Origin of the sequence: Pseudomonas syringae pv. tagetis (genome assembly GCF_022557255.1) — a bacterium.
Classification (GTDB): domain Bacteria; phylum Pseudomonadota; class Gammaproteobacteria; order Pseudomonadales; family Pseudomonadaceae; genus Aquipseudomonas; species Aquipseudomonas caricapapayae.
This window is the reverse complement of sequence record NZ_CP092923.1, coordinates 1,891,388-1,945,301: the sequence shown is the minus strand read 5'-3', so window position 1 is coordinate 1,945,301 and position 53,914 is coordinate 1,891,388. Positions and strand designations below refer to the sequence as shown.

Annotated in this window: 70 protein-coding genes (2 of these 70 cut by a window edge); 13 read left to right on the top strand and 57 right to left on the bottom strand. The window is 58.0% G+C overall.

What is annotated here, in order from left to right; translation table 11 throughout:
• The 5 genes in view from MME58_RS08935 to fabI are tightly spaced (at most 18 nt apart) and all read left to right on the top strand, a layout consistent with a single transcriptional unit that may run on beyond the window.
• Nucleotides 1-1,054, top strand: the 3' portion of a protein-coding gene (locus tag MME58_RS08935; RefSeq protein WP_055006629.1) for an extracellular solute-binding protein. 803 nt of this gene lie to the left of the window's left edge; 1,054 of the gene's 1,857 nt are visible here — the last part of the coding sequence; the start codon falls outside the window, past its left edge; the stop codon is at nt 1,052-1,054.
• Nucleotide 1,055: 1 nt separating this feature from the next.
• Nucleotides 1,056-2,129 (top strand): microcin C ABC transporter permease YejB, encoded by a 1,074-nt coding sequence (locus MME58_RS08930; RefSeq protein WP_054987165.1) that lies wholly within the window; start codon nt 1,056-1,058, stop codon nt 2,127-2,129.
• Nucleotide 2,130: 1 nt separating this feature from the next.
• Nucleotides 2,131-3,150 carry an ABC transporter permease gene (locus MME58_RS08925; RefSeq protein ID WP_055006630.1) on the top strand — a complete coding sequence of 340 codons (1,020 nt, stop codon included), beginning with the start codon at nt 2,131-2,133 and terminating at the stop codon, nt 3,148-3,150.
• Nucleotide 3,151: 1 nt separating this feature from the next.
• Nucleotides 3,152-4,762 (top strand): ABC transporter ATP-binding protein, encoded by a 1,611-nt coding sequence (locus tag MME58_RS08920; protein WP_055006631.1) that lies wholly within the window; start codon nt 3,152-3,154, stop codon nt 4,760-4,762.
• Nucleotides 4,763-4,780: 18 nt separating this feature from the next.
• On the top strand, nt 4,781-5,575 hold the full coding sequence (fabI, locus tag MME58_RS08915; protein WP_055006632.1) for an enoyl-ACP reductase FabI: 795 nt from the start codon (nt 4,781-4,783) through the stop codon (nt 5,573-5,575).
• A 95-nt stretch (nt 5,576-5,670) separates the two neighbouring features.
• Here fabI and MME58_RS08910 read toward each other — a convergent pair whose 3' ends face one another.
• Entirely contained in the window at nt 5,671-7,554 is a 1,884-nt protein-coding gene (locus tag MME58_RS08910; protein ID WP_055006633.1) for a SurA N-terminal domain-containing protein, read from the bottom strand.
• An 81-nt stretch (nt 7,555-7,635) separates the two neighbouring features.
• On the opposite strand from MME58_RS08910, the gene MME58_RS27450 reads away from it, so the two are divergent.
• A complete protein-coding gene (locus MME58_RS27450) occupies nt 7,636-7,767 on the top strand; it encodes a hypothetical protein (RefSeq protein ID WP_259642124.1) in 132 nt (43 codons plus the stop codon).
• Here the strand turns inward: MME58_RS27450 and MME58_RS08905 are convergent.
• The 56 genes from MME58_RS08905 to MME58_RS08635 all read right to left on the bottom strand — a co-directional run bounded on the left by MME58_RS08905 (nt 7,760) and on the right by MME58_RS08635 (nt 50,260).
• Nucleotides 7,760-8,032 carry an HU family DNA-binding protein gene (locus tag MME58_RS08905; protein ID WP_002552737.1) on the bottom strand — a complete coding sequence of 91 codons (273 nt, stop codon included), beginning with the start codon at nt 8,030-8,032 and terminating at the stop codon, nt 7,760-7,762. The two genes, MME58_RS27450 and MME58_RS08905, sit on opposite strands and share 8 nt — an antisense overlap.
• A gap of 146 nt (nt 8,033-8,178) precedes the next feature.
• Nucleotides 8,179-10,575 carry an endopeptidase La gene (gene lon / locus MME58_RS08900; protein ID WP_055005644.1) on the bottom strand — a complete coding sequence of 799 codons (2,397 nt, stop codon included), beginning with the start codon at nt 10,573-10,575 and terminating at the stop codon, nt 8,179-8,181.
• A 210-nt stretch (nt 10,576-10,785) separates the two neighbouring features.
• Nucleotides 10,786-12,069 (bottom strand): ATP-dependent Clp protease ATP-binding subunit ClpX, encoded by a 1,284-nt coding sequence (gene clpX, locus MME58_RS08895; protein WP_002552735.1) that lies wholly within the window; start codon nt 12,067-12,069, stop codon nt 10,786-10,788.
• A gap of 106 nt (nt 12,070-12,175) precedes the next feature.
• Complete coding sequence (gene clpP, locus MME58_RS08890) at nt 12,176-12,817, bottom strand: ATP-dependent Clp endopeptidase proteolytic subunit ClpP (protein WP_002552734.1); 642 nt, start codon at nt 12,815-12,817, stop codon at nt 12,176-12,178.
• A 91-nt stretch (nt 12,818-12,908) separates the two neighbouring features.
• Nucleotides 12,909-14,219, bottom strand: a complete 1,311-nt coding sequence (gene tig, locus MME58_RS08885) for a trigger factor (RefSeq protein WP_054987159.1) — start codon at nt 14,217-14,219, stop codon at nt 12,909-12,911.
• A 630-nt stretch (nt 14,220-14,849) separates the two neighbouring features.
• Nucleotides 14,850-16,094 carry an SGNH/GDSL hydrolase family protein gene (locus tag MME58_RS08880; protein WP_055006360.1) on the bottom strand — a complete coding sequence of 415 codons (1,245 nt, stop codon included), beginning with the start codon at nt 16,092-16,094 and terminating at the stop codon, nt 14,850-14,852.
• Nucleotides 16,091-16,303, bottom strand: a complete 213-nt coding sequence (locus MME58_RS08875) for a hypothetical protein (protein WP_011168556.1) — start codon at nt 16,301-16,303, stop codon at nt 16,091-16,093. The genes MME58_RS08880 and MME58_RS08875 overlap by 4 nt, the downstream gene beginning before the upstream one ends.
• Nucleotides 16,304-16,315: 12 nt before the next feature.
• Nucleotides 16,316-16,831, bottom strand: coding sequence for a DUF2514 domain-containing protein (locus tag MME58_RS08870; RefSeq protein ID WP_055006359.1), 516 nt, complete (start codon nt 16,829-16,831; stop codon nt 16,316-16,318).
• A complete protein-coding gene (locus tag MME58_RS08865) occupies nt 16,828-17,361 on the bottom strand; it encodes a glycoside hydrolase family 19 protein (protein WP_055006358.1) in 534 nt (177 codons plus the stop codon). Before MME58_RS08865 ends, MME58_RS08870 begins: the two co-directional genes overlap by 4 nt.
• A gap of 60 nt (nt 17,362-17,421) precedes the next feature.
• Entirely contained in the window at nt 17,422-17,751 is a 330-nt protein-coding gene (locus tag MME58_RS08860) for a hypothetical protein (RefSeq protein WP_055006361.1), read from the bottom strand.
• Between the two features lie 386 nt (nt 17,752-18,137).
• Complete coding sequence (locus MME58_RS08855) at nt 18,138-19,250, bottom strand: hypothetical protein (protein ID WP_055006357.1); 1,113 nt, start codon at nt 19,248-19,250, stop codon at nt 18,138-18,140.
• A gap of 28 nt (nt 19,251-19,278) precedes the next feature.
• The gene (locus tag MME58_RS08850; RefSeq protein ID WP_055006356.1) at nt 19,279-19,941 is read right to left on the bottom strand and encodes a hypothetical protein; all 663 of its coding nucleotides are present in this window, start codon (nt 19,939-19,941) and stop codon (nt 19,279-19,281) included.
• On the bottom strand, nt 19,938-20,306 hold the full coding sequence (locus MME58_RS08845) for a hypothetical protein (RefSeq protein WP_055006355.1): 369 nt from the start codon (nt 20,304-20,306) through the stop codon (nt 19,938-19,940). Before MME58_RS08845 ends, MME58_RS08850 begins: the two co-directional genes overlap by 4 nt.
• Nucleotides 20,303-23,965, bottom strand: coding sequence for a TipJ family phage tail tip protein (locus tag MME58_RS08840; protein WP_055006354.1), 3,663 nt, complete (start codon nt 23,963-23,965; stop codon nt 20,303-20,305). Before MME58_RS08840 ends, MME58_RS08845 begins: the two co-directional genes overlap by 4 nt.
• A 57-nt stretch (nt 23,966-24,022) precedes the next feature.
• Nucleotides 24,023-24,601, bottom strand: coding sequence for a tail assembly protein (locus MME58_RS08835; protein ID WP_055006353.1), 579 nt, complete (start codon nt 24,599-24,601; stop codon nt 24,023-24,025).
• A 70-nt stretch (nt 24,602-24,671) separates the two neighbouring features.
• Nucleotides 24,672-25,064 carry a hypothetical protein gene (locus MME58_RS08830; protein WP_055006352.1) on the bottom strand — a complete coding sequence of 131 codons (393 nt, stop codon included), beginning with the start codon at nt 25,062-25,064 and terminating at the stop codon, nt 24,672-24,674.
• 104 nt (nt 25,065-25,168) lie between these two features.
• On the bottom strand, nt 25,169-25,930 hold the full coding sequence (locus tag MME58_RS08825) for a C40 family peptidase (RefSeq protein ID WP_055006351.1): 762 nt from the start codon (nt 25,928-25,930) through the stop codon (nt 25,169-25,171).
• Between the two features lie 2 nt (nt 25,931-25,932).
• Nucleotides 25,933-26,682 carry a phage minor tail protein L gene (locus MME58_RS08820; protein WP_055006350.1) on the bottom strand — a complete coding sequence of 250 codons (750 nt, stop codon included), beginning with the start codon at nt 26,680-26,682 and terminating at the stop codon, nt 25,933-25,935.
• Between the two features lie 9 nt (nt 26,683-26,691).
• Complete coding sequence (locus MME58_RS08815; protein ID WP_055006349.1) at nt 26,692-27,030, bottom strand: phage tail protein; 339 nt, start codon at nt 27,028-27,030, stop codon at nt 26,692-26,694.
• 2 nt (nt 27,031-27,032) lie between these two features.
• Nucleotides 27,033-30,518 carry a phage tail tape measure protein gene (locus MME58_RS08810; RefSeq protein ID WP_055006348.1) on the bottom strand — a complete coding sequence of 1,162 codons (3,486 nt, stop codon included), beginning with the start codon at nt 30,516-30,518 and terminating at the stop codon, nt 27,033-27,035.
• 10 nt (nt 30,519-30,528) lie between these two features.
• Entirely contained in the window at nt 30,529-30,777 is a 249-nt protein-coding gene (locus MME58_RS08805) for a DUF1799 domain-containing protein (RefSeq protein ID WP_055006347.1), read from the bottom strand.
• Nucleotides 30,778-30,839: 62 nt separating this feature from the next.
• Nucleotides 30,840-31,223 (bottom strand): phage tail assembly chaperone, encoded by a 384-nt coding sequence (locus MME58_RS08800; protein WP_055006346.1) that lies wholly within the window; start codon nt 31,221-31,223, stop codon nt 30,840-30,842.
• Nucleotides 31,224-31,226: 3 nt separating this feature from the next.
• Nucleotides 31,227-31,883: a phage tail protein gene (locus tag MME58_RS08795; RefSeq protein WP_241409122.1), complete on the bottom strand. Its 657-nt coding sequence runs from the start codon at nt 31,881-31,883 to the stop codon at nt 31,227-31,229.
• 70 nt (nt 31,884-31,953) lie between these two features.
• Nucleotides 31,954-32,370, bottom strand: a complete 417-nt coding sequence (locus MME58_RS08790) for a phage tail terminator-like protein (RefSeq protein WP_055006544.1) — start codon at nt 32,368-32,370, stop codon at nt 31,954-31,956.
• Nucleotides 32,367-32,804 carry an HK97 gp10 family phage protein gene (locus MME58_RS08785; RefSeq protein ID WP_122239130.1) on the bottom strand — a complete coding sequence of 146 codons (438 nt, stop codon included), beginning with the start codon at nt 32,802-32,804 and terminating at the stop codon, nt 32,367-32,369. Before MME58_RS08785 ends, MME58_RS08790 begins: the two co-directional genes overlap by 4 nt.
• Complete coding sequence (locus tag MME58_RS08780; RefSeq protein ID WP_055006545.1) at nt 32,804-33,190, bottom strand: hypothetical protein; 387 nt, start codon at nt 33,188-33,190, stop codon at nt 32,804-32,806. The genes MME58_RS08785 and MME58_RS08780 overlap by 1 nt, the downstream gene beginning before the upstream one ends.
• Nucleotides 33,190-34,200 carry a hypothetical protein gene (locus tag MME58_RS08775; RefSeq protein ID WP_233590946.1) on the bottom strand — a complete coding sequence of 337 codons (1,011 nt, stop codon included), beginning with the start codon at nt 34,198-34,200 and terminating at the stop codon, nt 33,190-33,192. Before MME58_RS08775 ends, MME58_RS08780 begins: the two co-directional genes overlap by 1 nt.
• 44 nt (nt 34,201-34,244) lie before the next feature.
• A complete protein-coding gene (locus tag MME58_RS08770; protein WP_055006547.1) occupies nt 34,245-34,766 on the bottom strand; it encodes a DnaT-like ssDNA-binding protein in 522 nt (173 codons plus the stop codon).
• Nucleotides 34,767-34,802: 36 nt separating this feature from the next.
• A complete protein-coding gene (locus tag MME58_RS08765; protein WP_158506070.1) occupies nt 34,803-34,961 on the bottom strand; it encodes a hypothetical protein in 159 nt (52 codons plus the stop codon).
• 54 nt (nt 34,962-35,015) lie between these two features.
• Nucleotides 35,016-35,399 carry a hypothetical protein gene (locus tag MME58_RS08760; RefSeq protein ID WP_055006548.1) on the bottom strand — a complete coding sequence of 128 codons (384 nt, stop codon included), beginning with the start codon at nt 35,397-35,399 and terminating at the stop codon, nt 35,016-35,018.
• 10 nt (nt 35,400-35,409) lie between these two features.
• Nucleotides 35,410-36,369: a DUF2184 domain-containing protein gene (locus MME58_RS08755; protein ID WP_055006549.1), complete on the bottom strand. Its 960-nt coding sequence runs from the start codon at nt 36,367-36,369 to the stop codon at nt 35,410-35,412.
• A 1-nt stretch (nt 36,370) separates the two neighbouring features.
• Nucleotides 36,371-36,847 (bottom strand): structural cement protein Gp24, encoded by a 477-nt coding sequence (locus MME58_RS08750; RefSeq protein ID WP_055006550.1) that lies wholly within the window; start codon nt 36,845-36,847, stop codon nt 36,371-36,373.
• A gap of 9 nt (nt 36,848-36,856) precedes the next feature.
• Nucleotides 36,857-37,984 (bottom strand): DUF2213 domain-containing protein, encoded by a 1,128-nt coding sequence (locus tag MME58_RS08745; RefSeq protein WP_055006551.1) that lies wholly within the window; start codon nt 37,982-37,984, stop codon nt 36,857-36,859.
• A 172-nt stretch (nt 37,985-38,156) separates the two neighbouring features.
• Nucleotides 38,157-39,959, bottom strand: a complete 1,803-nt coding sequence (locus MME58_RS08740; RefSeq protein WP_055006552.1) for an anti-CBASS protein Acb1 family protein — start codon at nt 39,957-39,959, stop codon at nt 38,157-38,159.
• Nucleotides 39,956-41,221 carry a terminase large subunit domain-containing protein gene (locus MME58_RS08735; protein ID WP_082427537.1) on the bottom strand — a complete coding sequence of 422 codons (1,266 nt, stop codon included), beginning with the start codon at nt 41,219-41,221 and terminating at the stop codon, nt 39,956-39,958. The genes MME58_RS08740 and MME58_RS08735 overlap by 4 nt, the downstream gene beginning before the upstream one ends.
• Entirely contained in the window at nt 41,211-41,732 is a 522-nt protein-coding gene (locus MME58_RS08730) for a DUF2280 domain-containing protein (protein ID WP_055006554.1), read from the bottom strand. Before MME58_RS08730 ends, MME58_RS08735 begins: the two co-directional genes overlap by 11 nt.
• Before the next feature lie 31 nt (nt 41,733-41,763).
• Complete coding sequence (locus MME58_RS08725; RefSeq protein WP_055006555.1) at nt 41,764-42,387, bottom strand: putative metallopeptidase; 624 nt, start codon at nt 42,385-42,387, stop codon at nt 41,764-41,766.
• Between the two features lie 4 nt (nt 42,388-42,391).
• Entirely contained in the window at nt 42,392-42,526 is a 135-nt protein-coding gene (locus MME58_RS27445) for a hypothetical protein (RefSeq protein WP_267898510.1), read from the bottom strand.
• Nucleotides 42,523-42,774 carry a hypothetical protein gene (locus MME58_RS08720; protein WP_055006556.1) on the bottom strand — a complete coding sequence of 84 codons (252 nt, stop codon included), beginning with the start codon at nt 42,772-42,774 and terminating at the stop codon, nt 42,523-42,525. The genes MME58_RS27445 and MME58_RS08720 overlap by 4 nt, the downstream gene beginning before the upstream one ends.
• 47 nt (nt 42,775-42,821) lie before the next feature.
• A complete protein-coding gene (locus MME58_RS08715; RefSeq protein ID WP_054999285.1) occupies nt 42,822-43,160 on the bottom strand; it encodes a hypothetical protein in 339 nt (112 codons plus the stop codon).
• On the bottom strand, nt 43,160-43,531 hold the full coding sequence (locus MME58_RS08710; RefSeq protein WP_046835470.1) for a DUF3450 domain-containing protein: 372 nt from the start codon (nt 43,529-43,531) through the stop codon (nt 43,160-43,162). Before MME58_RS08710 ends, MME58_RS08715 begins: the two co-directional genes overlap by 1 nt.
• 219 nt (nt 43,532-43,750) lie before the next feature.
• On the bottom strand, nt 43,751-44,296 hold the full coding sequence (locus MME58_RS08705; RefSeq protein ID WP_055006557.1) for a hypothetical protein: 546 nt from the start codon (nt 44,294-44,296) through the stop codon (nt 43,751-43,753).
• Nucleotides 44,293-44,907, bottom strand: coding sequence for a recombination protein NinG (locus tag MME58_RS08700; RefSeq protein ID WP_055006558.1), 615 nt, complete (start codon nt 44,905-44,907; stop codon nt 44,293-44,295). The genes MME58_RS08705 and MME58_RS08700 overlap by 4 nt, the downstream gene beginning before the upstream one ends.
• On the bottom strand, nt 44,904-45,134 hold the full coding sequence (locus tag MME58_RS08695) for a hypothetical protein (protein WP_055006559.1): 231 nt from the start codon (nt 45,132-45,134) through the stop codon (nt 44,904-44,906). The genes MME58_RS08700 and MME58_RS08695 overlap by 4 nt, the downstream gene beginning before the upstream one ends.
• Nucleotides 45,131-45,424 (bottom strand): response regulator transcription factor, encoded by a 294-nt coding sequence (locus MME58_RS08690; RefSeq protein ID WP_055006560.1) that lies wholly within the window; start codon nt 45,422-45,424, stop codon nt 45,131-45,133. Before MME58_RS08690 ends, MME58_RS08695 begins: the two co-directional genes overlap by 4 nt.
• On the bottom strand, nt 45,421-45,891 hold the full coding sequence (locus tag MME58_RS08685; protein ID WP_055006561.1) for a hypothetical protein: 471 nt from the start codon (nt 45,889-45,891) through the stop codon (nt 45,421-45,423). The genes MME58_RS08690 and MME58_RS08685 overlap by 4 nt, the downstream gene beginning before the upstream one ends.
• Entirely contained in the window at nt 45,884-46,513 is a 630-nt protein-coding gene (locus tag MME58_RS08680; RefSeq protein WP_233590947.1) for a hypothetical protein, read from the bottom strand. The genes MME58_RS08685 and MME58_RS08680 overlap by 8 nt, the downstream gene beginning before the upstream one ends.
• Nucleotides 46,510-46,833, bottom strand: coding sequence for a hypothetical protein (locus MME58_RS08675; protein WP_055006562.1), 324 nt, complete (start codon nt 46,831-46,833; stop codon nt 46,510-46,512). The genes MME58_RS08680 and MME58_RS08675 overlap by 4 nt, the downstream gene beginning before the upstream one ends.
• Nucleotides 46,830-47,018, bottom strand: coding sequence for a DUF1382 family protein (locus tag MME58_RS08670; RefSeq protein ID WP_055006563.1), 189 nt, complete (start codon nt 47,016-47,018; stop codon nt 46,830-46,832). The genes MME58_RS08675 and MME58_RS08670 overlap by 4 nt, the downstream gene beginning before the upstream one ends.
• On the bottom strand, nt 47,015-47,170 hold the full coding sequence (locus MME58_RS08665) for a hypothetical protein (protein ID WP_158506071.1): 156 nt from the start codon (nt 47,168-47,170) through the stop codon (nt 47,015-47,017). The genes MME58_RS08670 and MME58_RS08665 overlap by 4 nt, the downstream gene beginning before the upstream one ends.
• The gene (locus MME58_RS08660) at nt 47,170-47,988 is read right to left on the bottom strand and encodes an ATP-binding protein (RefSeq protein ID WP_055006564.1); all 819 of its coding nucleotides are present in this window, start codon (nt 47,986-47,988) and stop codon (nt 47,170-47,172) included. Before MME58_RS08660 ends, MME58_RS08665 begins: the two co-directional genes overlap by 1 nt.
• A complete protein-coding gene (locus tag MME58_RS08655) occupies nt 47,978-48,754 on the bottom strand; it encodes a DUF1376 domain-containing protein (protein WP_082427538.1) in 777 nt (258 codons plus the stop codon). Before MME58_RS08655 ends, MME58_RS08660 begins: the two co-directional genes overlap by 11 nt.
• Nucleotides 48,755-48,771: 17 nt before the next feature.
• On the bottom strand, nt 48,772-49,503 hold the full coding sequence (locus MME58_RS08650; protein WP_055006565.1) for a phage antirepressor KilAC domain-containing protein: 732 nt from the start codon (nt 49,501-49,503) through the stop codon (nt 48,772-48,774).
• Nucleotides 49,504-49,580: 77 nt separating this feature from the next.
• On the bottom strand, nt 49,581-49,805 hold the full coding sequence (locus tag MME58_RS08645; RefSeq protein ID WP_055006566.1) for a hypothetical protein: 225 nt from the start codon (nt 49,803-49,805) through the stop codon (nt 49,581-49,583).
• A gap of 19 nt (nt 49,806-49,824) precedes the next feature.
• Nucleotides 49,825-50,031, bottom strand: a complete 207-nt coding sequence (locus tag MME58_RS08640; protein WP_005741067.1) for a hypothetical protein — start codon at nt 50,029-50,031, stop codon at nt 49,825-49,827.
• Between the two features lie 31 nt (nt 50,032-50,062).
• Nucleotides 50,063-50,260: a Cro/CI family transcriptional regulator gene (locus tag MME58_RS08635; RefSeq protein ID WP_055006567.1), complete on the bottom strand. Its 198-nt coding sequence runs from the start codon at nt 50,258-50,260 to the stop codon at nt 50,063-50,065.
• 114 nt (nt 50,261-50,374) lie between these two features.
• Here MME58_RS08635 and MME58_RS08630 point away from each other — a divergent pair, with 114 nt between their 5' ends.
• The 7 genes from MME58_RS08630 to MME58_RS08600 form a co-directional block, all read left to right on the top strand.
• Nucleotides 50,375-51,190, top strand: coding sequence for an XRE family transcriptional regulator (locus MME58_RS08630; protein ID WP_082427539.1), 816 nt, complete (start codon nt 50,375-50,377; stop codon nt 51,188-51,190).
• A 28-nt stretch (nt 51,191-51,218) separates the two neighbouring features.
• Nucleotides 51,219-51,548 carry a hypothetical protein gene (locus MME58_RS08625; protein WP_055006568.1) on the top strand — a complete coding sequence of 110 codons (330 nt, stop codon included), beginning with the start codon at nt 51,219-51,221 and terminating at the stop codon, nt 51,546-51,548.
• Complete coding sequence (locus MME58_RS08620) at nt 51,541-51,870, top strand: hypothetical protein (protein ID WP_199727370.1); 330 nt, start codon at nt 51,541-51,543, stop codon at nt 51,868-51,870. The genes MME58_RS08625 and MME58_RS08620 overlap by 8 nt, the downstream gene beginning before the upstream one ends.
• A 438-nt stretch (nt 51,871-52,308) precedes the next feature.
• Nucleotides 52,309-52,632, top strand: coding sequence for a hypothetical protein (locus tag MME58_RS08615; protein WP_055006570.1), 324 nt, complete (start codon nt 52,309-52,311; stop codon nt 52,630-52,632).
• A 62-nt stretch (nt 52,633-52,694) separates the two neighbouring features.
• Complete coding sequence (locus MME58_RS08610; protein ID WP_055006571.1) at nt 52,695-53,159, top strand: hypothetical protein; 465 nt, start codon at nt 52,695-52,697, stop codon at nt 53,157-53,159.
• A 433-nt stretch (nt 53,160-53,592) separates the two neighbouring features.
• On the top strand, nt 53,593-53,763 hold the full coding sequence (locus MME58_RS08605; protein ID WP_157769210.1) for a hypothetical protein: 171 nt from the start codon (nt 53,593-53,595) through the stop codon (nt 53,761-53,763).
• A gap of 121 nt (nt 53,764-53,884) precedes the next feature.
• On the top strand, nt 53,885-53,914 hold the beginning of the coding sequence (locus tag MME58_RS08600) for a hypothetical protein (RefSeq protein WP_055006572.1). 249 nt of this gene lie beyond the right edge of the window; the window shows 30 of its 279 coding nt (coding positions 1-30); it begins with the start codon at nt 53,885-53,887; its stop codon lies beyond the right edge, outside the window.

The window sequence follows — 53,914 nt, the reverse complement described above, 5'->3', positions numbered from 1 at the left end:
AGCTGGCAAGGCCGGGCAATTCGATTATTGGGTGGAAACCAGCGCCAAGAACTGGGCGACCGCGTATGACACGCCAGCTGTCAGGGACGGCAGACTGATCAAGGAAGAGCTGCCCAACGGCAACCCGACCGGAATGCAGGGTTTTGTCTTCAACCTGCGCAAACCCGTGTTTCAAGATGCCAGAGTACGTGAAGCACTGACACTGCTGCTGGATTTCGAGTGGACCAACAAACAGCTGTTCAACGGCTCCTACAGTCGCACTAAAAGTTATTTCGACAACTCGGAAATGGCCTCCAGCGGCCTACCGTCTGCCGCAGAACTCAAAATTCTTGAACCGTTGCGCGGCAAGATTCCGGATCGAGTGTTCACCGAACCCTTTACGCTGCCGGTAACCGATGGCAGCGGCATGATTCGCCCACAGCAACGCAGGGCCTTCCAGTTGTTACAGGAAGCGGGCTGGAAGATCGTCGACGACAAGATGGTCGACGCCCAGGGCAACCCGGTGAAGCTGGAGTTTCTGATTGCACAGACCGAATTCGAGCGCATCCTGCTGCCTTACAAACGCAACCTGAGCGACCTGGGCATCGACCTGGTGATTCGTCGGGCTGACGTGTCGCAATACATCAACCGTTTGCGTTCACGGGACTACGACATGATTGTCAGCGGCTATCCGCAGTCCAGCTCTCCCGGCAACGAGCAGCGCGTGTACTTCGATTCATCCAGCGCCGATAATCCGGGCAGTCGCAATTTCATGGGGCTCAAGGACCCGGCTATCGACTCGCTGGTCGCCGGCCTGATCAACGCCGACTCGCGTGAGAGCCTTGTCACCCATACCAAAGCGCTGGACCGCGTACTGCTGTGGGGCTTCTATGTTGTTCCCAACTGGCACATCAAAACCTGGCGGGTGGCTTACTGGAACCACATCGATCACCCGAAAGCCAAGGCGCTTTCCGATATCGGCCTGATGACCTGGTGGGCGAAGCCGGACGTCCGTCCGGTCACCGCGACCCCGTCAGCCACTGGTCAGGCCAGTCCTGCGAACGCGGAGCAATAATATGCTGGCTTATATTCTGCGACGGCTGCTGTTGATCATCCCTACCCTGCTCGGCATCCTGATCATCAACTTCGTCATCATTCAGGCCGCACCCGGTGGACCGGTCGAACAAATGATCGCCAAGATCGAAGGCTTCGATGGGGCCACCAGCCGGATTGCCGGTGGCGGTGCCGAAGTGTCGGTGGCAGGCTCCAACTACCGTGGTGCGCAAGGCCTGGACCCCGCGCTGATCAAGGAAATCGAACGCATGTACGGTTTCGATAAATCGGCTCCGGAGCGCCTGTGGATCATGATCAAGAACTACGCCACGCTGGATTTCGGCGACAGCTTCTTTCGTGATGCCAAAGTGATCGACCTGATCATCGAGAAAATGCCGGTTTCCATCTCACTGGGCTTATGGAGCACCCTGATCATGTACCTGGTGTCGATCCCGCTGGGGATCGCCAAGGCCACGCGCCACGGCAGCCAGTTCGACGTCTGGACCAGCTCGGCGATCATCGTCGGCTATGCCATCCCCGCGTTTCTGTTTGCGATTCTGCTGATCGTGGTGTTTGCCGGGGGCAGCTATTTCAACTGGTTCCCGTTGCGTGGACTGACCTCCAACAACTACGACGAGCTGAGCACGCCGGGCAAGATCTTCGATTATTTCTGGCACCTGGTACTGCCAGTCACTGCGCTGGTGATCGGCAACTTCGCCACCATGACGCTGCTGACCAAAAACAGCTTTCTGGACGAAATCAGCAAGCAATACGTGACCACAGCCAAGGCCAAGGGCCTGAGCAACCACAAGGTGCTCTACGGCCATGTGTTTCGCAACGCAATGTTGCTGGTGATCGCCGGCTTCCCGTCTGCGTTCATCGGCATCTTCTTCACCGGCTCGTTGCTGGTAGAGGTGATCTTTTCGCTGGATGGCCTGGGCCTGATGAGCTTTGAAGCCGCTATCAACCGCGATTACCCGGTCGTGTTCGGCACCTTGTTCATCTTCACCCTGCTGGGGCTGGTGGTGAAGCTGATCGGTGACATCACCTACACCCTGGTAGACCCGCGCATCGACTTCGAAAGCAGGAAGCATTGATATGAAGCTGTCTCCTCTCAATCGCCGTCGCTTCGAACGCTTCAAAGCCAACAGGCGTGGCTGGTGGTCGTTATGGCTGTTCCTGATTCTGTTCGGCCTGAGCCTGGGTGCCGAACTGATCGCCAACGATAAGCCGCTGGCCGTGCGCTACGATGGCCACTGGTATTTCCCCGTGCTGGAGCGTTACCCGGAAACCACCTTCGGGGGCGAGTTCCCGCTGGAAGCCAACTACAAAAGCCCGTACATCAAGGAGCTGCTTGCGGCGAAAGACGGCTGGACCCTCTGGGCCCCCATCCCGTTCAGCTACCAGAGCATCAACTACGACCTGAAAGTGCCTGCCCCTGCGCAACCGTCCCGGGAAAACCTGTTGGGTACCGACGATCAGGGCCGTGATGTATTGGCGCGAGTGATCTATGGCTTCAGGATTTCCGTGCTGTTCGCCCTGACCCTGACCCTCCTCAGCTCGATCATCGGCGTCATCGCAGGTGCTTTGCAGGGCTTCTATGGCGGCTGGGTCGACTTGCTGGGCCAACGCTTTCTGGAAGTCTGGTCAGGCCTGCCCGTGCTGTACCTGCTGATCATCCTCGCCAGCTTCGTGCAGCCCAACTTCTGGTGGCTGCTGGGCATCATGCTGCTGTTCTCCTGGATGAACCTGGTGGATGTGGTCCGCGCAGAGTTTCTGCGTGGCCGAAATCTTGAATACGTGCGAGCCGCGCGGGCACTGGGCATGGAAAACGGCGCAATCATGTTCCGTCATATCCTGCCCAACGCCATGGTCTCGACCATGACCTTCATGCCGTTCATCCTCACCGGAGCCATCGGCACATTGACGGCGCTCGACTTCCTGGGCTTTGGCCTGCCCGCAGGGTCGCCCTCACTGGGCGAACTAGTGGCGCAGGGCAAATCCAACCTGCAGGCACCCTGGCTGGGCATCAGCGCGTTCGCGGTACTGGCCATCATGCTGAGCTTGCTGGTGTTCATCGGCGAATCCGCCCGCGATGCTTTCGACCCAAGGAAATAAGATGAGCAATGACAATCTGATCGAAATCCGCGATCTGGCGGTCGAGTTCGTGACGGGCGACTCACGGCAACGGGTGGTCGAGAACATCAGCTTCGACATCCGCCGGGGTGAAACCCTGGCGCTGGTAGGCGAAAGCGGCTCGGGAAAATCAGTTACCGCGCATTCGATCCTGCGCCTGCTGCCCTACCCTATCGCCAACCATCCGAGCGGCACTATTCGCTACGCCGGTGAAGACCTGCTGAAAGTGGAAGAGAAAAAACTGCGCTCGATCCGTGGCAACCGCATCGCTATGATCTTCCAGGAACCGATGACGTCGCTGAACCCGCTGCACTCGGTCGAAAAACAGATCAACGAGGTACTGGGACTGCACAAGGGCCTGACCGGCAAGGCCGCCACACAGCGCACGCTGGAGCTTCTTGAGCTGGTGGGCATTCCTGAGCCACACAAACGCCTCAAAGCCCTGCCACACGAGCTGTCAGGCGGGCAGCGCCAGCGCGTGATGATTGCGATGGCCCTCGCCAATGAACCTGAATTGCTGATTGCAGACGAACCGACCACGGCACTGGATGTTACGGTCCAGCTGAAAATCCTCGAATTGCTCAAGCAATTGCAGGCTCGGCTGGGGATGGCGTTGCTGCTTATCAGCCACGATCTGAACGTGGTGAGGCAAATAGCCAACCGCGTATGTGTCATGCAGCGCGGTTGCATCGTCGAACAGGCATCGTGTGAAGAATTGTTCCGTTCACCGCAACACCCCTACACCAAAGTGTTGCTCAGTGCAGAACCCAGCGGCGGCCCCTCGACCAATCCGGCCGGTGCACCGCTGCTTGAAGTCGAGGACTTGAAAGTCTGGTTCCCGATCAAAAAAGGCCTGCTCAAACGTACAGTCGACCACGTCAAGGCGGTGGATGGCATACGTTTCAGCCTGCCGAAAGGGCAAACGCTGGGTATTGTGGGTGAAAGCGGATCGGGCAAATCGACACTGGGGCTGGCGATTCTTCGACTGATCGGCAGTCAGGGCACCATACGGTTCAAGGGCAACGCGCTAGAATCCCTGTCGCAACAGCAGATCCGTCCGCTGCGCAGGCAGATGCAGGTGGTGTTCCAAGACCCGTTCGGCAGTTTGAGCCCACGCATGTCGGTGGGTGAAATCGTTGGCGAAGGCTTGCGAATCCACGGCATGGGCACGGCCGCCGAGCAACAGGCTGCGATCGTTGAAGCACTCAGGGAGGTTGGGCTGGATCCGGATACCCGGCACCGCTACCCTCATGAGTTCTCCGGAGGGCAAAGACAGCGGATCGCCATTGCACGTGCGCTGGTGTTGAAACCGGCGCTGATTTTGCTGGACGAGCCGACGTCGGCACTCGACCGGACCGTGCAGCGTCAGGTCGTCGAGCTGCTTCGCACGCTGCAAGCCAAGTACAATCTGACGTATTTGTTCATCAGCCATGACCTGGCTGTCGTCAAAGCGCTGAGCCACCAGTTGATGGTGGTCAAGCAAGGCCAAGTGGTCGAACAGGGTGCAGCGCAGGATATCTTCGCCGCACCGCAACATCCTTATACACAACAGTTGCTGGAAGCCGCCTTTTTGGCACCGGTAGCTGTCGATTAACCTGAAGAGGAACAACACATGGGTTTTCTCGCCGGTAAGCGCGCCCTGATCGTCGGTGTCGCCAGTAAACTGTCCATCGCATCCGGCATTGCTGCCGCCATGCATCGTGAAGGTGCAGAGCTTGCTTTCACCTACCAGAACGACAAGCTCAAGGGCCGTGTCGAAGAGTTCGCCGCAGGCTGGGGCTCAGGTCCTGAATTGTGCTTCCCTTGCGATGTAGCCAGCGACGAAGAGATCAACAAGGTCTTTGAAGAGCTGAGCAAGAAGTGGGACGGCCTGGACGTGATCGTTCACTCGGTCGGCTTTGCGCCGGGCGATCAGCTTGATGGCGACTTCACCGAGGCTACCACTCGTGAAGGTTTCCGCATTGCTCATGACATCAGCGCCTACAGCTTCGTGGCGCTGGCCAAGGCCGGTCGTGAAATGATGAAAGGCCGCAATGGCAGCCTGCTGACCCTGTCCTATCTGGGCGCAGAACGCACCATGCCTAACTACAACGTCATGGGCATGGCCAAGGCCAGCCTGGAAGCCGGCGTTCGTTACCTGGCTGGCAGCCTCGGCCCGGAAGGTACACGCGTCAATGCGGTATCGGCTGGCCCGATCCGCACCCTGGCCGCTTCGGGCATCAAGAACTTCCGCAAGATGCTGGCAGCCAACGAAGCGCAGACGCCTCTGCGCCGCAACGTGACCATCGACGAAGTCGGCAATGCCGGCGCGTTCCTGTGCTCGGACCTGGCGTCGGGCATCAGCGGTGAGATCATGTACGTTGACGGCGGCTTCAACACCACCGCGATGGGCAGCATGGAAGAGTAAGACGGCAAGCGCTGCTCCTTGCGAGCGGCACTTTTCCGCACTCAAAAAAGAAGGCCGCTCAATGAGCGGCCTTCTTTTTTGGGCAGGTTTCGAGCTTAGAACTTCTCGATCTTCGCCTTGCTTTCCAACTGTGCACGGTAGGCCGCGAAATCCTGCTGGCCGGCACGCGACGCGAGGAAGCGGCGATATTGCGCCTTTTCCGCGTCAGTCGGTGCAGCTGCCTGATTCACGCCATTAAGACGCACGATCACAAAACTGCCATCGGTTGCGGTAATGCTGGCGAATTGCGGTTTGTCCTTGCCATGCGGCTTGGGCATGCGGAATAGCGTCTGCAGTACCTGAGGATCAACACCCTCCTGACTGCGAGTCACCGCTTCCATTACTTTCCACTCACGTCCGTCCTGCTTCGCAGTCAGAGGGATCTTGCCATCACGCAAGCCCGCCAGCAGCGCCTCGCCCTTGGCCTTCACCGCAGCGGTAGCGTGCTCTTTGACAAGTTGCGCGCGAATCGAGCCGGCAACGCTTTCAAGGGGCAGCTGTTGCGGTTGCAGATGCTCTTTGGAGCGCACCACCACAACGGTCTCCGGATCCAGCTCCAGCGTATTGCTGTTGGAACCCTCCTCCAGCACTTCCGGACTGAACGCAGCCTGGATGACGGCCCGATTGGCTGTCAGACCTTCGCCGCCTTCACGACCGAATGGCGCAGTGGTCTGAACCTTCAGGCCCAGGTCCTGTGCCGGCTGGGACAGGTCGGATGACTCGAATGCAGAGTCTTCCAGCTGCTTGGTCACTTCGACAAACTTCTGTTCAACCAGCTGCGATTTCAGATCGGTGGTCAGCTTGTCTTTCAGACTGGCAAACGTCGGTACCGAAGGGGCCTCGACGCCCAGCAGCTTGATCAGATGCCAGCCGAAGTCGGTACGCACTGGCTGGGAAACCTGATCCTTGTTCAAGGCGTACAACGCGTCTTCGAAAGCAGGGTCGTAAACACCCTTGCCCGCAAAGCCAAGATCACCGCCCTTGCTGGAAGAACCAGGGTCCTGCGAGTACTCCTTGGCCAGCGCCGCGAAATCCTCACCCTTGGCCAGACGCTGTTGAATTTCTTCAATCTTCGCCTTGGCCTGCTCATCGTTCAGCTTGTCGTTCACTTCAATCAGGATGTGAGCAGCACGACGCTGTTCGGACAAGTTGGCGATTTCTTTCTGATAAGCCGCCTGCAAGTCCTCATCCTTGACCTGTACCTTGTCGAAGAAAGACGACTTCTTCAGTTCGATGTAATCAAGTACGACCTGCTCAGGGCTCATGAACTCCTTGGCATGCTGGTCGTAATGCGCCTTGACTTCGTCGTCGGTCACTTTGACTGCCGAGGTATCGGCAGGCAGCGTCAGCGAAGCGAAGTCACGCGTCTGCTTTTCCAGACGAGCGAAAGCGTCAACCTGTGCGTCGGTTACAAACGCACTGCCCGCAACACCTGCACGCATTTGGCCGATGAGCATTTCCTGTCCAAGCATCTGGCGGAACTGCAGACGGCTGTAACCCAGCTGGCGAATGACCTGATCGAAACGGTCTGCACTGAACTTGCCATCGACCTGAAACTCGGGCGTCTGCAGAAGCTGCTGATCGAGTGCCGCGTCGGAAAACGAGAACTTCGCATCCGTCGCGCCCTGGAGCAGCAGTTTGCGGTCGATCAAGCCTTTGAGAGCCGACTCACGCAACAGCTTTTCATCCAGCATGGCAGGATCGAAATCCTTGCCCAACTGCTGTGCAAGCTGCTGAGCCAACTGGCGGCGCTGCATGTCCACGGCCTGACTCAACTCATTCTGAGAAATGTCCTCGCCGTTGACTTCTGCAGCATTCTGCTTGTTGCTGGTAGCGGTAAACATCGCCTCGATGCCGGTGAAAGCCATCAACGCGATGATGATTCCGATGATTGTCTTGGCAATCCAGCCTTGTGAATTGTCCCTGATGTTCTGCAGCATTGCGTCCCCCAAAACGGTTGTACTGACTAACCAACCGCGGAGCGTGGGTAGAAAGCGGATAGAAGAAAGGCGCATCCGAGGATGCGCCTTCTCGTAACTGACGAAGCGGTAGGGCTCGAACCCTTCGGTGTCGCAACCGAATGCACCACCGCTCCGCTACTGGATCAGGACAGACCTGATCCAGCGGGCAAAGGCATCAAGACGCTTAGTTGACAGCTTCTTTGAGGGCTTTACCGGCTTTGAAACCTGGTTTTTTAGCAGCAGCAATTTCCAGCGTCTTACCGGTCTGCGGGTTGCGACCGATGCGAGCAGGACGATCAGTCACGGAGAACGTACCAAAGCCAACCAAAACAACCGAGTCGCCAGCCTTCAGAGCGCCAGTGACGGATTCGATCACTGCGTCCAGCGCACGGCCAGCAGCAGCTTTCGGGATATCAGCAGATGCAGCGATAGCATCAATCAGTTCCGACTTGTTCACTCTAAGTCCCCTTATCTCTATATTGAGTATGTTTCTAAGTTTTAGGTGTTAAGCAAAACGAGCGCTGGAAGGCTTGCTGAAGCTTGCTTTAAAGAGCCGCTTTATAACAAGGGCTCTAAAAAGCTGTCAAGGAAGCCTGTCCAGTCTTAATGCGTGCTAATTCTGTCCTTAGAGTCAGACTCGCGTTTTTCTTCCTTTGCGACCAGATCTGTAGCCACGTCCGGCAACGGCTCCGGCGCGTATTGCAGCGCAATTTGCAGGACTTCGTCAATCCATTTAACGGGCTTGATCTGCAGATCCTGCTTGATATTGTCAGGAATCTCCTTCAAATCACGCACGTTTTCTTCCGGAATGATCACTGTCTTGATTCCGCCGCGATGCGCAGCCAGAAGTTTTTCCTTCAGACCACCAATCGCCAGTACCTGCCCGCGCAGAGTAATTTCGCCCGTCATCGCCACATCCGCACGCACCGGTATCTGCGTAAGCGCCGATACAAGCGCAGTGCACATACCGACGCCAGCGCTTGGTCCATCCTTCGGCGTAGCGCCTTCAGGCATGTGGATATGCGTGTCGTGCTTCTCGTGGAAATCCGCTGGAATGCCCAGGCTACGGGCACGACTGCGTACCACGGTCTGAGCTGCGGTAATGGATTCGACCATCACATCGCCCAGCGAACCGGTCTTGATCAACTGCCCCTTGCCCGATACAACTGCAGCCTCGATGGTCAGCAACTCACCGCCCACCTGAGTCCAGGCCAGGCCGGTAACCTGACCGATCTGGTCCTGTTGCTCTGCCAGACCGTAGCGGAACTTGCGCACGCCAAGGAAGTGTTCAAGCATGTCTGCGGTGACCTGCACAGCGAAGCGCTTTTCCATCGCGTGCTCTTTGACTGCCTTGCGGCAGACCTTGGCAATCTGACGCTCGAGCCCGCGCACACCGGCTTCACGGGTGTAATAGCGGATGATGTCGCGAATGGCTTCCTCGTCGAAACGTATCTCGCCTTTCTTGAGACCGTTGGCCTGAATCTGTTTTGGCGAGAGGTATTTGACCGCAATGTTGATCTTTTCGTCTTCGGTGTAACCCGGCAGACGGATGACTTCCATCCGGTCCAGCAAGGCTGGCGGGATGTTCATCGAGTTCGACGTGCACAGGAACATCACATCGGAAAGATCGTAATCTACCTCAAGGTAGTGATCGTTGAAATTGTGGTTCTGTTCAGGATCCAGGACCTCGAGCAATGCCGAGGCAGGATCGCCACGCATGTCACTGCCCATCTTGTCGATTTCATCGAGCAGGAACAGCGGGTTGCGGACACCCACCTTTGTCATCTTTTGTATCAATCTTCCTGGCATCGACCCGATATAAGTTCGACGGTGACCACGAATTTCGGCTTCATCACGCACTCCACCCAGCGCCATACGCACAAACTTGCGATTGGTTGCATTGGCGATGGACTCGGCCAGAGAGGTTTTACCCACACCAGGAGGACCTACCAGACACAGCACAGGCCCACGAATCTTCTTCACGCGCTTCTGTACGGCGAGGTATTCAAGAATGCGTTCCTTGACCTCGTCCAGACCATAATGATCGGCATCGAGGATCGCCTCGGCGCGCGCAAGATCAAGACGTACTTTGCTCTGCGCCTTCCACGGCACCTGAACCAGCCAGTCGATATAGGAACGTACTACCGTCGCCTCAGCCGACATCGGCGACATTTGCTTGAGCTTGTTCAGCTCGGCAGTCGCCTTGGTCAGCGCATCCTTGGGCAGGCCGGCAGCGTCGATACGCTTTTTCAGCTCTTCGATTTCGTTATGGCCTTCGTCGCCATCGCCCAGTTCTTTCTGAATGGCCTTCATCTGCTCATTCAGGTAGTACTCGCGCTGGCTGCGCTCCATTTGCTTCTTCACGCGACCGCGAATGCGCTTTTCAACCTGCAGCAGGTCTATTTCGGCATCCAGCAAGGCCAGCACGTGCTCGACACGCGCTGAGAGGTCGATAATCTCGAGGATTTCCTGCTTCTGCTCGATCTTGAGCGCCATGTGCGCTGCCATGGTGTCAACCAAGCGACCGGGCTCGTCGATGCTGTTAAGCGACGAGAGCACTTCTGCAGGGACTTTCTTGCCTAATTGCACATACTGCTCGAACTGAGCCAGCAGGCTGCGCACAAATACTTCAGACTCACGATCCGGCGCATCGACTTCGTCGATCAGCGCAACGTCTGCACGGTAATGGCCCTCGACTTCGATGAAGCGCTCTACCGAACCTCGCTGTTCACCTTCGACCAGCACCTTGACGGTGCCGTCGGGCAGTTTCAGCAACTGCAGCACGGTTGCAATGGTGCCGACGCTGTACAGAGCCTTTTCATCAGGATCGTCGTCAGCAGGGTTTCTTTGCGCGAGCAGCAGGATCTGCTTGTCGCCTGTCATTGCCGCTTCAAGGGCTTCGATAGACTTCTCGCGCCCCACGAACAGCGGGATAACCATGTGCGGATAAACCACAACATCACGCAATGGCAAGAGAGGCAATTCAATAGTGGTCTTCATGATTTCGCCTCTACGGCGGCCAATCGGCCGGGACAGATGGAATTAGCTTGAAGCCAAGATGGGGGTAGCGTCCAAAAAAAACAAGCTCTGAAGCCACGACCCGCCAAGATCAATTTCTTCATACAAAACGAATGAACGGCTGAAAAATGCAAAAGGGGACCAAAAAGGCCCCCTTCCGTATTACTTCACACGCACAGACACCTGCATGCGTTACGCGTCAGGAGCGACCTTGGCAGGCGGCTCGCTGTTTTCGTAGATCAGCAGCGGCTTGGACGTGCCATCGATGACGCTCTCGTCTATCACCACCTTGCTCACGTCACTTTGCGACGGGATCTCGTACATGGTGTCGAGCAGTACGCCTTCGAGGATGGAGCGCAAGCCACGGGCACCGGTCTTGCGCTCCAGCGCGCGACGGGCAACCGACTTCAGTGCATCGGTACGGAACTCAAGGTCCACACCTTCCATCTCGAACAGCTTGGCATATTGCTTGGTCAGCGCATTCTTCGGCTCGGTGAGGATCTGTATCAAAGCAGCCTCGTCCAGCTCGTCCAGCGTTGCAAGCACTGGCAGACGACCCACGAACTCCGGGATCAAACCGAACTTGACCAGATCGTCAGGCTCGACTTCACGCAGGGACTCGCCAACCTTCTTGCCTTCCTCCTTGCTGCGAACTTCGGCGTTGAAGCCGATGCCGCCACGGGTGGAACGGTTCTGAATAACCTTTTCCAGGCCCGAGAAGGCACCACCGCAGATGAAGAGGATATTGCGTGTGTCCACTTGCAGGAATTCCTGCTGCGGATGCTTTCGGCCACCCTGAGGAGGAACGGAAGCCACAGTGCCCTCGATCAGTTTCAGCAAGGCTTGCTGCACGCCTTCACCGGAAACGTCACGCGTGATCGAAGGGTTGTCGGATTTGCGCGAAATCTTGTCGATTTCGTCGATGTAGACAATGCCCATCTGGGCCTTCTCGACATCGTAATCACATTTCTGCAACAGCTTCTGAATAATGTTTTCGACGTCCTCACCCACATAACCAGCTTCGGTCAGAGTGGTGGCGTCAGCGATGGTGAACGGTACATTGAGCAGACGGGCCAGTGTTTCGGCCAGCAGCGTCTTGCCTGAGCCCGTAGGGCCGATAAGCAGGATGTTGCTCTTGCCCAGTTCGACATCGTCATTTTTCTTGTCGCGCTGGTTCAGACGCTTGTAGTGGTTATACACCGCTACTGCGAGAACTTTTTTGGCACGCTCCTGACCGATGACGTACTGGTCAAGGATGCCGCTGATTTCTTTAGGCGAAGGCAATTTATGCGCGCTGCTTTCGGCCTGTGCTTCCTGCACCTCCTCGCGGATGATGTCATTGCACAGGTCGACGCACTCGTCGCAGATAAAGACCGAGGGGCCGGCAATCAATTTGCGCACTTCATGCTGGCTTTTGCCACAGAAGGAGCAATAGAGCAATTTGCCGTTGTCCTCGCCGTTGCGGGTGTCAGTCATTCGATCGATCCAATCCGGTAGGCTTGCAACACAAGATGAAGGCTATTGCGGGCTTTTTCAAGTCCGCAGGCGGTCGGTTGTGCCGACCCCCTACATTTTGAGCCGCTTAGGCAGGCATTTGACGCTTGTTGATCACCGAGTCGATCAGGCCGTATTCAGCCGCACGCTCTGCGCTCATGAAGTTGTCACGCTCGGTGTCACGCTCGATGGTTTCGAGGCTCTGGCCGGTGTGATGCGCCAGCAGCGAGTTCAGGCGATGACGAATGTGCAGGATTTCCTTGGCATGGATGTCGATATCCGACGCCTGACCCTGGAAACCGCCCAGCGGCTGGTGAATCATCATCCGCGAGTTAGGCAGGCAATGACGCTTGCCTTCTGCACCACCGGCCAGCAGGAATGCACCCATGCTGCAAGCCTGACCGATACAGATCGTCGAGACGTCCGGCTTGATGAACTGCATGGTGTCGTAGATCGACATGCCTGCAGTCACCGAACCGCCCGGCGAGTTGATGTAAAGATGGATATCCTTGTCCGGGTTTTCCGCTTCAAGGAAAAGCAGCTGTGCCGCGATAAGGTTGGCCATGTAGTCCTCTACCGGACCAACCATAAAGATGACTCGCTCCTTGAGAAGGCGCGAATAGATGTCATAGGCGCGTTCGCCACGGGCGGACTGCTCGATAACCATCGGGACCAGGCCGCCAGCGGCCTGGATGTCAGAGTTCTGCTGAATATAAGAATTGCGGGACATGTCCTGCATTCACTCCCAAATAGTCGAGTCTTGAATACGCACAAGCCAGCGCGAAGGCTGGCTTGTGGGTGTTTTCGCACGAAAAGAGAAATCAGTCGGCTTTTGGAGCTTCCACCGGCTTGACAGCTTCTTCGTAGGAGACCGATTTGTCGGTCACGCTAGCTTTCTGCAAAACAGTATCTACAACTTGCTCTTCAAGCACAACAGAACGTACCTCGTTCATTTGCTGCTCGTTCTTGTAGTACCAGGCAACAACCTGCTCAGGTTCCTGATAGGCAGACGCCATTTCCTGGATCATTTCGCGAACGCGAGCGTCATCAGGCTTGAGGTCGAACTGCTTGACGACCTCGGCAACGATCAGACCCAGCTCGACGCGGCGCTTGGCCTGCTCTTCGAACAGCTCAGCCGGCAACTGGTCAGGCTTGATGTTGCCACCGAACTGCTGAACAGCCTGGACGCGCAGACGATTGACTTCGTTTTCCAGCAGCGCTTTAGGCACTTCGATCGGGTTGGCAGCCAGCAGACCGTCCATGACCTGATTCTTGACCTTGGACTTGATCGCCTGACGCAGCTCACGCTCCATGTTCTTGCGAACCTCGGTGCGGAAGCCTTCGATACCGGTTTCCTTGATGCCGAACTGCTTGAAGAACTCTTCGTTCAGCTCAGGCAGCTTTGGCTCGGAAACGGTATTGACGGTCACGGTGAACTCGGCAGCCTTGCCGGCCAGCTCGAGGTTCTGATAGTCCTCGGGGAAGGTCACGTTCAGAACGCGCTCTTCGCCAGCCTTGGCGCCAACCAGACCGTCTTCGAAACCAGGAATCATGCGACCGGAACCCAATACCAGTTGGGTAGCGGTGGCGGAACCGCCAGCGAACACTTCGCCGTCGACCTTGCCCACGAAATCGATGTTCAGCTGATCTTCGTTCTGGGCAGCGCGATCGGCTACTTCAAAACGAACGTTCTGCTTGCGCAGTACTTCCAGCATGTTGTCCAGATCGCTCTCGGCCACGTCGGCAGACAGGCGCTCAACAGCGATGGTGTCGAAACCGGCAACGGTGAATTCCGGGAATACTTCGAAAGTAGCCACGTATTCCAGGTCTTTGCCTTTTTCGAAAGATTTCGGTTCTACAGCTGGAGCGCCGGCCGGGTTCAGCTTCTGCTCAACCACGGCTTCGTAAAAGGTAGCCTGAATCAGATCGCCCAGTGCTTCCTGACGTGCGCCGTCTTCGTAACGCTGACGGATCACGCTCATAGGCACCTTGCCAGGGCGGAAGCCCGGGATCTTGGCTTTGCGTGCGGTCTGCTGCAGACGCTTGTTGACTTCAGTCTCGATGCGTTCGGCAGGCACGCCAATGGTCATGCGGCGCTCAAGAGCGGAAGTATTTTCAACAGAAACTTGCATGGATATTCCTCGTTGCACAGACGTTAGCCGGCCGTTTCCGACCCCAGAATCAAGGGCATGCATTCTAGTGGGTCAAACTCAAGAAGTCACCCTACTGAAAAAGGGCGGATTAACAAGAAGGAATCGGACTACAGCCGGAGGAGAAAGAAAAACACCTCGCATCGCTCGCGACGTGTCTGGCATGCCCCCTATATAAGGAAGCACCTGCACCGGACGATGCCCGAATCCATCTGCATAGCACGCCCCACTCGACCGACGGCGGCATGGCCGTCGGACCAGCGAGGCGATGGAACGAATACGCCAAAACAAAAAAAGCCGCACTAGGCGGCTTTCTTTTTGTACATTCTGCAATCGAAGCGTAACCACTCGACTGCATTTATCCTGGTGCGGACGGAGAGACTCGAACTCTCACACCTTGCGGCGCTGGAACCTAAATCATGCAAATCTAGCTAAAATCTCATTAAATCAGTAGGTTACGACGCCCGCACTCGTCAATACCGTTCAAAGCGACCGCATCATGTCACATTGTGCCGTTATCATCGACACATTTCCGTCACACCCTCCCCCGGCGTCCTGCCGACGAACAAACCAAATCCCCATTCAGAAATTCAGTTAATCCGCCAGACCGACCTATATCTTCCTGATGCCGAACTGCGCGACCTTCACAATCGAGTTCTGCGCCACACCTGCGGCCAGGTACAGGCCCATGCGCGATGTGATGACCGTCTCAGTCAGATCGACAGTGCCGCGCTGCGTCTCAAGCTGCCCGATGAAGCTGGCGGGTAGCGTGAAAGGTTCCTGGTACTTGTCCATCGACCGGTAGTAAATGGTGGTGGACGCGCCGCTGACGGGTTTGGTGATTGTCAGCTCAGCCTCCCAGCCCAGGATGCCGCGCGACGAACCAGCTATCTCCACGGCCGACACCATCTCGATGACATCGCCGGCTGCCAGATTGCCCATAGTGACGTTGGCGATCGGCTGCACGTACACATAACCACCCGCCGCCGCCAGAGTTCCGCCCAGCTCGATGCACTGCGCCTCGCCATAGGCGGCAGGTTCCTTGAACCAGCGCGTGGTGATGCCGGTCAGGCCAGAGCCAACGGCCTTGTAGCTGTCCGCCAGAACAGATCCGGCCACAGCGTTCACGCCAGCCGGGAGCGTGCCGGTAGCACCCAACAGCAGAGGGTTGGTATTGAGGCAGCCATAGGGCCTGATGGCCGAATAAATGTCGCCAGCGTCCGTAGGCAGCGGGATGCCGGGGAATTCGAAGTTGGCATTGATGATCGGCACCGCGCGCGAACTGATGAAGTCGGCGCCAATGATATTGGGGTGCAGCCCCTCCACCGTCATGGCCTCGGTAAACCCATCCCAGATATTCACGACCGGAACGAACTGGCTGACGTAGCTGATCACCCAGTCTTTGTAGGCGATCGCATCGGCCAGCGCCTGACCGGTCAGCGCCTTGCTACCGAAGCGCGGTGTTCCGGTACCGACGATCAGGTACTTACCTGGTGTGTTGAGGAACGCGGTCACGATCTTCATCACGTTGGCTTTCGTGTCAGCCAGGCTCATACCTGCCGTGGTGCTGTCGTTGGTGCGTGACAGCAGCATCCAAAGGTCAGCGGTGGATGAAGCGATGCAGGCTGGTAGCCTGGCCAGGAACTGCCCGGTGTGGTCGCCGACCTTGCCCTGGTTGTCGAGGTAGCTCGGGAAAAGCCCGGCGCGCGCTGCGATCATCGCCGCGTAGCCGTAGGCCTCGGTGCCATAAGCCTTCGCATCGATAGTGTGGCAGTTGCCGGAGAAGCTGTCACCGAGGAGGCCCAGTCCTCGGCGGATCGGCTGGCGGCGCGCTGCCGGATTGACCAAGAGGCTCATCGCGTCACCTCAAAGTAAGCGCCTGCGGTCGGGGTGATGCGGGTATACGAGCTGCCCAGCTCCAGCAGATAACCACCGTCCTTGGCCAGCGTATCGGTCACCACCCAGCTATCGCCGGCCTTTTTCTCGACCGTCACCGTGCCGCCGTTCGCTTTGACGATCAGCATCGTCCGCCCCATGTCTCTTTGAATCAGCTGCGTCGTGGCCATTTTGTTGTTCCGTTACTCAGAGGTAATCAAGGATTTTTGAGATCGCTCGCAGGCCAGCCCGGCTATTCGGGACTGGTCATAAGCCTTTGCCAGCTCTCCCGCTCGCGCGTCAGCCCGGCCGAGCAGGTCGGAGAGCACCATCGCGGCGCGGGTGGCTGCCTTGCCTCGTTCGGTAGCTCCGGTATCGCCGGGCACACAACTTGCCGTGGCTGCCAGCTTTCCAGCTTCGACGCGCAGCCGGTCGCCAGCAGTGTCAGCGACAGCAGCATCAGTAAGCGCAGCGGTCTGTTCTTGTCTTGCATCGTTCGCCACCTGGTTGGCCGCTTTCTGGCGGCGTTGCTCTTCGGTTCGGTACTCGGTGGTCGTGGTGGCCACCACTTCGGATTGGGCGCTGACTTCCTCGGCCCACTTCGCCTTCCAGGCCATCTCGGTGACTGTCACGCCGTGCCGGTATGCCCCGTACAGCGCACCGGCAAGCGCCAGCAGGATCAGCAGCAGGCCGACCGCCTTCCACGGCAGGGCCTTCACGCCAGCACCTCAAGCGCTCGGTCGTACAGCGCCTGCCGATCAGCCAGGCCATTCGTGCCGCCGTTGATACGCTTGGTGATGGTCACGAACTCGCTTTTGTCTGCCAGCGTATTGAGCCCACTCTTGCCCCAGAACCACGCTGCCGACATCGCGGCGTGCTGCGGTAGCTCGAGCAATTCGGGGTGGTCGATCAGGCCCAGGCCCAGCGCTTCGCCGCACTCAGCATAGTTTGCCCGTCCGGTGATCTGGATCAGGCCGCGCCCACGGTATTTGGAGCCATCGCCCGGCACGGTATTGCCCAGGTCTTTGCGCCCCTCGTACCCCAACTGCTGCGGGGTCGGCCCCCATATCTCACGCACGTAGCGCAGTTGGCCGGATTCATGACCGACCTGGGCAATGAATGCCGCGATGCGCAGCGGTGTCACGATCTGGTACTTGCTCATCGCCGTATTGAGAACGGGTGCAAAAACGCCGGCTCTCTGGCCGGCGTTCGGGAGGATCTGCAGTAGTTGCTGCGCGGTGATCGGCATCGATGTTTCTCCAGGCAAAAAAATACCCGCTCGATGGCGGGGTTCGGTGGCAGGTGTACGTTAGGCCAGCGGCTCTTCCACCAGCATCGGTGCGGCGGCGATCTCTGGTATCGCAGGCGCGACCGGCCAGACCGGCGCCTGATACCACGTCGACTGTGCGGTTACCTTGCCCAGCGCGAACTTGTAGGCCTTCCAGGTCTTGAGAACGGGCGCGAGTGCAGCCGCTTCCGCCTCTTCCTCTTCGGTTGCGACTCCAGCATCGATGCCATAGCCCAGCGTTTCAATGCGATCCTGAATGCGAGCGATCTGGACAGCCGCGGCGCTGTTTCGAGCCGCAAGGTCTGCCTTTGCAAGGGAAAGCTCGCGAGCCGCCTGCTCGGCGTCTTTCATTTTTTGCGTAATGAGCTGAGCCCAATCAACCACGCCAATCGTGGAGACCGGTTCAGGCACGGGGAGCACTGGCTCAACCGGGCCGTCGGTGGGCAGGGGATCAGGCAATACGATGAAGCCGTCCGGAACATCAGTAAGCGGCACCGGGAATGCCTGTTCCTGACTGTAGTTCGCAGGATTTGGCAATATCAGTGTCAAGCTGAGCACCCCACCCTGCCTATCAACCTCTCCGTCAAACCATCGCGACTTGACCGAACCGCGCGGCAGAGTGTCCCCGTCGACCATTCTGGAAAAATCGAACGTCTCACCGTTAAGTGTTAGCTGCTCGCCCAACTTAAAAACCTGCAAGGTTTCCTCCATTCGAACTGCCGAAAACTTGATGTTCATCATGCGAACCACCTACCAATAGCGGTATAACAAACATATCCGGATGTTCCGGATACAGGAGATACAACACGGGCAGTTACGGAATTCACTGTAGTCTGCCCTTCAACTGCCGCCCAGCAGTAATATGAGCCAGCTGTGACCACATTAAGAGTTACGCTCGGGAACGCTCCCGCAAATGAGAACGGAAACGTAAAGGCAACGTTGTTACCGGAGTGAAACAAGCTCCCCCCGGCAGTGTTAACTGCCAACGCGTTTGCGCTAACCCCCCTGCATATCATCAAGCCACTTGCAAATTTTACGTAACTGCCATTGTTGTTCGAGCCCTCCTCAACAATAGCTCCAGTTGGAATGCCGCCAGTCTGGGAGACCGTTCCGACTATATTGCCTTCATGATATATAGTTCGGGCGACAGCACCCATTGAGTAACCACCGATCTTAAACCTGTTGTCGGTATCCAGCCCAAGGTGAACACCAAAAACAGTATCTCGTATAAAGGTCATTACAGCCGATGCGTTGTTGTTCGCGGCATTGGCAATCCGCAACGCCGTGTTGCTGTCGTTGTTCGTTGAACTTATGGACGCGATACCGGGCGGCGCGCCAGAAAAAAGGCTTGTTCCGACTGACGAGTTGCCCGCACCCAAGCGCACGCCACCTAATGCCAGGATAGCCTCGCTTGCTGTCTTCTTGCCTGTGCCACCCTGCTCAATCGTCAGAGCCGTGGTCAGTCCAGACAGTGAAAGAATGTCGCTGTTGTTCCCACTGGCCGCTGCCGCAAGTGCTGCACGCACGCCTGCCTGGGTGCCGGAGTTACCCAGCAAGGCAAGCGTATTGCCAAACTGATTCACGAACGCCCGAAGCGCGTCTGCAGAATCCTTGACGTAGCCCTGCATCGGAGCCAGCGCGTACCCGCCCGCGTTGTTGGTGGTGCCCTGATAGTTCGGCGCAATCGACATCGCGGTATTGCTGGCGATGTTTGTTACCTCATACCAGCCACCATCGGGACCGCGAAAGCCATCGCCTACCCGGCTGTTTGCTATGAATGCGGTATTGGTGCCAATGACCGCATTCGAATTTTGGGTGACGGAAACCGTCCCCGACTTATACCAAGGCATTGAAAGCTCCTAATTTGAACGCCTTGATTTAGGCGGTAAGTTTTGCGCAGAGGAACGGGCGGTGCCCCTGGTCTGTCCATGCGGTAGTTGCGAGGCTGTAAAGCATGATCTTCGAGTTCGCGTAGTCCACAGCGATGCCGCATCCACCACCGTTCGCGCCGTTGTGGCAATGAAACGCAAACGAATTTATGGATATGAACTCCCCTACTCCAAGCGCTTTGTCGATGCTCCACCTGTAACGCTGGCCAACGCTGAGTTGCTCGCTGCCCACATATGTCCAGTTACCGGCAGCGAAAGTGACGACCACAGGCGGCGCACCGCTGTCGTATACAAGCTCGCTGCCCGGCCCCCAAATACGCATTCCGAAAGATGCTGTACCCATAGATGCCCAAGCCGCGATGAAGTATTGACCGCTCAGCGTGCTCTGAACGTTTGATGCCTTCATTGCGAAGCCGGTCCAGTTGCCCGGCCCACCAGTGAACCAAACTGATATCGGCACCTGAACGATGCCGTTTTGATCAGGCCTGATGAATACCAGCGGCGGGTCAGCACTTGTTACCGCGCGCGGAAAGGTGACATTAGCGTTTGTTGTTCCTGAATAACTGCCCTTCGTGAGCACGCAAAGCCGAGGCGTCTCCGAATCAATCTGCACGTAAGAGCTGTCGTTGATGCTGATAACGCCAAAGCTCATGTCTTGAACCTCACTGCAAAGCCTTTCGCGACGATGCGCGTCTGGTTGGTGTTGCCGAGATTGGCTGAAGGGTTGGCTGACCTAAGTACCACCTGCCCGGCCGATGTGGTCACGTAGGGGTATGACTTGGTGTTGCCGGCGGCATCGCCCTCGGCGGACTGAATGTCCTGCGCCCTTGTGGGGATGACCATGAAGACGCAGTTGGCCGGATCAAAGCCAGGGATGCTCAGCGTGATTACCTTTGCCGTTGATCCGGACGTGTCACTGAAATCGATAACCCCCTGCCAAATGACCTGATAAGTGAACGTGGTCGTGTCCATGACCAGGTTCGCGTTTTCATCCCAAACCCTGGAACCGAAACTCATGCGTCAAGATTCCCCCATTGGTAGCGCTTCACGCCGTTCTGGTCGAACACCTTTCCGCCCGCGCTGTTGATGACTTGACGCCCGCCGCCGCCCAGCGCCGAGTTGATCTCGAATGATCCGTCCTTGTTCAGAATCCATCCTGTTTGTCCGGCCACGTAGTTTGTCGAGCTGATATAACTCCCGATCTTGGCGTTGGTGATGGTGCCGTCTTGGATGAATGCAGAGTTGATGAATACCTGACCGTTCTGCACGGCGAACGGGACAGAAATTGCACCTCCTGCCATGGAGTTGACCACCGCAAATCTGTCAGCGCTGACCAGGAACTGGCTTTGCAGACCCGCTCCGGTGTTCTCGATGCCAAGCCCAATCCCCGCAGCGATGTACTGTCCGTTTGCAGCGACCTGCATCTTGACGGACCACATCGTGTTCAGCTTGCCGTCCGTGTTTGCCTGCGCCGAACTCACGGTCTGAACCGCCGCGCTAGCACCGTTGGCCGTGGCCTGCACCTGATCCAGTTTCGTGGACAGCGCGCCATCAGCGCTCGACCTGGCCGTTGCCTCTGACTGTATGGCTGCCGAGTTATCGCCTACCTTCGTGGTCAGTTGCGTAAGCGCGGTCGACGTAGCTGCCTGACTGGTCGTGACCACTTCACGCAGATCGGTGACCTGAGCACTGTTCGCCCCAACAGTGGCGCTCAGTTGAGTAACGGTGCGGGCCATCGCCTCGTTCTGCGTCGCCCGCGTCGTCTGCTCCTGCACAATGCTGGCGGCGCTGTTGTAGCCCTTCAGGGCATCCGCCAGGTCACCCTCGCCGTCGTCTTCCCGGTAAGCGGCCCGCAGTGCTTGCATGCTTGATGCCTGGGCAGTGACAACGCCATTCAACTCACTGATTTCGGTGGTGTGAGTCTGGACTTGGGCCGCCAGGCCGTTTGCCGTCTCCAGCAGGTTGCCCACATCTTCCCAGTAAGCTGAATTCGGCGGCGGCGTCGAAACAGGCACGGCCTGCTCGGCCTGATATATCCGGCCATCCACCACGACCATCTGACCTTTTTCATAGGCGTGATTTGGGTCGTAGGCCTTGAGTCCGTCCAGAGCGTTGATCTGGTCCTGCAGTTGCTCGATCAGCTCGATCTTTTCCAGCAGGTTTTGGCCAAGCTCGGTTTCTCCAATCTGACCGGCAATCATTTCAAGAATCGGCCCAGCATCACTGCTGGCCTGCCCCATTACGCCCGCGCCGGTCGGATACCACGGGCCAATATTGCCGGTCCGATCCACCAGCCGCGCCCAGAAGAAGAACGTCACACCCGCCAGTAGCCCTTGCATGACGTGTTCCGACTGAGGGTAGGCCAGGTCGCTGAGCTTCGTGGCCTTGGCCAGGTCGGTCGTCGGCCCGTACCAGATTTCGGTGCGCTGCGTATCCTCTGCGCCTGATGGGAAAGTCCACTTGAGCTTGATGCCGAAGATCAGCGATGCAGCAGTCAGCGAGGTGACGGCAGGCGGCAGGCCCTCTTTACCCTTGAGCTGGGTCAGCATCGAATTCCGCCAGCTCGACGAGATGTCATAGGCGCTGACGGCACGCACTCGGGCGAGATAGGCACCGGCATAGATGCCAGTGATGTCGACGCTGGTGGAGCCGCTACGCTGTACCTTGATCCAGTTGCCGCTGTCCTTGCGCCACTCGACGTCATAAGCCACTGCACCGGCCACGTCGGGCCAGCTGATGGTCATCGTTGTAACGGCCAGGCCTTGCGCGATCGCCGTCGTCGAAGTCAGCGAAACGCTGGCAGGCGATGGAACAACGGTGATCGGAATGACGCTGATCGGACGCTCCTCCAGCCGTGCACCGGTGTCGATATAGGCAAACTTGCTCGGCTCGTACTGAAGAGCGGTAATTGCGTACTCGCCTTCCGCACTGCGCTTGACGCTCAGTACCCGGTACAGAGGGATAGCCAAGTCGTCGGCGTCCAGCGCCCACTGCAACTGTGCGGTAGGCGTCTCGCTGTAAGCGACGGTGACGGTGACTGCCCTGCCTGCGACCGACTGCACGGTCCGGCCTTCAGCCTGTCCGCTGGGGAGGTTGACGATCAAACGGTCACCTGCCTTTGCCAAGGTATCGCGGTCAAGCGTCACCACTCTCCCGGCAGCGCCAGCAATACGCCCGCCTACCTCACGGCCAGCCAACAGCGAGTCAGCTACCGGGATGATGTAGCCAGGCAGCGGGATCGCGCCCTCCATGCCGGTACTGAAGCTGACGGTGCGGTCTTGGTTGTTGCTCATAACGACCCACTTACCGCGACGCTGCCCCTCAGAAGCACGGGTGCATCCGATGGCAGTCAGCTCGGTCGGCTTGTCACCGAAGCGGCGCTGCAGCACAGGGTCGGCGAACGGGATGACGTCGGTATCGTAGTTGTTGTCCGGGTTGTCGTAACTGACGATGGCACGGGTGTAGCGTGTCTTCGCCGAGGCGCTGCCGTAGGTGAACTTACCATCGATGACGTTGGCGCGAGTGAAGACATAATCGAAGTCCTGGCTGCGCGGCATATCGGCCTGCGCAACCAACTGGCCTTGGGCCCAGTAAGTCATGCCGCGATAAATACCGGAGATATCACGCAGCAGCGACCATGCTTCGGCCTTGCCCTGCAGGTTCATATCGCACAGGAAGCGAGGTTCTACGCCGCCCACACCATTTGGTACATCCTGGTCGCAGTACTGCGCGATGCGGTACAACTCCCACTTGTCGACCATCCACGGCTTGATGCGTTTACCCAGGCCAAACCGATCTTGAGTGCATACGCCATATGTCACCCAGGCAGGGTTATTGGTCCATGCCTCTTTCATGGAGCCGTCCCACACGCCCGAATAGGTGCGGTTGAACGGATCGTAATTGCTCGGCACCTGCCATTTCCGTGCTTTGCACTTGACCGTCACTGCGGGAATGTTGGTGAACTGCTCGGCATCGAACTCGATGTAGAGCAGCGCCGTGTTCGGGTAGCGCAGCTTTGCGTCGATGACCTCTGTGAGCCCGGCCACCAGCATGGTGTCGGCGATCTTGTTGGTGTTCTGGTTGGCGGTCAGGCGGCGGACGCGGATCTGCCAGCCTGAAGTCGCGGCGGGCAAATCGATGCGGCGCGAACGCTCGTAGCGCGTGGTGGTTTTGCCGTCCACGGCCTCCAGCAGTGCCTCTTTGTAGCTGCCGCCATCAGTGGCCACGTCGATGGCGTATTCAATGCGGTACCCGCCGACATTCCCCTCGTCGTCCTGCTGCTGGAGCGCGGGCCATGCAAGGCGCACGCGCACGGCTGACAACTGAGTATTGGTGATCGAGCGAACCCAGGGCGAGTCATTGCGCAGCTCGACGTTGACGGTCGTCTCGTTGTCGATGGACGGAATGCCGGGAATATATGACTGATCAACCGAGCCGGTGCGCCATTCCCATTTCACGTTTTGGAAATTGACGTTGCCGCTGGCATCGTTGATCGGCGTGTTGTCGAGGTAGATGTCGGCAGCCGTCGGAGTGCCTTCAAACTCGCCCTCGCCTACGGCGATGAGCAGCTTGGCCAGGTTGGTGGAGCGCAGGCTATCGGAGGCCTCGGTCGGCGACTTGGGACTGCTGCTGCCGCCTTTCTCACCGTGGATATCGATCTTCAGTGCTGCGCCCATGCTTTTCTCCAGGCATAAAAAAACCGCCTCTTGGGCGGCCTGTTGGATTCGTGGTGGTTACGTCTTGTCTTCGGCGTATATTGATGCGGAGATGATCGCCCCGCCCCAGCGCCGCTCACCGATGCAGATCGGCACCGGGTTGCCGCTGGCGGTTGTGTTCTTGGCGCTGCCGAAGGCGTAGGAGGGGGAGTTTTCGGGCGCTGCGCTCTGCTTGATGCCTGCCGCTTGAGGGCTAAGCATCTGGATCACGCCGCCAGCCAGCAAGGCGATGCCCGCGGGGGCCGTGGGGGCTCCGAAGAAGCTTGCTGCGATCAGTACAACGCCAAGTACGGTCTGTATCAGGCCTCCCCGCTTACTACCCTGAATCACCGGCACCACCCTGACCTCGCGAGAACCTCCAAGCCCGAAGCCTTCCTCCCCGACGTTCTGGCCGTTGCGGAATATCGCGAAACGCATGCCCAGCCGATCAAGTCGACGAATCTCTTCAGCAAAACCTTCCAGAGTTGCCTTGAGGGCCTTGAATACCTCCCAGGTCTGACCTGAGTCTATCTGCCTGCGATGTACGCGACCAAACTTGCGGGCCAGTGATCCAGACAGCTTGATCGTGGTCATAGGCGAGTATTGAATTGCCGCCATGGGTTTCTCCGGGCATTAAAAAGCCGCCCGGAGGCGGCATGCAATTAATTCGATTTTGCTGAATACGTGACTACAGAATCTTCACAGGGATGTTGCTGGTCCCCATATCCCAGCCACCAACTAAACGGTCGTTCCTAAGCAAAAACCTGTAATTTCTGGCGCCTACATAACCGCCAAAACTGTTTTTCGCGTTTACCGCGACCTCAAGCAGATAGCCGCCCTCAACCTTTCTACCCTCAAACACGCTGCCAACCACATAACCCCTATACACAGAGCCGAAACTGTATCTGGCCGATTCAGGATCTTTCAGGTATCCCTGGAAAAATCTCTTAACAGATTTCTCTGCGTCAGCTTGATAAACCGAAGCGCCATAGTCGGCGCTTTGGATCTGCTCAGGCGTGGGTTTTGAAGCGCACCCTGAAAGAGAAAGAACGAGAACAAGGAACATCAATAAAACGCGCATAAATTACTCTCCATGTGTAGCGCGAGAATATCAATTTTTTTGGTTATGCATAGGTATTTTGGCCGAGACACGATCAGCATATATAGAGGTCCATGCCACGGCATTCAAACGCCAGTTGGTCGTGTGTGCCTGAGGATCAGCCGCGTTCGATCAAGCCACGGACCACCGAACACGATGATCTCCGACTGTCTTCCATATAGATGGTGCAATAGGAACGGACCGGGGCCGAATACTTCGCTTTCTTCACCGGCCAGCGAAGGGTCCGCGCCGAGATAGATGCCAGCGTGGTTCGGATGCTTCGTCCGCCCTACCTCCATCACGATCATGTCGCCGCGCTGCGGCTGATCAACCCTGACGAACCCGGCCGCCTCGTAATTGGCTTCATACAGGCTTTCCGCATCCGCACTTTCCCACCATCCGTCTGTACGCTCAAATGCTTCGAAATCCAGGCCGAACTCGCGCTTGTACCAATCGGCGCAGACCTGCCAGCAGTCCCAAGCGCCATGCACAAAGGGTCGCTTCAATAGCGGTGTATTGCCGATGGGCACTATGGTACGCAGGTCTCCCTCGGGCCAACTGAGGATATGCCAGGGCAGCTCCGTAGCTTCGCACATCGCCAGGTCGCGCGGTGAAGGTCTGCTGGTAGCGTCGGGGTGCGAGTGGACAACTCCGATGACGGAGCCCAGGTCTTCCGCCGCTGCGTAATCCTCGGGGCTGATGCGGAACTCTTCCTTTGGGTCGGTTGCCGTGTTGGAGCAGGGAAAGTACTGCTGCTTTCGCCCCACGCTCAGTAACAGCCCGCAGCACTCGCGCGGGTACTCAGCAACCGCGTGCGCCTGCACGGCCGCCAGGATGTATTTCAGCATGGTCAGCTCCGCGCGATCAGGGATACGGCGGGGAAACCGCCAAAGGGTACTTCGTTGCCAGCCCCGAAGCGTGGCGTGCATCCGCGCGTCAACGTGGCATCGCAGACATCAAGTTCAGGGTTATCGGTGGGTTGCCCGTCCTTATCGACGTATGGACCGGTGTAGCCGCAGTTCGGCCCGCGATACCCACCAGTGAGGCACCAGTGACAAAGCGTGGTCATCTGCCTGCCAATCGATTCGCCGCCGACGTCGCCCGGACTGGCCAACTCCCAACTGACCGTTTCACCGTCCTCATTGGTTTTCTGATCGAGATACCAGACCTCAATAGATTCCTGAGTCGGATCAGCGTCGGGGTTGCCGCCAGGGAAGTTGTCGGCGTCCAGATACCGGCCGAGCGTGTGCCGCATCGTCAACTTGAACTCAAGCAAATCCTCGAATGCCAAGCAGAGCGCCGTGATGCGACCGTTGACGTTGCCCACTGAAAGCGTGGGCCGAACTGCCGTGCCGTCGCCATTTGCTTCTATGCCATCAATCTGCATGGGCCAGGCACCGTACTCGTTGCCTTGCCACCAGATTGATTTGGCAGGCAACTGGTCAGCGTCCAAGCCGACGGCGAGAAGTTCGGCTGGCGTGTGCGGGATGGCGTGACCATGAAAGCGCAGAATGTCTGCGCCGTAGTCAGAGCCATCCAGCTCAAACAGCAACGCTTCGCTGCCTGGCTCAAGCGCCTGGATGTCAGCAATCAACGGCATGAGAAGTCCTTAAGGGTGAAAGGCCCGGTCGAACGTGGCCGTCAATTTGAATGCGATGCCGCCCATCGGGGTGGGCACTGGGTTTTTGCAGGTGAACAGGCCGAGCTGTCCGAGCGGCGTGGTCCAAAGGAACGCTTTCGCCCCGGCGTGCCTGTCGAGAAACTCCATAATCTGCAAGACACGCTCTTTCGTTCCGGTGAATGTGATCGGGTATGAGTCCTCCTTGTTGTTCGGCCCGTCGCCAACATCCTGTTTGTAGCCGTTGCCAAACTGGGAGGTGCGCACCCGATAAGTGATATCGGGCGCGTCTCCGTGCTGGGTGGGCCAGGTAAAGGTTTCAATCGCCATAACTACCTGCCATTTGTGAGCCTCCAGATCGAGCCGCCAGGTTGCAACGCTCGAGCGATTGCAGTCTCAGCCTCGGCTTTTGCTGCTTGCTGTATGCCTTTGCCGAGTTGCGTGGAAGCCTCCTGGCTGCTCGCGCCGCCAGAATCGCCAGTCGTCTGAACTGATACCGAGACGGGGAAATTGTAGGTGTTGCTTCCGCTGCTCCCGCCTCCACCCAGCGCCCGGACTCCAAGCTGTCCACCGGCAGTGCGAGTAAGCGGCATGATCGCTTCGTCACCCGCCTCGCCCATCACCCCCACGCCTCCGCCAGCCATACCAAACGCCGTCGGCTTGCTGACGATGCTGTTGGTGAACGCCGCGCCGTTGGCAAACATCTGCACGCCGTTAGACCATGCACCGCCATTGGCCTGGGCAACGCCGGACCAGCCACTTAGCGCAGCGTCGCTGTATCCAGCGGCTGTAGAGCCTGCAGCCGAGCTGACCGAGGTGGCTGCCGATCCTCCGCTGAAGTAGCTTGTGGCTGCCCCAAAAAGGCTGCCGAGCAAAGCAGAGCTAGCCTGACGAGTTGCGATACGAGCCATGTCGGACAAAATAGATTTTGTAAAATCAGCGAACGAAAACTTCCCTGAGATAACAAAGTTCGCCAGAGAGTCATCCATGCTGTCAAAGGCATTCGTGAATAGCGTTTTTGTTTGTCCGGCTACATCTCTGGCCTGCTCAAGATAATCCTGGAACGCAGACGATGCTCCTGAACTCCAGCTGTTTTGAGCGACAGTCATGTCGTCGTAGTTGGCCTGAACCGTATCGCGCAGGTCCTGCTGGTTCTTGTTGAGTGCTGCCAGCTTCAGGTTGTACTCGTCGAGACTCATGCCCCGCGAGCCATCGCCGTACTGGTTGGCAAGCTCGACCTTCTGCTGGTTGATCCGGTCATCTACGGAGTTCTGCTGGTCCGTCAGTCCGCGCTGGCGATCACCCATACCAAGTGTTGCCGCAGAACGCTGCCCTTGCTGGCGTAGCGTTTTGGCCTGCTGCTCCAGGGCGCTGGTGTAGGTCGATACAGCCAATTCCTGCTTCTTGAGCCTGCCGGTCTCGCTGGTGGCTAAGACAGAAAGTTCGCTGTCGGCTTTTTTCTGCGCCTCAACCATTGAGGTGCGGGCGTCGGAGATTTTCTGATCAAGCTGGATGCGCTGCTCGGCGCTGGTGGACGCCTTGCCCTTAGCCGCCTCCAGAGCCGCTATCTCAGCCTCATAGGCTGACGTGACATCGCCCTTCTGCTGCTCGATGATCGCCGCGCGCTGGCTGGCATAGGACTCAGCGCTGATCAGCCCTGCCTTTTGCGATGCATCCAGCTCCTTCTGGATGCCATCGTAATAACCGGTGATCGACTTCAGCTGATTCTGAGCATCGTTGAATGCAGTCAGGTCGACCGCTTTTGAAGAGGCTGCGGGATCCTTAAATTGCTTCCTCGCAGCATCTCTCAGCTGCTCAAGTTCTGCGTTTGTGTAAACGCGGCCTCCTTGGGCTTCTGAGGATTTTTTGGCAAGGTCGTCAATCTCTTTGAGCCGATCCTTCAGCTTCTTTTGATTGCTATCTGTGGCCTTAAGGCTTGCGTTGAGTTTGTCCTGGGAAAGAATCGATGCTTCTTGCGCCCTTTGTCGCTCGCCAGTGAGCTTGGTGGTTAAAACCTGCTCCTGGTTATAAAGCTTAAGAACTCGAAGCCGCTCTTCGTCCTGCGACTTCGTGTTTCCGACCTCCATCATGTCTGGGTTGTCAGCACCTATTATCGGAATGCTTGCATACGATCCTGGATTCGCCAGCTTTGTTTCTAGGGCGCTGATTTGGTCGCCCAGCGTTTCCTGCCGGCCTATCCCAAGCGTTGCATCAAGCGCACCTTTGGCGGCATCCTTGATACCCTTCCAGCCCTTCTCAATTATTCCCAAATTGAGAGATATCTGGCCTGCACGGTCCTCGATCGTTTTGGCATAGGTATCGGTCAGAAGCTTGGCAGCACCGATGGTGTCGCCCTGCTCCTTCAGTGCGGTAATTTGCGAATACACCGACGCTGTAAGGAAATGATATTGCTCATTGAGCGTCTTCGCCGCCGCCACGGGATCCTTGGCAATCTTTACAAACTCAGCGATTGTCGAATCAACAGATTTGCCGGTGGCATCTTCCATGGATGCGGCGGCATCTGCGATGACCTTGAAGCTTGTTGAGGCGATAGCACCGCTCGAAGCCATTTTAGCCAGTGAGGCGGCGGCCTCGCCAATTGTCCCATTGGTGGCACTCACCTGCTTGGCCAAATCTGCAAGCTGGTACGCAGATGTCCCGGCGTAATTACCGGTGAGAATTAGAGATTTATTGTATTCATCTGACTCTTTGCTGCCCTGGGAGTATCCGTAGATCAAAGCCGCGAGCGCAGCTGCGGCCGCCGCAGCTCCAACTAGTATCGCCCCAAAACCTGAACTTACACCGGCACCTGCTGCTCTCAATGCATCAGCAGCTTCCTTGGCATTTTTGCTGGCATCAGCCGCAGTGTTTGCGCCCTCAGCCATTGCGCCGAGACCAGCGCCGGCAGCTTCTGCCCCGTCGGCGGCCGCTTTAGCGCCGGTTCCGACACTTTCAAAAGCCTCACCTACTGCGCCTATTCCCCCGCCTATGCCGAGAATGGATTTGATCTTGCCACCCAGCACGTCGATCGTTGGCCCAATGCCGCCGAACGAATCTTTGATCTGACCGCCCTGCTGAATCAGCACCAACAAAGGGTTCTGGCCGCCGGCAAGGCTGGTAAAAATATCCGAAAACTGCGCGGGTAACTGCCGTAACGCCGCCTGGGTCTGGGCAGTCGATACGCCGGTGCTTTTTACGGCGTCACTGAATTCGCCCAGCTTCTGCCGGGAGGCGTCAATGCGCGTGGAATAATCGCGGAACGTCTCTGAATCGATCAGTCCCGCGTTTTTGTACTTCTGCAGCTCTGCCTGCTGCTGATCGAGCTTATCAAGCGCGGCCACAGCCGGGTTGATCCTACCGAGAAGCGCCGACAATCCTTCAGCCTGAACGCCAGTAGCGGCGGCCGCCTGCTTGGTGGATGTGGTCAGCTGATCGGTGGAGCCTACCAGAGCGTCAGATTCAGCCTGAAGACGACGCCGAAGCGCTGCCAGACTTTCGGCAGACGATGCGGAGCTATCCACGGCTGACGTATTAGCAGTGACGCTGGCTGTCAGGCGCTGGTAATACTCGCTCGAATCCAGCGAAGCCTTGGCCATCGCTGTGAGCCGAGCTATCGCCTGATCAGTGGTTTCGTTGAGCCTACCCTCTGCAGAGGAAAGCCCTGATGCAGAGTTTGTGGCCTTGTCGAAGCCAGCGGCTACACCTTCCGCGGCTTTCTCGGCACGCCCGCCAGCGGCAGCGAGCTTGTCCAGTTCCGTGGTCGCCTGTGCGGCATCGCTGGAATCAACCTTGATGCCGAGCTCAGCAATGTTCGTCATGAGCGCTCCGTTATTTCGATTCGCTCATAACGAGCAGTGCTTCGACTTCCAGCGTGCGGAGGTCTGAAAAGATGCCAGGCAGCTCGCTGCGCTTCATGCCGGTCATCTGGGCGGTTGCTGGGATAGCGGCGTAATCAAGCCCGGACGCGCCACCCGGGCCTGTGCGCCACTGCGTAGACAGGGACTCGAACAGTCGGAAGGCGCGCCAGGCATCCGGCCATACCTCGATTTCCTCGTCTGGGATGTCGGCCTTGGTCATTCCGAAGGCCGCAAGCTGCTGATCGGACGGCCCAGGCTCGTACAGCGCCCGAGCCGCCGCCCTCAGTTTCCCAGGCGGGCCGGGTCGTAAGCGCCCTGGTACGCCTCGATGACTGCCTGAGGCGCGCCGACGCAGGTGGTCACCAATGCAGTGATCGATTCGTGGCTGAACTTGTCATCGAAGCCCCAGCCGGTCACCACGTCTTTGATCTGCTGAACTTGCAGCAGGATCTCGGCCGACGTCACCTCTTGCCAGGTCATGCCGTCTTCGGCGGTCTTGGTGTTCAGGTCCTTGCGGGCCTTGTTCCACGACTCGAACATCTCGGCCAGGGCCTTACGGTCCATGTACTTGAATTCGAAGTCGACCTTCACTGGCGACTCACCGATACGCGGGATCATCACCGGCGCCTTGAACGTCGGGTTGTGAGCGATCTTGATCTTGGGCATGAGTTACGCCACCACTGCCGAGTAACGGGTTGGACGGCCTGCCAGAGACAGCGTGATGACCCGGGTCATCAGGTTGTTTCGGGACAGGGCGGGGGTCGACGTGATGGTCACGTACGCGTTGTAGAGGATGCTGTCGCCGTTTGGCAGGTTCAGGCGCAATACGCGCGCGACCTTGTCCTCGTCGGCAGCCTCAACCACGGCCACGTACGGCAGATCAGGGTCGTCTGCGACCGTCACCGCCATGCTGATCGGGTTTTTGGTGGTCGGCAGCTGTCGATCGTCATCGTCGGCCAGGAAGCCAAAGGTCAGAAACTGCTGGTCGCCGCCACTGGTGGCCACGTCGGTGATCTGCGAAATTTCGGTGAATGCTGTTACCTCGCGCACCGAGCCAGCGCCCGAACCTACCGGGTAAGGCTGGGTGTTCAGGGTGTTGATGCGCTCCAGGGCGAACGTGCCGGTCAGGCTGTTTGCCACGCGCGCGGCGCGATCATTAAGGCGGGTCCAGCCGGATGTCAGAGCGATGATGTCGCCGTCACTCAGGCCGTGAGCGGCTGCGGTGGCCACCGCAGGGTTTGCATTGCTCAGCGCCGTCACCGGGATGGCAGCGCCGTAGGCGGAAGCGATCTGGAGGGTTGCGCCGTTGGGGAGTCTGAAGCCCATTTAATTTTCCTCTTTGCAGAAATGACAAAACCCGCTCACTGGCGGGTTCTGGGTTTGCCCAGCGGGCGAATCAGTTGGTGTCGGACCGGTACTGGAATGACGCCGGTATGGTGAAAGCGTTTTCGTCTTGGATGCCGGGGCCTGGCGCAACGGGTGTCATGACAAGAGCAACCAGCCCTGCCCGAGTTATGCGCAGGTTCAGGGCGAACAGCGCTGCCAGTTCGTCCACGATGCCGCTGGCTTCGGTCCGGTATTTGCCGGATGGTGTGATGACATTGACCTGGAATACGCCGACGTAGACCCTGTGGTCGCCGCTGAGCGTATTGCTGCCGGTAACCGATGGAAGCGTGAAGGCGCGCAGGTACGTCTCTCCTGTCGCCGGACTGTAGGTTTCATTTTCGACGACCACTTTCAGCTGCTTGGCGCGAGCCTTTGCCCAGGCCAGCAGGCGCGACTCGAAGGCCGCCGAAATTATGTTGTGGCTCATGCCTGAGTATTCCTGATGGCTTCTTCGACGATCTGCTGGAAGCGAGCCAGGGTGATCTGCACCATTCCCGCAGGAGCCTGATCCGAGTGGCCGTACTCCAGCGGGATGCCGTAGACGAGGTTGTTCACGATATACGCAACTTGCCCCGCCTCAAGCTGGCTTGCTTGGGCGACCAATTCAGCGATTGTTTCGTGGCCCGCCTTGTCGTACTTATCCAGGCTTTGCAATGAAGGCTGGTCAATAGTGAGCTGCCAGTTGCCCTTGAATCGCCCCGTATCAACAGGTGAAAGAATCACTACCGATGTTCCGATCTCGATGACGACCGACCGAAACACCTCGTCTATCACCGACTTGGTGCTTTCGGCGAACGCGGTAAGGCTCTCAGCGAATCCGCCCTGCTGCCCGCCGTAGCGGCTGGTCATGTGGTTGGCCATTACTTGCGCACCTGCAGCTCGTAGCCGACCGACAGGCCTGCATAATTCCAGGGACCGACCGCAATCACGGTGTACGTGGTGCCGTCAAAGTCAATCCGATCATTGCTCTGTGGCAGCGGCATATCCTTACCATCAAGCTGCACAGGTGAAACAAGCAGCTTCACGTCGCCCCTGATGATCAGCGTCCCGTCGACGTACTTGCTTTCATACTCTTCGCGGAAGCCCGATCCGCTCAGAACCAATTCGGTGGGGGCCGAGGTGGCATCAGGGTCATACTCGCCAACTGTTTCGCGACGCAAGATCAGCTCCAGACCCTTCCCGCCCTTGCTGCGCGGAGCGAGCATGCGCGCTGCCAGGGCTTTTGCGCGATCATAGATATCTGGCATCACTTGCGCCTTATTCGGTAGATGGCAGTACACCGGCAACCGGCTCGATCATTCCAGTCGGCGCCCATCGACGAGTCGCCAGGATATTGAAGCAATGCTCCGGTAGGGCTTTGGAACGGCTGGTCTTTCTGAACCACCTGGCCGCCAAGAACAACGTGTGCGTGTCGCACCTTTTTGTCGCCGCGATCACGCCACTCTTTCTCGACCAGATTCCGATCCAGCCCCTTGGCAATCAACTGCTCGTAGACCTGGTCACGGCCAGCGCCAAACGACTCCAGCGCTTCGGCCTTGGAAAGCATTTCTGCATAGGTCTTCATCAGTCGTTCGGCGTAGCGACCTGCGATCTTGTCGACGTCCGCCTTGGCTACCGGCTTCCCGGCCTTGATAGCGCGGTTCACGATGCCATCGAAGCGACGGTCACGCCTGATGCGCTGCAGATACTTGCGCATCTCATCCGGGTTGCCGCCAAGCAACTGCTCGCGAGCATTTATGACAAACTGGGCGTAATTTCCCGGCAGGCCGACTACGCCACCGGATCGAGCGCCTGTTTGCGCGCTCTTGCGACCAATGAGATCAAGCGCAACCTGCCGAGGGGTGCGCACCATCGGGCTCGCACTTACTTCGACGCTTACGCCCGACTGCGAAGGCCTGCCACTGATCGGGTGTACCCTGCGGCGACTGGCAACCACTTCTCGGATGGCTGCGCGCACATCGATCTCTGAATTGACCCGGATCTCTTCGGCCTTCGCCGATATCCAGCGCTCTGCGACCGGCTCGCGCGCGTCGAACTCGAATCGTCCAATATCACGCGGGATAACGATCGCCTTGATTTCAAACTTGGCACCGGCGAGGAAGGCTGAGCGTGCCAGCTCCAGGAATACGGAAAGCGCACCCAGGCTCAGCAGCGCCACAAGACCATCCTCGTCCTCTTCGGTGATGAGTCGCTCAACTTCCGCTACCGTCACGGTGCCAACAACAGACTCAACCTGTGCCAGATAGGCCTGCTGCATCGCTGGCTCCAATCCTTCAATGGCTTGGATGATCTGCTCGGGCGTCATACCGTAAACACCGCTGGCAGCGTGTAACGAGCCACCAGCACCGGTGCAATCATCTCGTCGATGATGCTGATCACCGGGCGGACCGAGCCAGCAGCGTCTGCGCCGGTAGCAATGGCAAACTCGGTTTCCAGTGGGCCGACCTTCTCGCGTTTCACCATTGTGGCTGCCACGAAGTCAGGGCTGAGACTGCCGGGTTGGGTGATCTCTCTCAGCGCTGCTTCGTAAGTTGCCTGCTCGACCTCGATGGGAACCTGATCATCAGGGATCGGGTTGCCCTCGTAATCCTCTGCGCCGGTGCGCGGCCACTCCCTGGCTTGCCCTCTGCCCTCGGTCTTTACGCCAGGGAACAGTGACTGCCACATACCCGAAGCCATCAGCTTGCGGTAGCGGCCATCAATGTAAGCCGATGCCCGGATCAGCGCGGCCTGCTTCGCCATGTCTTCGCCAGTCCAGGCGGTGTTCGCGCGGGCGGCGTGATAGACGTCGGCATCTGCGACGTTTCCGTAAAAGTCTGGCATCGGGATGTCTCGAATAGGTGGCCCGAAGGCCTTGAATCAGGAGGCGAACATCTTGCAAAACGCCTTGGCGGCGCGAAGGGATGGAACCTTGCCAGTCTGCTTGAAGGATGCCAGTTCGCCACATTTTCGATACTCGAAGCCTTGCCCTGTTACGACCGCGATATGGCCGGAGCGCTCTGCTTTGATTTGGCTCATGTTCGAATCCTCGAATAGGTAGAGCGGCGAACCGCTCCGGTTTTTGCGGGGGTGTTACTGCTTGGCTGCAGCCAGTGCGGCTTGCAGGGCTTCCAGGTTCGCTTCCTTGTCGAACTCGACTTTCAGCTCGGTCAGCTCGTCGATAACCTTCTGCTTTTCAGCTGCGGCCTCGGCTTCTGCAAGACGCTTTTGCAGGGTCTCGATGCCAGAGTTCTTGCCAGCTTCGATACCCAGCGCTTTTAACTTGGCCAGCAGATCGGCCTTCTCGTCCGACTCAGGCTTCACAACTTCCTCAAAGCTGAGTGCGTCGATTTTGCGAGCCTGGACCAGATCATCGCCTTCAAGCGCCAGTTCCCGGCTTGCGCCGGGCTTGATCATCTTGATCGTGCCGCCCAGGTAAACGCCCCAAGGGGCGGTGCCGCTGTTCGTGACTTTCATGCTGTACCCCTTATGCAGGCTCGGAAACACGATCCATGTAGGCCATTGCGCCCGGCAAGCGGACCTCAACGCCACCGGTTCGCGCGATGATGCCGGTCTCGAAGCCCATGATCGACTTCTGGTGAACCGGCAGAACCATGCGAGGCATCGGCAGGTGGAAGCGAATCACGTCGATCGCCTTGCGGTATGCCACGATACGGCCGCCGCCGTCATTGCCGGCCGTAGACTGAGCGTCGGCAGTGAGAATGGTCAGCGGGCGCTTGGTACGGGCCGTGTACACGTTGGAAGTGATGAAGCGTTCCAGGATGGTCGGGCTGTTCGCTTCGGTGCCAACGAACGTGGTAGAGATGTAGTCCATCACTTCCAGCGGCAGAGAAATGGTGTCGGCCAGCTCAACGTTGTTCGAAGCCTGAGGGACCAGCTTCAGCAGGTTGTTCAGGTCGGCGAGCACCTGAAGCGGCGTCTTGTCCGCGAACAGCGTGGAGCCGTTCAGGCCAGTTGCGGCAGCGTTGATGGTCTGCACGTTGCTCTGGTTAGTGAAGCCGCGCCAGTTTTTCTCGGTGCTGCCGGTCACGGCGATGTCGTACAGCAGGCGCTCGGTGGAGCGACTGGCAGACATGGCCTTCAGATCGTTGAGGTTGCGGCCGTACAGAGCAGCGGTGTTGACCTCTTCCAGGTTCCACTCCCAGCCGGAGCCGATCATCGAGAAATCATGGGAGCCTTCACCGAACGACACCTGGTTGAAAGGCATGTCGTTGCCAGCGCCAGAGAGGAACTTGGCCTCACCCGCCAGCTGCTGGCTGTAGAACTGAGTGCCCACGGCCCACTGATTGCCCTCGGTGACAACCGGCATCAGATCGCGGTAGCTGTACTCCGGATAGCGCGCCTCGTAGATGGCCGCTTCGATGTTGCGGCCCTGGGCCACAACGAATGGCAACGCTGCTTGAGCGTCTTGAAAAGCTTGAGGCATGTTACGCGCTCCGGTTCTTGAGGGAGATTTCCACGATGTCGCCCGCGGCACCGGTGGTGTCGAAGAAGGCATTCGGGATCGGGCCAACAATGCCGGTGCCGGCCGCGTTGGTGTAGGTGTTGGAGGCGGTCACGAAGTAGACGGGATCACCATCAACCACAGGAGCGCTAACTGCGACGTACATCTGGCCGCGCTCACGGATGGCAGCGGTGCAGTACTGCGGGTAGCCATCGATCAGCGTCGAGCCTTTTGCCACAGCCGGTACGGCTGGGTTCAGCTTCGCGATGCCTAGGAACTTGCCGGTAGAGAACGGCACCACGCCGTGATCACCCGCACCGCGCTGAACTGGTTCGCCGAAGCGGACACCGGCAGCGTTTTCGATGGTACGACTGATGTCGTTCTTGATTTCTTCGTTCGCCGATGCGCCGTGCAGGCCTTTCGCTGGGCGATCCGGGTAGGACGTTTGATAAGCGGCCATGATGGCTCCTTACTTGGCAGGCTGGGTGGAGTTGAGGTCTTCCAGCATCTTGGCGCGCGCGGCGGCAGGGGGATTGCCGGCCGGCTTGCCGTCTTGCGCCTGGAAATGGCTGCGCACCGGGTCGTTGGCGGGGTTTTTGGCGGCGTCCTCGACGAGAATGTCGAAGCGCACAGCGATGTACGCGTCGTCCTTGCCAGTGACGGCAGCATCACCCAGCTTGGCGTGAACTGCTGCCTTGCGGATCTCGGCAGCTGTTTTGCCCGTGTAATCGGCATCCGCGATCACTTTCGCAACGCCGATCAGGTCGGCGCGCTCTTTCACGCGCGCGTCGATCTGGGCGTCGCTCAGGATTTTGGTCTTGGCGTCGTCCAGCTCGGCTTGCAGCTTGGACAAAGCTGCGTCTTTAACTGCCAACGCAGCGGAGTGCGCGTCGGTCAGGGTCTTGGTGGCACTGGCGGCATCGTTGAGCTGCTTGGCAAGCTTCTCGATGGCCTGTGCGCCTTGCTCGGTGACATCAATGGAGATGCCGTCGACAAGGAGTTTTCGCAGTGAATCAGCCATGTCATGGCCTCCTTTGGGGTTTTCTGGTTTGTGGTCACCGATGCGAAACTCTTCGCCAGCCCTGGCACGATGCTCAAGGCTGAGGTGATTCATTTTCATGGGGCCCACGCTGACGTGATAAGCGTGGCCCTCTGGCGTCACGCCATCCTGGAAGATGATTTCAGCGCCGTAGCCCATGGAAAGCTGCCGCTTACCGGCTTCGAAGTCAGAGATCGCCTTGGCATCCATGAGAACGAGCGGAACTTTCACTCGCTCTCCGTCACGGATGACCTCGCCACCAGTGTTGCCGACGGCTAAGTCCTTCCAGTTTTTGGAGTTGACGCCTGTGCCGCTCGGATGTCCGTTGGTCATTGGCCGATAGGCGTAAGAGTTCATGGCATCTTTGTGAAACACAGAGCTTTCAGGTCGGTACACCTTGACGATAGGGACGTCTCTCAGCCCATGTTCGTTGTTAGGGTCGATCTCGGTGCCCAGATAGTCCTGGATGCCGGTGCGAGCTACATACGCCTCGGCCACAAGGTATCCGTCCGCTGTGCGCCGAACGCCAGAGACCGGTATTGAGTCTGTGAAGATCATATCTACTCCGGTAGGTTGTACTGGCGTCTCGCCGGCCTGGCGAACACTTGGCGCTGCAGTATGTGAATGCCGCGCCGAAACTCGTCGTTGTCGTCTGCGTGCTCGCAAGGGAGAGCGCAGAAAGCATTCCAGGCAGCAGAGAGAGCCTCAATTACCGCCTTCTCTTGCTCGGTCATGGCGACACCTCTTCGAAGATCTCAGGCCCCAGCTCAATTGCACCGCGGTAAGGCTCGACCTTGGCGATATCGACGCTGCCGGGCTCGTAGGTGAAGGTGATGTGCGGCTGATATTCAGGCCAATCCCAAGAGGCACCGGCCTCAACGATGGAGACGTGTCGCCAAGCCAGTTCGGAACTGTTAAACAGCAACACCACGGCGCCTTCGCCAAACTTGTCGATCAGCCTTGCGCCGCCTGGTGAAATCTTCAGCTGACCCTTGCCATCGCCCGACCACGACTCGCCGACCTTCATCCAGTCAACCGGGTTGCGACTGTAGGCGATGGTGACGTGCAGGTCTGCCTCAGGCAGCGTGGCTTCGAACCCTTGCGACTTGGCCCAGGCGATGATCTCGCCTGCGTTGGTGACCTTTCTCGACACATACAGCGTGCGTGGCGCCGCATCAGCCAGAGCTTTGCGGTCCTGAGGCTGGTCAGCAGCGCCAAGATCATCTGCGGCAAGATCGTCATCGCTCTCTTCATCCAGCTCATCGCCGAACTCATCAATGGCAGCTTCGAGGCCGGGCATGATGCTCAGCTCGACCAGCAGGTTCACCGAGGCCTTGGATAGAGCCTCAGGCGGGAACAGGCCAGAATCTTTCAGCGACTTGATAGTTTCTGCCGTTGTCTTGCCGATGTCGGCTTTGTCCTTGGCCGTGGCCTGCCACAGTGGCGACCAGGCGTAATGGGCCTCCTTTGGCCTGCTGCCCAGCGCAGAACGAATCAGGCACTCGTCCAGCACGCTCATTGCTGGCTTGATCTCCAGCTTCTGGCGCGATGCGACGTTGTCGTAGTAGTTGCGTGTGTTCTCTTCGCCATTGGCGCCCAGGCCGGTCGAGGACTGGCCGAACATGCGCGTGCCGGGGATATCGAACGCGCCGGACACACCCTGCTCTGTCTTGGCGATCACCTCAGGCAAAGTGCCGAAGCTCGCTGACTTGGATGAGTGCTGCTCAGTACCATCGAGGAGCAGCGTGCCGTTGATGCCCTTGGCGGTTGCTGCCAGCCTCAGGCGTTCGAGCAGGTTCTTCTGGTAGTTCTTGTCCTGCAGGCTGGCCATCAGGTTCGGGATGTTGATGACATCGATCTTCGCCTCGTAAACAAGGCTGACGACGTTGGCCACCGTTTCATCGTAGTGCTTGACCGCAGGCATGGCCGATAGCAGGACCGAGTCGCCCCAGCCGAATGCGGTGCCCATCGCCAGTTCAGGATCGGGATGGCGAACACCGATGAAGATCACCAGTCGGGATGGGTGAATCTCGACGTTCGAGCCTGGCAGTCGGTAAGCCTTGGGCCAGCCGAACCGATCACTTTGCGGGTCCTGCTCGATCTCAGTGGCAGCAAGCTGACGGCGAGTCATCACAGTCAGGTACTTGATGCCACCCTTACCCAGGCGATCAGGGTTCAGCGCAGACGACGTGTCCCGCTCACCAGTACCGATGAACACAGCAGCACCACCGAACAGACGGGCCTTCAATAGGGCCTCAAGAATCTTGCCCTGTACGTTCAGGCGGGCCTCTTCAGCCTCTATCAGCTCGATCTCACTCTTGGATGCCTGCCAGGCTCGCCAGTTGCGACACGCGTCCACAGCAGGGATTGTGACGCCCTTCTGGGCTGTCCATGAGCTGCGGAAGGCGTTCAGAAGCTGCTGGTCGTCAAGTTCAGTGGCGATGTAGTGCGAGTGGGATGCCTTGTCGCGCGCAGTACCCAGTCCTGCGACGAGGTTCTGCAGGCTGTCCTTTAGGTAGCTTATTGCGCTCATGAGTTGCTCACGTTTGCGAGTGTGTAGCCGCCCGCAATGGGGAAGCGCTGGACAATGAAGTAGCCCAATGCGTCGATCGGGTCTTCAGTGCCGTCTTTGTTGGGCTGGCCTTTGTCGTCATAGGCCTGTTGCTCGAGCACCTGGGTGGTGATCGGGCAGTTGTCGGTGTTGATCCGGTATCGGCGCTGACCCTCGCCGTTCAGGAGCATGGCGTTCACGGCCAGCACCCGGTCTCGCACCTCAGGGTTGGATGGATTGACCATCACCATGAAGCCCGCGGCCCGCAGCAGGCTGTGATCTGATTCGCTGCCGTTGACCGACTTGCGGTTCTTGCCGCTGGCGTCCGGATAGACCGTGATGCTGTGGTCAGGGAATCGGCGCTTCAGCTCGATGATCATGGCCGGCGTATCGAACAGTGATGTCGCTTCCTCAAGCAGCCGAGGCAGGCCGTCACGAATGACGTGAATCGTTGCCGCCATCCGGTTGATGTTGAAGTCCATGCCGATGTGCAGCTGCTCGCCCGGGCGGATCGTCTCGTCCGTGTGGCATAGGCGCCTGTCGAAGTTCGGATACACGCTTCCGGACGTCAGGTTGACGAACAGGCCGTCAATGTATGCATCCACCAGGTTGGCCGGGTAGGACTTGCGCAGTGACGGTATGTAGTCCTTCGGCAGGTTCTTGGCGTTCTGCCGCGTGGAAGCGTGCACGATGCCGTAGAACTGGCGTTGCGTAGGATCGGATGCCAGCTCCTTGACGAACTTTCGATAAACCCAGTTGAAGCCCTCGGGCGTGGTGGTCACGTCGATGGTGTTCATGTCGCGGCCAGGCCAAACCGTGGACATCCGCGCAATGATCTTCTTCCAGGCGCTGTCTGCCTTCTTGATCGGCATACAGTCGATTTCGTCGACCAGTGCGTGCGCGATGTTGAAGCCGACGATGCGATGCGGGTGCTCCATGCTCTTGCAGATGATCGTCGAGAGGCATCTACCCTTCTTGTCTCGCAGGTACACGCGCTTGTTGCTGGCCACGATATCGGCGAACAGACCGAACGCCTCAGCGACCCCCGGCAGGGTGTCGTAGAAGATGTCAGTGATCTGCGGGTAGGTCGGAGCGAAGTAGCCCTGAGGTATGCCGGGGAACTCCAGCGCGTTGATGCACATCCGCACACAGCCAACGAAGGTCTTGCCGCTGCGGTAGCCTCCGACGAAGGCCATGAACTTGTTGTGGCTTTTGATGAACTCGAATTGAGGCTTATTCAGCATCAGGATCGGTTGCATCTTCCACCCCGATGATTACTCGTTTCGGCTCGGGGAGCCCCTTATCCGGGTCTTCCAGTTCGCGCTGAAGCTTTTGAATGTTGAGGCGCTTGATCTCGTCGTCCAGCGACTTATCAGGCTCTACGCGACGATTCACGTAGGCGTCGCCAGTTTCCTTTGCCGCCTGCTCAAGCACCTGTAGTGCGAGAGACAGGTTCTTCATGCTCTCGGCCTTCTCGATAATCCTCCCCATAGCCCGAAGCCTGTAGGCCCGGTTGGCGATGGGTATGTCAATCGTCTGGTGGCGGAACCTCTCTCGCGCGTCGTGGAACATGTCCACCCAACGCTTGGCCAGGGTTTTACTGCATCGCTTGGTGGGGTCGTGTGACTCCACCTGCTGACGGCTCACCTCGATGTTGAATTCTCGCTTGACGGCCTCTGCCACCTGTGAGGGTGTATCGAAGCAGGCAAGAGCCTGAACGATGAAGGCCTTCACCTCGCTGCTCAGGGCTGCCATAGGGTAGGGTTCCGTCTATTGCTGTCTATCCTCAGGCCAGCTTGAGAAGACAGGTTCCGCAAGCCCTTGAAATATTGAGTTTGCCGACTTCGGCAGGTTTGTTTGCAGCGTCGACCAGTAGCTGAACGTCTGGGCTTGCCCCATAGCGCCTGACCACACCGACGAACTCTTCGACGTCATGGCCGCGCATCTCAAGCTTTGGTAATCCGTCTTGCGTGAACTTGGGCGCGCCGTACTGATCGACTGCCTGGGCGATGTGGTAGAGCTCATGCTCGACCAGTGCACAGAAGTCCGCATCGCTGCACTGTGAGCAGTAATCGGCAGCCAGGGTGATGATGTAGCTCGGTACGCAGCCGAACCAGTCACGCATCTGCTGCTCCATCCGGGCCTTCTGCCAACCACCGGCACGGAACGCAACCTGTTCGGCTTGGCCCAGCACTGTGCGACCTTGCTTCGTGAAGGCAGATGAGGCCCACATGATGCAGATGTCAGCATCGATCAAATGGGCATGGTCTTCGTTGTGGATGCTGCCGGTATCGGCAAGGATCTCGCTTTGAATCCATCCCCAGACGTCCTTGGCTGGCACCAGGCGCATGAACACATATGACTCTTCCGACTCCATCAGCAGTTCGGCTGGCGGCGTCGGACGAATCATTGCTCTACTCCACTGTGCAGCGCGGCCAGATCGACCGGGCAAAGGCAAGCGCGCCTTCTTGATCGAGGGCGCACTCAAGAAGGATCATCGGGAATGGTTTGTAGCCGGGTGTCGTAACCATCCAGTTCTTCTTGGTCATGCGACGTCTTCAGACACTCGCTGAAGCTGGATCGCCAGCAACGCGTCAAGGTGCGCGCCGAGCCGGTCACTCAATGGCGTGTCCTGTATGGCGTCCATATCCTTCATTTGCTGATGCTCATCACGCAGCATGCGAACAGTGGACTCGATGGCTTGCTCCAATGGATCAAGCATGAAGCCACTGGCGAATCCTTGTAGCGCCTCGATCTTGAGTTCGGCGCCTGCAGTCAGCAGCGTGGTATCGGTCATGTAGTTCCTCCGCGCCACGAAATGGCAGTATTTGAATTTGTGGGGCGTTAAGGCGTCTGCCGCTCTACCGCCTCGTTGACCTTGTCGGCGGCCTTGCTGGCTGCCTCTGCCGCTTCCGTGGCCTTACCGGCTGCACCTTCAACCTTTACCGCTGCGTCGGTCGCGGTCTTGGCCAGCTTGTTCAGGCGCATATCACGCTGCACGGTGGCCTCGTCGTAACCCCTGCGCACCTCGGCGACCTGGGCGCTATACCAACTGGCAAGCGACCATTGCGAGGCACCGAAGCCCAGCGCGAACGAGCCAGTCACCAGGAGCGAGGCAATCACCCACACCTCCACCCGACGCCACCAGCGGCGAGCGATGAAATCAATTGCGCATCTTTCCATCAGTTGATACCTCCGAGCTGTGCACGCAGACGGGCGATCTCAGCGCTTTGGCTGGTCACTTTGTCAGTGAGCTGGGATACCTGGCTGGTAAGGGCTTCGATCTTCCCTTCCATGCGGCCGACAGCTGCAGCCAGCTCGTTGCGTTCTTTGGCGAACTGATCGGCACGGGCCTCAGCCTCTTTGCGGGCCACCCGTTCAGAGTCGAGCAGTTCGTTCAGCCTGCGGACAGTACCGATATCGGCGTTGTCCATGGCGCGGTCGGTCGCGTCCCTGGAGAGGAATTTCCTCAACCACAGGAAGCCACCCAAAAGGATTGTGCCCGTACCGCCCAGCCAGGTAGCTGTGCCTGGGCCGAGGTCGGTTGGGTCCATCTTTACTCCGGAATAAAAAGGGGCGTCAGGTACGCCCAATGAGGAACGAGGTACGAATGAGGCCCTCGCTGAACTTGGCGATCAGAGGTTCCGAGGGGTTTGGGTAAATCGCAGGCACAAAAAAAGCCCGACGGTTAAGCCGGGCTTTTTGTGGTCAATCCCCTATGTGCGCAGGAATGACAGGATGGGGTGGATAATGGCTCACTGGATCAATCGCCGTCAAGCGCAATCTGCAATCAAAATGCCTTCAGCCTCCAAAATGTGCTGAGCTTCAGTCAGCGCCACGTCCACCATGCTCTCCAGCCCCTTGCGAATGTCACGCCTCCATCGCTCCTGCGTTTTGATCGGGTGCGGATCGTCGCTCCAGTTGTCCATCTCGTACCAGGTAGCTGGAAGCACATTTGTACTCCGCTTGCCTTCAACGCCAGGCAGCTTTGGCATGGCCCATGTGACGATCGCGCAGTGACGGAACCTCTCAGGCGCCGGCGACCGGTACTGCTTGGTGATTTCCGTGATCGCCGCGTGCTTGCGGTCGGTGTGCGTCGAGAACTTTGCCACCAGCGCGCGCCAGTGATCCGGGCTCAACGCCTTGTGCAGTCGACCGAACACCCAGCAGTCGGTCAGGAATGCCGCCTCCTTGCCGACGATCTCGCCCTTCTGTTTGGCGCATTGGACCTTGGGCTCGAAATCACAGCCGCCAGCCGAGTTGATGGTTTCCGCAGCCAGAGCCCGGACCACTGCTGCTACAACGTTCCGATACATCATGCCGCTTCTCCTTTCTTCAATTCTCTGGTCAGTGCCCGGTACTTGGCTGTCAGGGCTTTCAATTCTTCGATGGTGTACTTCTGGGGCTCATGCGGTCCTTCGAGCCACTCCACGTTGACGATGCCGATGCGACGCACCAGCTCTGCCCGGTAATTCACCAGATCGCCGGACTTGTGCGTGTTGCACGGCGCACACTGCTTCCAGACGTTGAGCGGCTCGAATCTGAGTTCTGGATGACCGCCGGCCGATCTGAAATGCCCTGCGTGCCATTGGCCGTTGTGGTGGCGACCGCAACTGACGCAAGGCAGCAAGGCATCGCGGTAGCGCACCCACTCGTTGAACGCTTGCTGGGTGTCCTTCATGTGGTCCGAGCGACTTTTCAGGGCCTCTTTGCGAACCTTGATTTCCCGGCGTCCTACTTCGGCCAGGGCCTTGCCGGCGATGGCGCGACCCTTTTCCGACTGGCCGTGAGCGATGGCGCATTTAATCTCCCCGCACACAGCCTGACCTGCACGGGCCGGGGTGAACATCACCCGGCACTCTGGGCAGCGCTTGCGGCGCGCACTTCCTGACGTGAGCGGGGCTTTACGTTGCAGTGGCGTGCGCTTCATGCAGACCTCCAAACTTGGTCACGAGTCTTGAGTCCGCTCTTCTTGGCGTCGCGCTTGACCTTTCGCAGCTCAGACAAGGCCTGCTCTTGGGTGTACTCGCCGGACTTCATCTTGAGCACAAGCGACTGCCGGTAGACCGTACTGTCCGCAACCAAACCCTGTTCCTCGGCGATCTGCAGCGCGACACGCTTGTCCACTCGACGCTCATACCAATCACGACGCCTCATGCCGCCACCTGCTCAGACTGGATTACGCCTTTAGCCATAGCTTTCGCCACCAGCTCAGCCCTATTCCTCGCCTGCAAATAAAACCTCGCATCGTCAAGACGTTTTTCCACTGAGCAGGGTGATAGATCGAATCGGCGGGCTATCTGCTTGGTCGTCATGCCTGCCGCGACCAAAATCAGAAACTGAGTCTCGCGCCTGGATAGGCCCTTACCGTAATGCCCAACCCATCCCATTTCGGAGAAGCTTCCGGAGTCGTTGTTTCGCTGCATGTTCGCTTCCTGGCTTTTCATGCCGCCTTCTCCCCGATCAGATCGCCGAAGAAGACGCCAAGCGCCGAGAACTCGGCAAGAATGCGATCCGTGTACGCAATGCCCTGCGCGCGGTTGAACAGGCTGGTGACAGGAAAGCCGTCCGGGCCCAGCAGTTTGCAGTCGCCCATCAGCCCGAGCTTTTCCTCGTAGGTCAGATGCTTGGTGGTCCGATGCCAGGCTGCGCGGTAGTCCTCGTCCTCGTTGATCAGGATCTGAACGCCATGGTGAAGCTTGCAGTACTTGCGGGCCTCACTGGCGTCGCCGATCTGGGTCATCTCGGAGATGCGCTTGTAGAACGCGAACCACAATGCGTTCTGGTCGAGCGTGCGGTCCCTGCCTTCGCGCATGGTGACCACAACGAACTTCTTCTGCCGGAACATCTCAGTCATGCGCGTGACGGCTTCGGTGAGCTTGGATTGGCAGTTGACGCTGATCTTGTCAGTCATGGCTCTGCTCCTTGCTCATGGCGGCATCGATGGCTTCGCCCATGGACTGACCTTCAGCTTGTGGCCAGTTGTCGCCGGCGTACCAGCAGACTCGATGCTGCCGGTACACGCCACCAACTCCAAAATCGGCTCGGACACTTGCCCACCGATCACGCTTACTCAGCCACCGATGCCGGCCGGCATCCTTGCGCAGCGCCTCGCACTCAGCCCTCAACGCAGCTGCCGACCGCGCCAGCCCAATCAGATAATCCAGCGCGCTATCCTCGCCCGCCGCGTCGAAACCCAGCTCGCTTGCAGCAGACTTGATGATCCCGCTCACGCCCAGGCTGGCGGCCTGGCACAGCTCAAGATTGGCGATGCGCTGGTTCAACCCAGCATTCACCCGCTCGTAAGCTTCGTAGCCGGTCTTGAGGCCGGAGACCGAGGAGCGCAGGTCACGGATGGTCTGGGTCAGCTCCAGCACGACGGCAGGGTTGGCGGCGGCGATGAAACGCTCATCATCGTGGTGCAAGCCGTGTAGGTCGCCGCTCTTACGATCTTCGTAGCGGAGTTCCCCGCCTTCATACCATTCGCCAGCCGAGGCCTTCGCCAGCGCTTCCAACTTCTCGATATCGACGGTCATGGTCGAACTCCTTGGATCGAGGCGAAATCAAAGTCCGGCAGTTCGCTAACGCCATTGAGATAGTCGACCATCACCTTCACGTCGCTCTCGTCACATGCGCCAGGCTGGGCCTGCCAGCAGTAGAACGGATCGGTGTTCGGCATTGCGCCGTAGCACATGATCCCGTACCTGCTGTACATGCCGTCGTGGACGATCCCGACTCGGGCCTTTCCCTTGTCGAAGTACACGATGTAGTGATTGATTCCTTCAGATCGGACGAGCTTCGGATTCTTCCGGTTGTTACGCTTGACCCACCTTGCAACCTCATTGAACTCACTCATGCCAGTCTCTCCGCTGATTCCGCGATCAATGCCATGCGCTCAAGGCGCTGCTGGGCCTGACTGTTCAGGTTCATGCCATCTGCCTCGTCTACCACTGGCATGCGTACGAATCGGATACCGGCCTTGGTGAGGAGGTGAGCCGTTTCGAGTGCCTGGCGCAGTTGTGCTGGGTTTGAGCGGCTCATGGCTTCACCATCCTGCAGACCAGCTGCATGTCGTTGAATTGAGCGTGGAACTGGCGGGCCTTGTCTCGCTGCTCGAACGTGAACTGCAGCAGGATGAACATCGCCCAGAAGCCGATACCGAATACCCAAAGCAACATTTTTTCTTTCGTCATCACGAAGCCCTCCGCTTGCTGCGCTCAGAGGCGCCTTCGAATACCAGGCCAATACCGCGACCCTCTCTCAACCGATCCACGCTCCGATCACCCAGCACCGCGCCCAGCTCTTTGGCGTCGATGTTGGAAATCACGATGGTGGGCAGCTGTTCCTCGTACCGGCCGTTGATCACGGCGAACAGGGTCGCCAGCTCGAACTCGGTCGGCTTGGTGGCGCCCACTTCGTCGATGATCAGCAGCGAAGGGTCGATCAGGCTGGCGAATGCTTCCTTCTCGGAGTACTCAGCCCGGTCGCCGTAGCTGCCCTTGATGTACTGCAGCAGGCCGCCCACGGTTCGATACACGGCTGTCGCGTTGTGCTGGGCGATGATGTGACCGGCGATTGCCGCAGCCAGATGCGTCTTGCCAGTACCGGGCGTGCCGGTCATGACGATGCAGCGACCCTCGTCCAGGTGCTTTGGGAACGACTGGGCGTAATCGACGCACTTGGCCAGGTTCGCCTTCTGAGCTTCGGTTTCAGCATGGAAGTTGGCGAAGGTCTTGCTCATGAACCGTTTCGGGATCATTGAGGCGCCCAGCTTTCGCTCAAGGCGCTCTTCGGCAATCCGGGCATACATTGCACGCTGTTCGTCCTGATCGCGTCTCAGCTGAGCGTCAGCGGCGCATCCAGGGCATCCCGAGGCTGTATCAGCGTTCTTGCGGATGATCGCGGCATAGGCGCCATGCGTTGGGCACTCAGCCGCCTGCTTGGAGACAACACCGAAGCGGCGCTCAAGGTCATGCACGGTCAGGTCCAGACTCGGGGATTCAGAAGTCATAAGTGCCATCCCCGCGCGGCGTCAGGCCGGCCTTGTAATCGCGAGTGTCGAAGCCGGTGTGGCGCGACTGCGGGAACTGGTGCACGTTGCTGGCAGGCTGAACCTCGTCCTCCCAGCGCTTGCCGTTGAGCCAGGTGGCCGGGTGCGGGATGAACTGGCCGCCGTCCTTGGTCCAGGCCAGTGAGGCGCATTGCCTGGCCAGCCCCTGGGCGATCAGGGTGAACAGGTCGTCAGTGACCTTGAGTTTCTTCCACGCCTTTTCCGCATCTGCCTTGCCCTTCTTGTTCGGGTAGAGCTTCCAGAACTTTGGGAACAGATCGTCCGCCGAAGGCGAAGAGCTTTTAATGTTCTTATCTGTATCTGTATCTGTATCTGTATCTGTATCTATATGGTTGACGTTTCGTTGCAACGGATCGGCAACGGTCGTTGAGCTTTCGTTGAGTTCCTGTTGTTTTTTGAGTGCTTTTGCCTTCGCCGAGGCCTTTCCTGCATTCGAGGCGGCCTGTGTTTTGCTGTTCACAGCATCAAGGTCAGACTCAACACGGAACTGAATCCAGTGTGTTTCGGTGACGTGAAAGAACTCACTCAACGTTTCGGCAACGGAATGCCAACGGTCGTTGGGTACGCGTGCAATGGTGGAAAGGCGGTCAATGCGCAGAGGCTTGCCGGTCTGCCAGTAGCTGAACAACAGCAGCATGTACGCGCCGTGTTCCTCTGTGGTCAGGTGTGAGGTGTCGGCCAGGTAGTCGGCGACGTAGAACTGCATGTATGGGAGAGCAGCCATCATTGGGCCTCCAGTTTGTACTGAGCCCACAGGCCGGCAATCCAGTTGACGCCCTTGGGAGTGAATTTGGCTTGGTTGAATGCGTGCCCGCCGTCAGTGGTGCCGGTCTTCACTTCAAAGCGGCCAGCGTCGACGTGGTTCTGGTAGGCCTGCCATTCGCCGCCCATGCGGTACATGATCCGGCGATCAAGCAGGAACTCACGGAAGCGGGCCTCATTAGCACCCAGCAGCTTGGCGGTTTGGCGGAAGCCCTTCAGGCCGGTGGACTCGACGTACTTGTCGACGAACTCGGCTTTGGGCGCAGCGATAGCCAGCGCCTGATTGGCGGCCTGCTGCAGTTCGAACTGTTCCGCCCAGGCTCGGGCGGCAGCGGCAGGATTGGAGAAGTCGGGAAGCGTACCGACGATTCGGCCACCTTCCAGCTCGCGCCAGCGCTTGATCACAGCCATGCGCATTGCAGCGCTGTAGCCGGTGAGGAGGCAGTCGGTATGCTCCCGGTCGAGCAAGTACTCAGTCTGCTGCCGGTTCATGCTGTCCAGATAGATGTGCGCAAAGCTGCTCACATCTTCTTGAAGCTCTGACGCCATGGACTGAATGTCACGCTTCACATCAGGGTGGCGCTTGCCAGTCAGATCGGCGATTTCACGCGATGACATAGTGCGCGCCACGATTTGCGAAGGTGCAATTTCGTGGCGCGGTACAGGGGTATTGCTTTGTGATTCGATTTGCATATAATCCGCCTATCAAGTTGTGTGTTTAAAAGGCCGGGTCACTACCCCGGCTTTTTTTTGTCTGTAATTTGGTGAACCTAAAGAGGGTCAGTAGCACTGGTCCTAATTAGGTGATCGCCTTTCGGCCCTCCTTTGATTGACGTCAAAGTGGCTTTAGGGCGTGCCGCGAACGTCAGCCCGCCCATGGCGATTGTCTCGATGAGTATTTCTTCCAGAGCCTCATCAAGGCTGTACTGCTTCTCTCTGGCGAGTTCTTCCACTCGCTCCCTGGTTTCAGGGCTCAGGTTTTGGTATTCGAGCAAACGACCCTCCTTAGGCTGCTCATGCAGCGCTAGACTTCTTCTCATCCTTCAGCAGGCTTTCGATTGCGCCGTTCTCGACACCCCACTCGATAATCTCGAGCAGGAACGTCGCGTGCTGGGTGCGCGCTCGACAGGCTGCACGGGACAAAATCTTGTCCAGTGTCTGGTTGAAACTTACTTGGCGACGCTTGTTGCGCTTGTCTTCTGGGTTTTGCACGTAGGCCATCTGATTGCCTCCTTGTGGCTTATGAATGGGTTTAAGCGGCTGATTTTCTTGCGGGGATTGGCCTTATTTCGTTGGCCAATAGCGAGCCGTCATCCATCAAAGTGATGGTGATGGTGCGACCTGATCGGTGCATCTGGGAGACGGCGCTCTGCTGAATGCCCAGTGCCTTGGCGAGGTCGCTCTGGGTGCCATGAGTTGCCAGGTACTCCCCAAGGGTTACGGTCTTCATTGGCGTATCTCTGATGGGTTTGGATTGATATTAGCACTGCTGTTTTATGAAAAACAAGGAAAGGATTAGCACTGCTGTTTGATTAACTATCAGCTCTGCTACTTAATCGCGCACATGAATAAACCAACCAGAACCCCTCTATCCGACTGGCAGCTGGCTGATGCAGAGCGACTGCGGGCTGTTTACAGAAAGCGAGTTGCGGAATCGAAGGATAAGCCAGGCGCTCGCCCGCTAAATCAGGCCGAGGTTGGGGAGCGTTGCGGCTGGAATTCACCGCAGAGTGCCTTCAGCCAGTACGCAAACGGCAAGGTTGCCTTGAACCTCGATGCACTGATTAGGCTTTCTAAGGCTCTTGATTTCGAGCCGGCCGATGTGAGCCCTACTCTTGCTGATGGGATAGCGCGTGCGTCCGAAGATCATCTTGATGTGGCTTCTAAATCTGGGCACGCTTCAGCCAATACGCCCATGCCAACTGATGGCGAGCCACATATTGATCTCGATAGCAGTTATTCGTTTATTCCTCAGTACACCGCTATGGCTGCTGCTGGCGCAGGCCACGACAACCCCCACGTTGAGATACGCAGCACCCTGGCCTTCAAGAAAGAATGGCTGGCCACCAAAGGGCTTCAGCCCAGAAACCTGCGGGTGATCTATGCGGACGGCGAAAGCATGTGGCCGACAATCAACAACCAAGACGTATTGCTTGTCGACAGCTCCCAGGTAGAGCCGGTAGAGAACGGCGTATTTGTCATCGAAAGTGGCATCGACGGGACAGTGGTAAAACGCCTGGTCCGCGCCCCACTTCAGCAATGGATATTGCGCAGCGACAACACCGACAAAGCCGCGTACCCAGACAGGTTTTATCTGCGCAGCGAGTCGAACGAACACCAGATCGTCGGCCGGGTAATCTGGCGCGGCGGGGATTTGTAAAAGGCAGTGAGCCTAAAAGGAGCTCCAAGTGGACGATCAGCAAGACCAAACGATGAGACACGTCAAGGCTGGCTCCTACATGGATGAACAGGTCGATCAGTTCGACGCTTTTGCCATTATGTGGAATAACGCCGACGCCATACACCTCACGTTTGGTCGAACCTCTATAAACGTGAAAACCTCTATTTACCGTGCAGATCCAGGAACAGCGACAACCACAAGGGATGCAGGTGAAATAGATGTCTTCAGGTTGGATGTCGGAGCAGTCACGATGCCCATCGAAACCGCAAAGGAGCTTGTGCAGACCTTGTCCAAGATGATCCTCCAGGCAGAAGCCAGGAGGGAGAACGATGAATAACACGCCCACGGTTAAAGATTCCTCTGGTAATGTGGTGGCCGGACCATCGTCATGGGGTGGAGGTCCGCCTGGCGGAGGAGGCAGTGATATGGAGTCCAGAGTTGCAGCACTTGAGAAAACGACCGTAGATATACGGGAAAAGCTCGTGCGTGTAGAGACTAAGCTCGAGGGAATAGAGAAGACTATGGCCACAAAGGCCGATTTAGCCGATCTTAGAACCGTCATTGCCGATGGCTTTACCTCCCAGACCAAATGGTTCATTAGCACTGCGATAGCTCTGGCCGTAATCGCCTTTACTGCGGCTAAATTCATACACGCCTGACAAGCCCCCACCTTCCAATCGAAATGGCCCGCCACTGAGCGGGCTTTTTTGTGGGCGCGTAAAAATATATTAGCAGTGCTGTTGACAGGTAATTATCAGCAGTGCTAATTTTCACCCCATCGAGACGCGAAACAGCCCCTCAACAGGCCCAGCGGATCGAACCGCTCTTTACCACCGCCAAGATCCTCGCGACCGACTACCCCAGACACGATCTGGTAAGTGCGAGCAACAAATAGTCGATCCCATGCCAGCTCTGGAACTGGCCGTGACTTCCATATGAGGTCACGCGAAACCACGCAAGCCAGCCGGGAAGAACACCGTCCACGAAATGTGTGACCTGGCCAGAGATATGAATCGGGCGATGCGCGTGGTGGAGAACAGATTTTCTCGGTGCCCTTGGAGACAGGGGCATCCGGAAAATCGAACGGAGCAAGTGACGTGGCCAGACAAAACGATATAGAGCACCTGCAAGACCTTATGCAGCGAGGAGAGCTGACGGCTGATCAGGCGAATGTGCAGATGGTTCGCAACGAGCGCTTCAGGATGGTGGTGAACAGCCTCCCGGCGAACCTTCGAAAGGCACTCAATGCAGCAGTGCGCAGCGGTGAACTGGGGCACATGAAGAAAGACGGGCACAAGCCTGAATGCTACTTCCACCCCACCTTTGAATATATGGCAAAGGCAGAGCGTCTGAGGCGCGAGCGAGAGGTAATCAGACTGAGCGGAACGGCTCGGGTCTGTATGAGCGACCTACAGCAGTGATCAGATTTCACTGGCTGGCCTTGGCGACAGGGCCAGACGGGAAATCAAACGAGGGCAAGGCAATGGGTTTGGATATTTCAGTCTTCAGAAAACTGGTCGAAGCGCCAGAGGCAGTGCGGGACAGCGATGGCGAACTGGCGGATTACGACAACCACCGCGAGTTCTACGATAACCCTGACTTTCCAGGTCGAATCGAAGGTTTGAAGCCGAATACGGTTTACCGTATTGGCGAGCACGGGGACGGACTTTGCGCTGGCAGTTACGGCGGCTACAACCGCTGGCGGAACGAGCTGGCTCAGATGGCAGGATATACGCTAACTGAATACGACACGCACTACGGAAAAAAGGCGGAAGGCTACGACGCTGGTGCTTGGGCTGCCGGGTCGGGTCCATTCTTCGAGCAAATTCAGTTCAGCGACTGCGAGGGCACCATCGGTCCAGTTGTCAGCGCGAAATTGGCAAAGGATTACGCGGAGTTCGCCGCTAAAGCTGAATCGGTAGGCGGGCATTTTTGGGACAAGTACTAGGAGTGGCGTGCCGCCTTTGAAGCTGCTGCCGATTGTGGTGCCGTCGTCTTTCACTGAACAACCAGCGCAAGCGTCAGCCTGACGAAAACTGCCCGAACCCTGTCATAGCGCCAGGCTGCATCGGAGTGTGATCTGTGTGAATACGAAGCTTGGGTTATTCCTGGAAGCCTCCCGATTCAGAAAGGGATTAAGGCCGTAAATGGTGCCATGCCGGACAGATCACACCCCGATGCGGATGAGTACACACCGCGAAAGCGGCCCCCTGCACCGGCTGACGAGACTTCCTCGCAGCTGAAACGAAATGCGGAGATATAGCCATGTAACACGACAGCGCGCCGAGGCCTTCCAACAGCGGCACCGCCAAAGATGCACCTATAAAGCCCGACAAGTTCGGGCTTTTCTACGCCACACGCAATCAAAGGAGCATGAAGAAATGGCCAAAACAAACGAACAGCTTTGCACCATTGAGCACTGTGTAAGCATGGCTAAAACCTCGAAGCATTACGCGGTTCGCGCCAAACGCAACGGAACTCCGCGAGTCGCCGAAACCTACACGCAAGAGCGCAAGCACTGGATGAACGAAGCGCGGCGCTTTTCAGCTTAAACAAACCTTCCCACACCCGAACCTCTCCGACTGAACCCTCTCCAGTGCCTGTATGGCCTCTATCCGTTCTTGAGTGTTCAGTCGAAGGGGTTCACCAACACCATGCGCCTCGGAGGCGAACATGCATAACTGCACTGATACACAAGCTGTG

Coding starts and splice junctions, on each gene's coding strand:
- MME58_RS08930 (WP_054987165.1), top strand. CDS start 1,056: ATGCTGGCTTATATTCTGCGACGGCTGCTGTTGATCATCCCTACCCTG.
- MME58_RS08925 (WP_055006630.1), top strand. CDS start 2,131: ATGAAGCTGTCTCCTCTCAATCGCCGTCGCTTCGAACGCTTCAAAGCC.
- MME58_RS08920 (WP_055006631.1), top strand. CDS start 3,152: ATGAGCAATGACAATCTGATCGAAATCCGCGATCTGGCGGTCGAGTTC.
- fabI (WP_055006632.1), top strand. CDS start 4,781: ATGGGTTTTCTCGCCGGTAAGCGCGCCCTGATCGTCGGTGTCGCCAGT.
- MME58_RS08910 (WP_055006633.1), bottom strand. CDS start 7,554: ATGCTGCAGAACATCAGGGACAATTCACAAGGCTGGATTGCCAAGACA.
- MME58_RS27450 (WP_259642124.1), top strand. CDS start 7,636: ATGCGCCTTCTCGTAACTGACGAAGCGGTAGGGCTCGAACCCTTCGGT.
- lon (WP_055005644.1), bottom strand. CDS start 10,575: ATGAAGACCACTATTGAATTGCCTCTCTTGCCATTGCGTGATGTTGTG.
- clpX (WP_002552735.1), bottom strand. CDS start 12,069: ATGACTGACACCCGCAACGGCGAGGACAACGGCAAATTGCTCTATTGC.
- clpP (WP_002552734.1), bottom strand. CDS start 12,817: ATGTCCCGCAATTCTTATATTCAGCAGAACTCTGACATCCAGGCCGCT.
- tig (WP_054987159.1), bottom strand. CDS start 14,219: ATGCAAGTTTCTGTTGAAAATACTTCCGCTCTTGAGCGCCGCATGACC.
- MME58_RS08880 (WP_055006360.1), bottom strand. CDS start 16,094: ATGAGCCTCTTGGTCAATCCGGCAGCGCGCCGCCAGCCGATCCGCCGA.
- MME58_RS08875 (WP_011168556.1), bottom strand. CDS start 16,303: ATGGCCACGACGCAGCTGATTCAAAGAGACATGGGGCGGACGATGCTG.
- MME58_RS08865 (WP_055006358.1), bottom strand. CDS start 17,361: ATGCCGATCACCGCGCAGCAACTACTGCAGATCCTCCCGAACGCCGGC.
- MME58_RS08860 (WP_055006361.1), bottom strand. CDS start 17,751: ATGAAAGACGCCGAGCAGGCGGCTCGCGAGCTTTCCCTTGCAAAGGCA.
- MME58_RS08855 (WP_055006357.1), bottom strand. CDS start 19,250: ATGCCTTGGTATAAGTCGGGGACGGTTTCCGTCACCCAAAATTCGAAT.
- MME58_RS08850 (WP_055006356.1), bottom strand. CDS start 19,941: ATGAGCTTTGGCGTTATCAGCATCAACGACAGCTCTTACGTGCAGATT.
- MME58_RS08845 (WP_055006355.1), bottom strand. CDS start 20,306: ATGAGTTTCGGTTCCAGGGTTTGGGATGAAAACGCGAACCTGGTCATG.
- MME58_RS08840 (WP_055006354.1), bottom strand. CDS start 23,965: ATGGGCGCAGCACTGAAGATCGATATCCACGGTGAGAAAGGCGGCAGC.
- MME58_RS08835 (WP_055006353.1), bottom strand. CDS start 24,601: ATGGCGGCAATTCAATACTCGCCTATGACCACGATCAAGCTGTCTGGA.
- MME58_RS08830 (WP_055006352.1), bottom strand. CDS start 25,064: ATGCGCGTTTTATTGATGTTCCTTGTTCTCGTTCTTTCTCTTTCAGGG.
- MME58_RS08825 (WP_055006351.1), bottom strand. CDS start 25,930: ATGCTGAAATACATCCTGGCGGCCGTGCAGGCGCACGCGGTTGCTGAG.
- MME58_RS08820 (WP_055006350.1), bottom strand. CDS start 26,682: ATGCCGTTGATTGCTGACATCCAGGCGCTTGAGCCAGGCAGCGAAGCG.
- MME58_RS08815 (WP_055006349.1), bottom strand. CDS start 27,030: ATGGCGATTGAAACCTTTACCTGGCCCACCCAGCACGGAGACGCGCCC.
- MME58_RS08810 (WP_055006348.1), bottom strand. CDS start 30,518: ATGACGAACATTGCTGAGCTCGGCATCAAGGTTGATTCCAGCGATGCC.
- MME58_RS08805 (WP_055006347.1), bottom strand. CDS start 30,777: ATGACCAAGGCCGACATCCCAGACGAGGAAATCGAGGTATGGCCGGAT.
- MME58_RS08800 (WP_055006346.1), bottom strand. CDS start 31,223: ATGCCCAAGATCAAGATCGCTCACAACCCGACGTTCAAGGCGCCGGTG.
- MME58_RS08795 (WP_241409122.1), bottom strand. CDS start 31,883: ATGGGCTTCAGACTCCCCAACGGCGCAACCCTCCAGATCGCTTCCGCC.
- MME58_RS08790 (WP_055006544.1), bottom strand. CDS start 32,370: ATGAGCCACAACATAATTTCGGCGGCCTTCGAGTCGCGCCTGCTGGCC.
- MME58_RS08785 (WP_122239130.1), bottom strand. CDS start 32,804: ATGGCCAACCACATGACCAGCCGCTACGGCGGGCAGCAGGGCGGATTC.
- MME58_RS08780 (WP_055006545.1), bottom strand. CDS start 33,190: ATGCCAGATATCTATGATCGCGCAAAAGCCCTGGCAGCGCGCATGCTC.
- MME58_RS08775 (WP_233590946.1), bottom strand. CDS start 34,200: ATGCAGCAGGCCTATCTGGCACAGGTTGAGTCTGTTGTTGGCACCGTG.
- MME58_RS08770 (WP_055006547.1), bottom strand. CDS start 34,766: ATGCCAGACTTTTACGGAAACGTCGCAGATGCCGACGTCTATCACGCC.
- MME58_RS08765 (WP_158506070.1), bottom strand. CDS start 34,961: ATGAGCCAAATCAAAGCAGAGCGCTCCGGCCATATCGCGGTCGTAACA.
- MME58_RS08760 (WP_055006548.1), bottom strand. CDS start 35,399: ATGAAAGTCACGAACAGCGGCACCGCCCCTTGGGGCGTTTACCTGGGC.
- MME58_RS08755 (WP_055006549.1), bottom strand. CDS start 36,369: ATGCCTCAAGCTTTTCAAGACGCTCAAGCAGCGTTGCCATTCGTTGTG.
- MME58_RS08750 (WP_055006550.1), bottom strand. CDS start 36,847: ATGGCCGCTTATCAAACGTCCTACCCGGATCGCCCAGCGAAAGGCCTG.
- MME58_RS08745 (WP_055006551.1), bottom strand. CDS start 37,984: ATGATCTTCACAGACTCAATACCGGTCTCTGGCGTTCGGCGCACAGCG.
- MME58_RS08740 (WP_055006552.1), bottom strand. CDS start 39,959: ATGAGCGCAATAAGCTACCTAAAGGACAGCCTGCAGAACCTCGTCGCA.
- MME58_RS08735 (WP_082427537.1), bottom strand. CDS start 41,221: ATGCTGAATAAGCCTCAATTCGAGTTCATCAAAAGCCACAACAAGTTC.
- MME58_RS08730 (WP_055006554.1), bottom strand. CDS start 41,732: ATGGCAGCCCTGAGCAGCGAGGTGAAGGCCTTCATCGTTCAGGCTCTT.
- MME58_RS08725 (WP_055006555.1), bottom strand. CDS start 42,387: ATGATTCGTCCGACGCCGCCAGCCGAACTGCTGATGGAGTCGGAAGAG.
- MME58_RS27445 (WP_267898510.1), bottom strand. CDS start 42,526: ATGACCAAGAAGAACTGGATGGTTACGACACCCGGCTACAAACCATTC.
- MME58_RS08720 (WP_055006556.1), bottom strand. CDS start 42,774: ATGACCGATACCACGCTGCTGACTGCAGGCGCCGAACTCAAGATCGAG.
- MME58_RS08715 (WP_054999285.1), bottom strand. CDS start 43,160: ATGGAAAGATGCGCAATTGATTTCATCGCTCGCCGCTGGTGGCGTCGG.
- MME58_RS08710 (WP_046835470.1), bottom strand. CDS start 43,531: ATGGACCCAACCGACCTCGGCCCAGGCACAGCTACCTGGCTGGGCGGT.
- MME58_RS08705 (WP_055006557.1), bottom strand. CDS start 44,296: ATGATGTATCGGAACGTTGTAGCAGCAGTGGTCCGGGCTCTGGCTGCG.
- MME58_RS08700 (WP_055006558.1), bottom strand. CDS start 44,907: ATGAAGCGCACGCCACTGCAACGTAAAGCCCCGCTCACGTCAGGAAGT.
- MME58_RS08695 (WP_055006559.1), bottom strand. CDS start 45,134: ATGAGGCGTCGTGATTGGTATGAGCGTCGAGTGGACAAGCGTGTCGCG.
- MME58_RS08690 (WP_055006560.1), bottom strand. CDS start 45,424: ATGAAAAGCCAGGAAGCGAACATGCAGCGAAACAACGACTCCGGAAGC.
- MME58_RS08685 (WP_055006561.1), bottom strand. CDS start 45,891: ATGACTGACAAGATCAGCGTCAACTGCCAATCCAAGCTCACCGAAGCC.
- MME58_RS08680 (WP_233590947.1), bottom strand. CDS start 46,513: ATGACCGTCGATATCGAGAAGTTGGAAGCGCTGGCGAAGGCCTCGGCT.
- MME58_RS08675 (WP_055006562.1), bottom strand. CDS start 46,833: ATGAGTGAGTTCAATGAGGTTGCAAGGTGGGTCAAGCGTAACAACCGG.
- MME58_RS08670 (WP_055006563.1), bottom strand. CDS start 47,018: ATGAGCCGCTCAAACCCAGCACAACTGCGCCAGGCACTCGAAACGGCT.
- MME58_RS08665 (WP_158506071.1), bottom strand. CDS start 47,170: ATGACGAAAGAAAAAATGTTGCTTTGGGTATTCGGTATCGGCTTCTGG.
- MME58_RS08660 (WP_055006564.1), bottom strand. CDS start 47,988: ATGACTTCTGAATCCCCGAGTCTGGACCTGACCGTGCATGACCTTGAG.
- MME58_RS08655 (WP_082427538.1), bottom strand. CDS start 48,754: ATGCAGTTCTACGTCGCCGACTACCTGGCCGACACCTCACACCTGACC.
- MME58_RS08650 (WP_055006565.1), bottom strand. CDS start 49,503: ATGCAAATCGAATCACAAAGCAATACCCCTGTACCGCGCCACGAAATT.
- MME58_RS08640 (WP_005741067.1), bottom strand. CDS start 50,031: ATGGCCTACGTGCAAAACCCAGAAGACAAGCGCAACAAGCGTCGCCAA.
- MME58_RS08635 (WP_055006567.1), bottom strand. CDS start 50,260: ATGAAGACCGTAACCCTTGGGGAGTACCTGGCAACTCATGGCACCCAG.
- MME58_RS08630 (WP_082427539.1), top strand. CDS start 50,375: ATGAATAAACCAACCAGAACCCCTCTATCCGACTGGCAGCTGGCTGAT.
- MME58_RS08620 (WP_199727370.1), top strand. CDS start 51,541: ATGAATAACACGCCCACGGTTAAAGATTCCTCTGGTAATGTGGTGGCC.
- MME58_RS08610 (WP_055006571.1), top strand. CDS start 52,695: ATGGGTTTGGATATTTCAGTCTTCAGAAAACTGGTCGAAGCGCCAGAG.
- MME58_RS08605 (WP_157769210.1), top strand. CDS start 53,593: ATGGCCAAAACAAACGAACAGCTTTGCACCATTGAGCACTGTGTAAGC.